The 56,076-nt window shown below is 63.2% G+C and carries 54 protein-coding genes (2 of these 54 running past the window's edge); 32 read left to right on the plus strand and 22 right to left on the minus strand.

Annotated features, from left to right (window positions below; all coding sequences use genetic code 11):
* Positions 1 to 228, plus strand: partial view of a DUF3095 domain-containing protein gene (locus BUC08_RS13680; protein WP_051694007.1) — the 3' end only. It extends 912 nt beyond the left edge of the window; the window shows 228 of its 1,140 coding nt (coding positions 913-1,140); its start codon lies off the left edge, out of view; the stop codon is at positions 226 to 228.
* 50 nt (positions 229 to 278) lie between these two features.
* Here BUC08_RS13680 and BUC08_RS13685 read toward each other — a convergent pair whose 3' ends face one another.
* The 3 genes from BUC08_RS13685 to BUC08_RS13695 all read right to left on the minus strand — a co-directional run bounded on the left by BUC08_RS13685 (position 279) and on the right by BUC08_RS13695 (position 2,086).
* On the minus strand, positions 279 to 1,046 hold the full coding sequence (locus BUC08_RS13685; RefSeq protein ID WP_037923018.1) for an HpcH/HpaI aldolase family protein: 768 nt from the start codon (positions 1,044 to 1,046) through the stop codon (positions 279 to 281).
* Positions 1,047 to 1,122: 76 nt separating this feature from the next.
* On the minus strand, positions 1,123 to 1,797 hold the full coding sequence (locus BUC08_RS13690) for a winged helix-turn-helix domain-containing protein (RefSeq protein WP_037914801.1): 675 nt from the start codon (positions 1,795 to 1,797) through the stop codon (positions 1,123 to 1,125).
* Between the two features lies 1 nt (position 1,798).
* Positions 1,799 to 2,086: a hypothetical protein gene (locus BUC08_RS13695; RefSeq protein WP_037923019.1), complete on the minus strand. Its 288-nt coding sequence runs from the start codon at positions 2,084 to 2,086 to the stop codon at positions 1,799 to 1,801.
* A 180-nt stretch (positions 2,087 to 2,266) separates the two neighbouring features.
* Between BUC08_RS13695 and BUC08_RS13700 the strand changes: the two genes are divergently transcribed.
* Positions 2,267 to 2,788 (plus strand): hypothetical protein, encoded by a 522-nt coding sequence (locus BUC08_RS13700; RefSeq protein ID WP_037923029.1) that lies wholly within the window; start codon positions 2,267 to 2,269, stop codon positions 2,786 to 2,788.
* An 85-nt stretch (positions 2,789 to 2,873) separates the two neighbouring features.
* Here BUC08_RS13700 and BUC08_RS13705 read toward each other — a convergent pair whose 3' ends face one another.
* Positions 2,874 to 4,838 carry an oxidoreductase gene (locus BUC08_RS13705; protein ID WP_037923030.1) on the minus strand — a complete coding sequence of 655 codons (1,965 nt, stop codon included), beginning with the start codon at positions 4,836 to 4,838 and terminating at the stop codon, positions 2,874 to 2,876.
* Positions 4,839 to 4,930: 92 nt separating this feature from the next.
* Between BUC08_RS13705 and BUC08_RS13710 the strand changes: the two genes are divergently transcribed.
* Both BUC08_RS13710 and BUC08_RS13715 read left to right on the plus strand, forming a co-directional pair.
* Positions 4,931 to 5,929 (plus strand): LysR family transcriptional regulator, encoded by a 999-nt coding sequence (locus tag BUC08_RS13710; RefSeq protein WP_051694009.1) that lies wholly within the window; start codon positions 4,931 to 4,933, stop codon positions 5,927 to 5,929.
* A gap of 80 nt (positions 5,930 to 6,009) precedes the next feature.
* Entirely contained in the window at positions 6,010 to 6,990 is a 981-nt protein-coding gene (locus BUC08_RS13715) for a GNAT family N-acetyltransferase (protein WP_051694011.1), read from the plus strand.
* A 30-nt stretch (positions 6,991 to 7,020) separates the two neighbouring features.
* Here the strand turns inward: BUC08_RS13715 and BUC08_RS13720 are convergent, their stop codons facing one another.
* Together BUC08_RS13720 and BUC08_RS13725 are read right to left on the minus strand one after the other, a co-directional pair.
* Positions 7,021 to 8,310 (minus strand): NAD(P)/FAD-dependent oxidoreductase, encoded by a 1,290-nt coding sequence (locus BUC08_RS13720; protein ID WP_037923032.1) that lies wholly within the window; start codon positions 8,308 to 8,310, stop codon positions 7,021 to 7,023.
* 16 nt (positions 8,311 to 8,326) lie between these two features.
* Positions 8,327 to 8,992: a haloacid dehalogenase type II gene (locus tag BUC08_RS13725; protein WP_037923034.1), complete on the minus strand. Its 666-nt coding sequence runs from the start codon at positions 8,990 to 8,992 to the stop codon at positions 8,327 to 8,329.
* Between the two features lie 220 nt (positions 8,993 to 9,212).
* Here BUC08_RS13725 and BUC08_RS13730 point away from each other — a divergent pair, with 220 nt between their 5' ends.
* The 10 genes from BUC08_RS13730 to BUC08_RS13775 all read left to right on the plus strand — a co-directional run bounded on the left by BUC08_RS13730 (position 9,213) and on the right by BUC08_RS13775 (position 20,181).
* Positions 9,213 to 9,581: a cupin domain-containing protein gene (locus tag BUC08_RS13730; RefSeq protein ID WP_037923035.1), complete on the plus strand. Its 369-nt coding sequence runs from the start codon at positions 9,213 to 9,215 to the stop codon at positions 9,579 to 9,581.
* A 9-nt stretch (positions 9,582 to 9,590) separates the two neighbouring features.
* Positions 9,591 to 10,709: an acetylornithine deacetylase gene (argE, locus tag BUC08_RS13735; protein ID WP_224769709.1), complete on the plus strand. Its 1,119-nt coding sequence runs from the start codon at positions 9,591 to 9,593 to the stop codon at positions 10,707 to 10,709.
* Between the two features lie 136 nt (positions 10,710 to 10,845).
* Positions 10,846 to 11,697, plus strand: coding sequence for a GNAT family N-acetyltransferase (locus BUC08_RS13740; protein ID WP_081855322.1), 852 nt, complete (start codon positions 10,846 to 10,848; stop codon positions 11,695 to 11,697).
* Between the two features lie 17 nt (positions 11,698 to 11,714).
* The gene (locus BUC08_RS13745) at positions 11,715 to 13,088 is read left to right on the plus strand and encodes an aspartate aminotransferase family protein (protein ID WP_037923039.1); all 1,374 of its coding nucleotides are present in this window, start codon (positions 11,715 to 11,717) and stop codon (positions 13,086 to 13,088) included.
* Positions 13,088 to 13,999 carry a 2-hydroxyacid dehydrogenase gene (locus BUC08_RS13750; RefSeq protein ID WP_037923041.1) on the plus strand — a complete coding sequence of 304 codons (912 nt, stop codon included), beginning with the start codon at positions 13,088 to 13,090 and terminating at the stop codon, positions 13,997 to 13,999. The genes BUC08_RS13745 and BUC08_RS13750 overlap by 1 nt, the downstream gene beginning before the upstream one ends.
* 195 nt (positions 14,000 to 14,194) lie before the next feature.
* Positions 14,195 to 14,926 carry an HAD-IA family hydrolase gene (locus BUC08_RS13755; RefSeq protein ID WP_037923044.1) on the plus strand — a complete coding sequence of 244 codons (732 nt, stop codon included), beginning with the start codon at positions 14,195 to 14,197 and terminating at the stop codon, positions 14,924 to 14,926.
* 67 nt (positions 14,927 to 14,993) lie between these two features.
* Complete coding sequence (locus tag BUC08_RS13760; protein WP_037923047.1) at positions 14,994 to 16,604, plus strand: ABC transporter substrate-binding protein; 1,611 nt, start codon at positions 14,994 to 14,996, stop codon at positions 16,602 to 16,604.
* Positions 16,605 to 16,682: 78 nt separating this feature from the next.
* Positions 16,683 to 17,639, plus strand: coding sequence for an ABC transporter permease (locus BUC08_RS13765; RefSeq protein ID WP_081855323.1), 957 nt, complete (start codon positions 16,683 to 16,685; stop codon positions 17,637 to 17,639).
* Between the two features lie 2 nt (positions 17,640 to 17,641).
* Entirely contained in the window at positions 17,642 to 18,505 is an 864-nt protein-coding gene (locus BUC08_RS13770; RefSeq protein WP_037923049.1) for an ABC transporter permease, read from the plus strand.
* On the plus strand, positions 18,505 to 20,181 hold the full coding sequence (locus tag BUC08_RS13775) for an ABC transporter ATP-binding protein (RefSeq protein ID WP_200796209.1): 1,677 nt from the start codon (positions 18,505 to 18,507) through the stop codon (positions 20,179 to 20,181). The genes BUC08_RS13770 and BUC08_RS13775 overlap by 1 nt, the downstream gene beginning before the upstream one ends.
* A gap of 5 nt (positions 20,182 to 20,186) precedes the next feature.
* Here the strand turns inward: BUC08_RS13775 and BUC08_RS13780 are convergent, their stop codons facing one another.
* On the minus strand, positions 20,187 to 20,681 hold the full coding sequence (locus tag BUC08_RS13780; protein ID WP_037923053.1) for an Lrp/AsnC family transcriptional regulator: 495 nt from the start codon (positions 20,679 to 20,681) through the stop codon (positions 20,187 to 20,189).
* A 160-nt stretch (positions 20,682 to 20,841) separates the two neighbouring features.
* Here BUC08_RS13780 and BUC08_RS13785 point away from each other — a divergent pair, with 160 nt between their 5' ends.
* Positions 20,842 to 22,167 (plus strand): NAD(P)/FAD-dependent oxidoreductase, encoded by a 1,326-nt coding sequence (locus BUC08_RS13785; protein WP_037923486.1) that lies wholly within the window; start codon positions 20,842 to 20,844, stop codon positions 22,165 to 22,167.
* Between the two features lie 2 nt (positions 22,168 to 22,169).
* On the opposite strand, the gene BUC08_RS13790 is transcribed toward BUC08_RS13785, so the two are convergent.
* Positions 22,170 to 23,309 (minus strand): NAD(P)/FAD-dependent oxidoreductase, encoded by a 1,140-nt coding sequence (locus BUC08_RS13790; RefSeq protein ID WP_224769708.1) that lies wholly within the window; start codon positions 23,307 to 23,309, stop codon positions 22,170 to 22,172.
* Between the two features lie 73 nt (positions 23,310 to 23,382).
* On the opposite strand from BUC08_RS13790, the gene BUC08_RS13795 reads away from it, so the two are divergent.
* The 10 genes from BUC08_RS13795 (at position 23,383) to BUC08_RS13840 (ending at position 36,208) form a co-directional block, all read left to right on the plus strand.
* On the plus strand, positions 23,383 to 24,279 hold the full coding sequence (locus tag BUC08_RS13795) for a LysR family transcriptional regulator (RefSeq protein WP_037923055.1): 897 nt from the start codon (positions 23,383 to 23,385) through the stop codon (positions 24,277 to 24,279).
* A gap of 99 nt (positions 24,280 to 24,378) precedes the next feature.
* Entirely contained in the window at positions 24,379 to 26,445 is a 2,067-nt protein-coding gene (locus BUC08_RS13800; protein ID WP_037923057.1) for a hydantoinase/oxoprolinase family protein, read from the plus strand.
* On the plus strand, positions 26,438 to 28,423 hold the full coding sequence (locus BUC08_RS13805) for a hydantoinase B/oxoprolinase family protein (protein ID WP_037923059.1): 1,986 nt from the start codon (positions 26,438 to 26,440) through the stop codon (positions 28,421 to 28,423). The genes BUC08_RS13800 and BUC08_RS13805 overlap by 8 nt, the downstream gene beginning before the upstream one ends.
* Positions 28,420 to 28,734 carry a (2Fe-2S)-binding protein gene (locus tag BUC08_RS13810; RefSeq protein ID WP_037923063.1) on the plus strand — a complete coding sequence of 105 codons (315 nt, stop codon included), beginning with the start codon at positions 28,420 to 28,422 and terminating at the stop codon, positions 28,732 to 28,734. The genes BUC08_RS13805 and BUC08_RS13810 overlap by 4 nt, the downstream gene beginning before the upstream one ends.
* Positions 28,731 to 30,104 (plus strand): FAD/NAD(P)-dependent oxidoreductase, encoded by a 1,374-nt coding sequence (locus BUC08_RS13815; RefSeq protein WP_037923065.1) that lies wholly within the window; start codon positions 28,731 to 28,733, stop codon positions 30,102 to 30,104. The genes BUC08_RS13810 and BUC08_RS13815 overlap by 4 nt, the downstream gene beginning before the upstream one ends.
* Before the next feature lie 115 nt (positions 30,105 to 30,219).
* Positions 30,220 to 31,683, plus strand: coding sequence for an aldehyde dehydrogenase family protein (locus BUC08_RS13820; RefSeq protein ID WP_037923067.1), 1,464 nt, complete (start codon positions 30,220 to 30,222; stop codon positions 31,681 to 31,683).
* 30 nt (positions 31,684 to 31,713) lie between these two features.
* Positions 31,714 to 32,760, plus strand: a complete 1,047-nt coding sequence (locus BUC08_RS13825; RefSeq protein ID WP_037923078.1) for a tartrate dehydrogenase — start codon at positions 31,714 to 31,716, stop codon at positions 32,758 to 32,760.
* A 2-nt stretch (positions 32,761 to 32,762) separates the two neighbouring features.
* Positions 32,763 to 34,241: an NAD-dependent succinate-semialdehyde dehydrogenase gene (locus BUC08_RS13830; RefSeq protein ID WP_051694013.1), complete on the plus strand. Its 1,479-nt coding sequence runs from the start codon at positions 32,763 to 32,765 to the stop codon at positions 34,239 to 34,241.
* Between the two features lie 163 nt (positions 34,242 to 34,404).
* Positions 34,405 to 35,007, plus strand: a complete 603-nt coding sequence (locus BUC08_RS13835; RefSeq protein WP_037923081.1) for a ribonuclease HII — start codon at positions 34,405 to 34,407, stop codon at positions 35,005 to 35,007.
* Between the two features lie 100 nt (positions 35,008 to 35,107).
* Entirely contained in the window at positions 35,108 to 36,208 is a 1,101-nt protein-coding gene (locus tag BUC08_RS13840) for a site-specific DNA-methyltransferase (RefSeq protein WP_037923088.1), read from the plus strand.
* A gap of 133 nt (positions 36,209 to 36,341) precedes the next feature.
* Here the strand turns inward: BUC08_RS13840 and BUC08_RS13845 are convergent, their stop codons facing one another.
* Together BUC08_RS13845 and BUC08_RS13850 are read right to left on the minus strand one after the other, a co-directional pair.
* Positions 36,342 to 37,490, minus strand: a complete 1,149-nt coding sequence (locus tag BUC08_RS13845; RefSeq protein WP_037923090.1) for an alkane 1-monooxygenase — start codon at positions 37,488 to 37,490, stop codon at positions 36,342 to 36,344.
* 68 nt (positions 37,491 to 37,558) lie between these two features.
* Positions 37,559 to 38,548: an A/G-specific adenine glycosylase gene (locus BUC08_RS13850; RefSeq protein WP_234973760.1), complete on the minus strand. Its 990-nt coding sequence runs from the start codon at positions 38,546 to 38,548 to the stop codon at positions 37,559 to 37,561.
* Between the two features lie 139 nt (positions 38,549 to 38,687).
* On the opposite strand from BUC08_RS13850, the gene BUC08_RS13855 reads away from it, so the two are divergent.
* From BUC08_RS13855 to BUC08_RS13865, 3 genes are read left to right on the plus strand one after another with little or no spacing between them, the layout of a single operon-like run.
* Positions 38,688 to 39,194 carry a DUF721 domain-containing protein gene (locus tag BUC08_RS13855; RefSeq protein ID WP_037923096.1) on the plus strand — a complete coding sequence of 169 codons (507 nt, stop codon included), beginning with the start codon at positions 38,688 to 38,690 and terminating at the stop codon, positions 39,192 to 39,194.
* Between the two features lie 12 nt (positions 39,195 to 39,206).
* Entirely contained in the window at positions 39,207 to 39,887 is a 681-nt protein-coding gene (locus tag BUC08_RS13860) for a DsbA family protein (protein ID WP_037923099.1), read from the plus strand.
* The gene (locus BUC08_RS13865; protein ID WP_037923101.1) at positions 39,887 to 41,008 is read left to right on the plus strand and encodes a CaiB/BaiF CoA transferase family protein; all 1,122 of its coding nucleotides are present in this window, start codon (positions 39,887 to 39,889) and stop codon (positions 41,006 to 41,008) included. The genes BUC08_RS13860 and BUC08_RS13865 overlap by 1 nt, the downstream gene beginning before the upstream one ends.
* Positions 41,009 to 41,077: 69 nt before the next feature.
* Here the strand turns inward: BUC08_RS13865 and lpxK are convergent, their stop codons facing one another.
* The 6 genes from lpxK to BUC08_RS13895 form a co-directional block, all read right to left on the minus strand.
* Complete coding sequence (gene lpxK / locus BUC08_RS13870; protein ID WP_174861747.1) at positions 41,078 to 42,061, minus strand: tetraacyldisaccharide 4'-kinase; 984 nt, start codon at positions 42,059 to 42,061, stop codon at positions 41,078 to 41,080.
* Complete coding sequence (locus BUC08_RS13875; RefSeq protein WP_037923102.1) at positions 42,061 to 43,278, minus strand: 3-deoxy-D-manno-octulosonic acid transferase; 1,218 nt, start codon at positions 43,276 to 43,278, stop codon at positions 42,061 to 42,063. Before BUC08_RS13875 ends, lpxK begins: the two co-directional genes overlap by 1 nt.
* A 9-nt stretch (positions 43,279 to 43,287) precedes the next feature.
* Complete coding sequence (locus BUC08_RS13880) at positions 43,288 to 43,530, minus strand: DUF4170 domain-containing protein (RefSeq protein ID WP_028955381.1); 243 nt, start codon at positions 43,528 to 43,530, stop codon at positions 43,288 to 43,290.
* A gap of 67 nt (positions 43,531 to 43,597) precedes the next feature.
* Positions 43,598 to 44,386: an inositol monophosphatase family protein gene (locus tag BUC08_RS13885; protein ID WP_037923103.1), complete on the minus strand. Its 789-nt coding sequence runs from the start codon at positions 44,384 to 44,386 to the stop codon at positions 43,598 to 43,600.
* Positions 44,373 to 45,719: a TldD/PmbA family protein gene (locus BUC08_RS13890; protein ID WP_037923104.1), complete on the minus strand. Its 1,347-nt coding sequence runs from the start codon at positions 45,717 to 45,719 to the stop codon at positions 44,373 to 44,375. The genes BUC08_RS13885 and BUC08_RS13890 overlap by 14 nt, the downstream gene beginning before the upstream one ends.
* 241 nt (positions 45,720 to 45,960) lie before the next feature.
* On the minus strand, positions 45,961 to 47,493 hold the full coding sequence (locus tag BUC08_RS13895; RefSeq protein WP_037923110.1) for a DUF2125 domain-containing protein: 1,533 nt from the start codon (positions 47,491 to 47,493) through the stop codon (positions 45,961 to 45,963).
* 158 nt (positions 47,494 to 47,651) lie between these two features.
* Here BUC08_RS13895 and BUC08_RS13900 point away from each other — a divergent pair, with 158 nt between their 5' ends.
* Entirely contained in the window at positions 47,652 to 48,401 is a 750-nt protein-coding gene (locus tag BUC08_RS13900; protein WP_037923113.1) for an SDR family oxidoreductase, read from the plus strand.
* Entirely contained in the window at positions 48,398 to 49,012 is a 615-nt protein-coding gene (locus tag BUC08_RS13905) for an enoyl-CoA hydratase/isomerase family protein (protein WP_037923115.1), read from the plus strand. The genes BUC08_RS13900 and BUC08_RS13905 overlap by 4 nt, the downstream gene beginning before the upstream one ends.
* 33 nt (positions 49,013 to 49,045) lie before the next feature.
* Here the strand turns inward: BUC08_RS13905 and BUC08_RS13910 are convergent, their stop codons facing one another.
* Positions 49,046 to 49,351 (minus strand): HNH endonuclease family protein, encoded by a 306-nt coding sequence (locus BUC08_RS13910; protein ID WP_037923118.1) that lies wholly within the window; start codon positions 49,349 to 49,351, stop codon positions 49,046 to 49,048.
* A gap of 56 nt (positions 49,352 to 49,407) precedes the next feature.
* Between BUC08_RS13910 and BUC08_RS13915 the strand changes: the two genes are divergently transcribed.
* Positions 49,408 to 50,601, plus strand: coding sequence for a TIGR03862 family flavoprotein (locus BUC08_RS13915; RefSeq protein WP_037923120.1), 1,194 nt, complete (start codon positions 49,408 to 49,410; stop codon positions 50,599 to 50,601).
* Here the strand turns inward: BUC08_RS13915 and BUC08_RS13920 are convergent.
* Positions 50,598 to 51,164, minus strand: a complete 567-nt coding sequence (locus BUC08_RS13920; RefSeq protein ID WP_037923122.1) for a glutathione S-transferase family protein — start codon at positions 51,162 to 51,164, stop codon at positions 50,598 to 50,600. The two genes, BUC08_RS13915 and BUC08_RS13920, sit on opposite strands and share 4 nt — an antisense overlap.
* Positions 51,165 to 51,328: 164 nt before the next feature.
* On the opposite strand from BUC08_RS13920, the gene BUC08_RS13925 reads away from it, so the two are divergent.
* A complete protein-coding gene (locus BUC08_RS13925) occupies positions 51,329 to 51,754 on the plus strand; it encodes a GFA family protein (RefSeq protein ID WP_037923125.1) in 426 nt (141 codons plus the stop codon).
* On the opposite strand, the gene holA is transcribed toward BUC08_RS13925, so the two are convergent.
* From holA to BUC08_RS13945, 4 genes are all read right to left on the minus strand, one after another.
* Entirely contained in the window at positions 51,751 to 52,752 is a 1,002-nt protein-coding gene (gene holA, locus BUC08_RS13930) for a DNA polymerase III subunit delta (protein WP_037923128.1), read from the minus strand. The two genes, BUC08_RS13925 and holA, sit on opposite strands and share 4 nt — an antisense overlap.
* Positions 52,749 to 53,216, minus strand: coding sequence for an LPS assembly lipoprotein LptE (gene lptE / locus BUC08_RS13935; protein WP_037923130.1), 468 nt, complete (start codon positions 53,214 to 53,216; stop codon positions 52,749 to 52,751). Before lptE ends, holA begins: the two co-directional genes overlap by 4 nt.
* On the minus strand, positions 53,203 to 55,800 hold the full coding sequence (gene leuS, locus BUC08_RS13940; protein WP_037923132.1) for a leucine--tRNA ligase: 2,598 nt from the start codon (positions 55,798 to 55,800) through the stop codon (positions 53,203 to 53,205). The genes lptE and leuS overlap by 14 nt, the downstream gene beginning before the upstream one ends.
* Before the next feature lie 75 nt (positions 55,801 to 55,875).
* On the minus strand, positions 55,876 to 56,076 hold the 3' end of the coding sequence (locus BUC08_RS13945; protein WP_037923135.1) for a DUF3576 domain-containing protein. It continues 291 nt past the right edge of the window; only the last 201 of its 492 coding nucleotides appear in the window; its start codon lies off the right edge, out of view; the stop codon is at positions 55,876 to 55,878.

Here is a 56,076-nt window from a genome sequence, read left to right on the forward strand (position 1 = left end):
TTGAAGATGACGCTGGACTGTGACGACGCCACCGCGGCGCGGTTGACGGACATCCTGGAAAATGCCCGCAAGGCAGGTACGATCCGCTATGGGATGCACAGCCAGAGCGAGGCGATGATGACCTGCATCGTGCCCTCGATGATGCGTGACGATCACGTGCATTTCATCGACGGGGCGGCGGGCGGCTATACTCAGGCTGCAGCGCAGATCAAGGGCGGCAGCATCTGAGGCTGCCGCCGGGTTTTGATGCTTTTATCCAGAACAATTGGGGATTTGGCTCACTTGACCCAGCGCTTTGCCGAGGCGCGGGCGGCGTTGGCCAGCAGTGAAGCGTCAATGCTGACGGCAACAAAGCGTGCGCCGGCCTCTATGGCGGCGGTCAGCACGGCCTCGTCACCGCTGAGGATTCCGGGAGCTTTGCCCGCTGCGGCGATCCGGCGGGTGGCGTCCAGGATAACCTCCATCACGTCGGGGTGGCTGAGCTGGCCCATGTATCCCAGGTCGGCAGACAGGTCGGCGGGGCCAATGAACACGCCGTCAATGCCGTCGATGGTCAGGATTTCGTCCAACGCGGCCAGACCGGCGCGGTTTTCCACCTGCACCAGCAGGCAAGTCTGGTCGTCCGCCGTCTGGCCGTAGTCGGGGATGCCGCCAAAGCCTGCGGCGCGGGTGCTGGAATAGCCGACACCACGATTGCCGAAGGGCGGGTATTTCATCGCGCGCACCAGTTGGCGCGCCTGCTCGGCGCTTTCGACCATGGGGACCAGCACGGTTTGTGCGCCCACGTCCAGCACCTGTTTGATCATCCACGTCTCGCCCGATGGCACGCGCACGGCGGCGTGCGACGGCGACGCCTCAAGCGCCATAAGCTGGTTGCGCAGGTTCGAGATGTCATAGGGTGTATGCTCGCCGTCGATCAGCAGCCAGTCAAAGCCCATGGTGCCCATCAGTTCGGTCGTGTTGACCGTGCCAAGGCTGAGCCACGATCCGATGACGGTTTCACCGTTGGCGAGGGCTTGTTTGAACGTATTGATCGGGGCTGGCATCGGTTTCTCCTCCGGGGTGTATGCGAGGCGCACCTTAGAGCGCGCCTTGCAACTTTGACCAGAGCGAGTTGGCAGGTCAGATCACCTTGATCACGTCCTTGCCCACCGCCAGCATATATCCGCGCCGCGCAATGTTCTTGACCAGCAGTTCGCTGACGATCTGGTTGCCCAGCGTGTCGCGCAGACGCTTGATGCGGGTGGCCCCTGCGGCTTCTTCGCAATCCGACGCATCGCGGCCCGAGATGATCGCCTCGATCTCGACGCCGGACAGCACGTCGTCGTCCATCCGCGCCTCGGCCAGGATCGACATGGTTTCCATCGCCGCGTCGGTCAGCTTGAAGCCAAGGTTGTTCAGGTAAACGGTGTTTTCCTCGCGGCTGATCAGCAGCGAATTCACCTCGATGCCCGCGCGTTCGATCTGCTTCAGGCTGCGCCCCATGACGACCAGCATCACCAGAAACACCAGTGCGGCCACCAGCATGGCGGTCGCAAAGGTCAGCAGAACGAAGATGATGAACCGGTAACTGGTCAGTGTGTCGGAAAAGGCGGTGCCCGACTGCGCGAGGATCTCAAGCAGTTTGATCTCGGACTGGCTGGTCAGGTCGGCGTTTTCGACAAAGATCCGCTCGACCTGGGCGTTAAAGGCACCGGCGTCGGGCAGGGTCAGGAACAACACGATGGCGGCCGCCAGCAGGATCGCGACAATCGCCGCGATCCCGCCCAGCACCAGCCGCTCGCCGGTCTGGCGCATTTCAGAAGCGGAGGAAATATTGTCCGGCACTGTCTTTCCTTTGATCAAGGCCTTCGGGGCCGAACACAGACATGATCTGCAACAACGTCCAGCCGCTGGCGGCCAGACGGTTCTTCAGCTCGGCCTGCGCCGCACCACGGTCACAGGCCGACACCTGCGCCACACCGTAATGCAGGCGCAAGGGGTTGTCCTTCTTTGCCTTGTAATCGGCAAAGCAATCGGCGGCCTGGGCCGCCACCGGTGCGGCCAGAAGGGCGGCACAGGCAAGGGAAAGGAGAATGTGTTTCATGATGCGACTGTGCGCCTTGCGCGCGCGATATTCAATAACAACAGGGGTTTCGGACGGCTGATATTGGATAACAACGGGCTGTTATTGTGTGACCGGGGGCTGGAGACCCATCCTTGATCCACGGTTCAGCCATGCAGGCCGGGCCACCAAAAACAAAATCCTGTCTGAAAGGAATACGTCATGCCGGTTTTCACACCTCGGTCCCTGCACCGCAAGTTCATCGCCCTCGTCGCGGGCTTGTCCATCGCCATCACCGGTCTGTCCGCCGCGCCTGCGGCCGCCGATCAGGATGACACCGCCCGCGCGCTGGCTGCCATCCTGGGCCTCGCGATTGTGGGCGCGGTGATCCACAATTCCCGCAAGGATGATAACGTGACGCGCTATGACAACCACCGACCCTATGATCGCCCCGGTTACCGTCCCCATGACCGCCCCGGTTATCACCCGCTGCCGCCGCGCCCGCGTCCGTTGCCGCCGCGCGCGGACAATCGCAAGCTTTTGCCCCAGGCCTGCCTGCGCACCTTCCAGACCCGTCAGGGCAAGATCAACGGGTTCGGCGGCAAATGCCTGTCGAGCAACTATCGCTATACCAACAGCCTGCCCCAGGCCTGCGCACTGCGCTTTCGCGACCAGTACGGATTTGGCAAGGGCTATGACGCGCAATGTCTGCGTCACCGTGGCTACCAATTGGCCCGCCGCTAACAAAGGCGGAGTCATGACCGGGGATGGGTCCCTGTTTCCGGTCTAACTTGGGGGAGGGTGTTCGGGCACCTTCCCCCTTTTTACGTCAGGTGGTCAAAGCGACCACATATGCGTGGCGTATGGCGGCGTGCACATCGCGTGATGCCACCGCGTCGCCCAAAAGGTGGACTACGCCGTTGAACGCGTCCGAAGCTTTCAGTTCGTGATAAAGTTCGTTTAGCGCTTGTGTTCCGCGTTCGACCACGATCTGGTCGGTCTCGATGGTGTGTAAATGGCCGCTGAAACAGTGCACAAAAGTCGCCCTGAGCCGCGCCCCCGCTTGCTCGACGCGCAGCAGGTCCAGATCACCCAGGATTTGAATCCCCTGCTCGGCAAAGCGTTTCCGAAAGCCGGTGCCGTCTTGATAGGGCATTTCCTGCCCGACCACGCCATCGCTGGTGGCAAAGGTGACGCTGCTGCCCGATTTTCTGGCCAGCAACGCACAGGAGGGGGCTGGCGCGCGGCCAGTGCCATCGTGGATCAGAACCTCGGCGGCGGGTGGTAAGGTGCCAGACAGGAAGTCCCAGGTGTTCTGGCAGAAATCCGCGCCCTCGATCTGTCCAAGGTCGGGCAGGCCGCCGGTGGCGACAAATACCGTGTCCGGGTTTTCGGCCAGCACGTCCTGCAAATCTGCATAGCAGTTGGTGCGCACCTCGACCCCAAGCCGTGCGAGTTCGGCAATGCGCCAGTCGACGATGCCAATCATGTTGGCCCGTTCGGAGGCGCGCGCCGCCAGACGCAACTGCCCTCCCAATTGCGACGCCGCCTCAAGCATTACGACAGCATGACCACGCAGTGCAGCGACCCGCGCAGCCTCCAGCCCGGCAACACCCCCGCCAACAACAACGACGCGGCCCGGCGTTTCTGCCGGTGTGACGGTATGGGGGATTTTCAACTCGTTGCCGGTGGCCGCGTTGTGGATGCAGGTCGCTTTTTTGTACAGGCAGTAAGAGGAGCCGACGCAGGGGCGAATGGTGTCTTCCGTCCCGTTCAGCAGGTGTTGCACCAGATGCGGATCGGTCAGGTGTGCGCGGGTCATGCCGACCAGATCGACAATGCCTGCGCGGATGGCATGGCGGGCGGTGGCGGTGTCGCGGATGCCCCCTGCGTGGATCACCGGAAGGTTCACTTCCTTGCGGAACTGTTCGACCGACGACAGGTAGGGCGCATCGGGTTGGAACATGCCCGGCATGTTGTCCTCGGACAGGATCAGGTCGCTGTCCATCCGCCCGTAAATCGCATCAAAGAAATCAAGCAATCCTTCGCGCTCGAACATCTGCGCCAACGCGATACCGTCGTCGGCGGTCAGCCCGCCGGGTGTGCCTTCGTCGATGACCAGACGGATGCCAACGGCAAAGTCGGCCCCGACCGCGTCGCGGATTGCTTCATGAACCATCAGCCCGAAACGGGCGCGGTTTTCCAACGATCCGCCAAATGCGTCGGTGCGCTGGTTGGCAAGGGGCGACATGAACTGACCGATCAGATGGCCCCCGCACAGGGTTTCCACACCGTCCAGCCCGCCGTCCTGCGCGCGTTTGGCGGCGCTGGCGTAGTCGGAGATCACCCGGTCGATGTCGTCACGGTCCATTTCGCGCGGAAAGCTGCGGCTGCGCACTTCGCGGATGGGCGAGGGGGCTATCACGGGGGTCCAGTCGCCGTGGAATGCATTGGCCCGACGGCCCAGATGCGAAATCTGGGTCATCACCGCGGCACCTTGGCCGTGCACCCGCGACGACAGGTTTTGCAGATAGGGGATGATGCGGTCGCTGCTGAAATCCAGCTGTCCGCCGCCCCAGCTGGAATCGCGTGAGACCATGGCGCTGCCGCCGATCATCGTCATGGCCAGCCCGCCGCGCGCCTTTTCCTCGTGATAGGCCTGGTAGCGGTCGCCGGGCATACCGCCGTCGTCATTCATCGACGCGTGGCTGGTGCTGACGATCCGGTTGCGCAAATGCACCTTGCCCAATGTGAACGGGGACAACAGCGGATCGTTGGCGTTGGGTGCGGTCATGGCGGAATTCCTGATCTGGCAATCTCCAGCATGACCCGCGCGGGATACCTCATAAAGCTTGAAAAAACAGGAAACCCCTATACGCTCAGCGTATGACCGAGCTGGCCCGCCTGATCACGTCGCCAAAGTCGCTGCTGGTGTTCGAGACGGTCGCACGCCACGGCAGCTTTACGCGCGCGGCCAAGGATTTCAACATTTCGCAGCCCTCGATCAGCCGCAATATCGCGCAGCTTGAACAGGACGTCGGTGTGCCATTGTTCGTGCGCGGTGCGGGCGGTGCTCGTCTGACCGATGCGGGACGCGTGCTGTATGCTGCCACCAGCGAGGGGCTGGGACGTATCGGAGAGGCGGTCGAAACCCTGCGCGCGCAAGCTGGCGCAACCGAGAGCGAGGTGGTCCTGTCGCTGTCCAACGCTTTTGTCACCAACTGGCTGGGGGCACGGCTGGCGGCCATGTCCGAGCAGTTTCCCCAAGCGGTGCTGCGCTTTGATCTGGTGGCAGGCACGCGCAAGTCCGTGGCAGGCGAGGTGGACCTGGCCACCCTGATCACCGAGGCAGGGCCTGATGACATCGTTCTGGCGCCCGAGGTGATCGTGCCGGTTTGCAGCCCCGAATATCTGGCGTCGCATGGTGGGATGTTGCCCGGGGACCCTGCGCGGCTCAGGGCGGGCCATACATTCTTGCACCTGTCGGACCATCCGCGCACGATATGGGACCCGTTTCTGGGCAAGAACGCCATGGCGCGCGGCGAAGCGGTCTGGCACGGGTTTTCGGACTATGCCGCGATCATTCAGGCCGCGACGGACGGCACCGGGATTGCATTGGGCTGGCTGAACGTTGTCGCAGGCAGCCTGCGCAGCGGCCGGCTGGTCCCTGCATGGCAAGGGCGCTGGATCGATACTGGGCGTGTGATCCGGCTGCAATCAACGCGGCCGGGGCCGATGCGCCCGCTGGCACGCGAGATTGCGCGCTGGCTGTGTGATCGTATGGCCGAAGATCTGGAGGCGGTCGCAAGTCTGGGCGCGGGCCCGGAAACCTTGGGTCAAAGCGCAGCAGATTGTGTCATTCAGGACCGGTATTCGGTAGAATAAACCATACACTTCGGACCATAATGGCAGCGGCACGAAGCATGTTTCTCGTGTCTGTTAGAGTTCAGGACAGGAAGCGTGACATGCAGGCCAAAAGCGGTACCGTGAACGAACAGATGGTAAAAAAGTCTTCGGGCAGTGCCGCCAGCGCCGCGCGGTACAAGGCGTTCATGTCACGATCGATGCCCGCCGACGAAGAGCGGTTGATGCTGGACACCTACGAGGCGACGATCCGACCGATCACCCTGGCCGATCGCCCATTGATGCACGAGCTGACAGTGGCAGTGTTCTGGCCGCACCGTGCGCATGATCTGGATGCGTTTCTGTCATTGGGTAAAGGATATATCGCGCTGGATGAAATCGGCCGCCCAATCGGGTCTGCGATGTATTTTCCGATGGGGTCCGACTTTGCGATGTTCGGCATGATGGTGACAACACCACGCTTGCAGGCCTTGGGTGCGGGCGGTCGGTTGCTGCGGCGTATTCTGAAAGATTGCGAAGGTCTGGACCTGCGGCTTTCGGCCACGAAATCAGGCTTTTCCCTGTATGAATCCGCAGGGTTCGAGACCGTGGGACTCATCTGGCAGCAACAAGGCGTGGTGCGGTCCATTCGCATGCCGAAGCTTGCGCAGGGTCTGAGCCTGCGCAAGCTCGAAGCATCGGACCGCGCGGCGATCCATGCGCTGGACAGCCATGCCTATGGGGCGAACCGGCCCGAGGTTCTTGATGCCATGGTCGATCTTTCGACAGGTGTCGTGGTGGAACGCGATGGCGCGGTTTGCGGTTTTGCGATGATGCGTCCCTTTGGCAAGGGGATCGTGATCGGACCGGTTGTTGCAGAAGACGACCAGATGGCGATGTGCCTGTGTGCACCGCTGATCCAGCAATGCGAAGGCCGCTTTGTCCGTTTGGACACGCCCCAGCAAAGTGAACATTTCAAGGCGTTCCTGTCCGCTGCGGGCATGGGTGTTTACGACACGGTGACCGAAATGCACCTGGGCGGGTTTCGACGTGCCACGGAAAATGCGCAAACCTACGGTCTGTCGTCGCATTCCCTGGGTTAGGACAGGGGCGCGTGCCGCCCCCGTCGGTTTTCAGGACAGACGGTCCTTCAGGCCAAACCACAGTCCCACCATGGGCAGAAACCACGGTTTGCCGCTGTGCATCGGGATGCTGGGCCAGTCCAGGCCCGCCAGCGGGTTGGTGTCCTGGCGGCCCATCGCCATATCGGCCAGCGCCTGACCGATCAGCGTGGACATCTGCGCGCCGTGGCCGGAATAGCCCATGCCATAGATCATCCCGTCTGCCTCGCCCGCGCGGGGGAAACGGTCCTTTGTCATGCCGACAAGGCCGCCCCAGCAATAGTCGATCTGCACGTCCCCCAGATGCGGGAAAATCTGCGCCATCGAACGGCGCAGGATCTCGCCCGATTTGGCATCCGACTGCTGGTCGGACACCGCCGAGAACCGCGCACGACCGCCAAACATCAGGCGGTTGTCCGGCGACAGGCGGAAGTAGTTCCCGATGTTCATCGACGTGACACAGGTACGGTTGCCCGGCAGGGTGGCGGCGATTTCAGCCGGGGTCAGCGGACGGGTGGCAATGATGAAAGACCCCACCGAAATAATCCGTCGCCGGAAATAGGCCAGCGGCTTTTTCGCATAGGCCCCTGAATAGGCACCGGTCGCGGCAATGACACGGTCGGCGGTGATCTTGCCCTTGGGTGTGGTCAGCTCCCAGCGCGATCCGCTGCGTTGGCGATCTGTGACCGGCGCACGCTCCCAGATCAGCGCCCCGTGGCGGTGGGCGGCTTCCGCCAACCCGTTCACATAGCGCCCCATGTGTATCATCGCCGATTTTTCGTAGATCATCCCGCCGTGAAATGAATCCGAGCCGATTTCCCTTGGCAAGTCGGCCTTGTCGACCCAACGTGTGTCGGGGTCGATCTCTTGGTTCAGTTGTTCAAAACTGGCCCGCAGACCGGCGACATGCGACGGTTTCGACGCCAGTTTCAGCTTGCCCGAGCGACGAAAGTTGCAGTCGATATTCTCCTCGGCAATGACGTCCTCGATCATGTCGATCGACCTGTCGTATGCCTTGTAGATCGCATGCGCGCGGTCGGCGCCAAAGTGGACCTTGGCCTCGGAATATCCGTGCGCCATGCCATTGTTCAGATGGCCACCGTTGCGCCCCGAGCCACCCGCGCCGATGTGGTCGGCTTCCAGCAGGGCGACGCTGACACCTTCACGGGCCAGCTTGCGGGCGGCATTCAGCCCGGTGAATCCGCCGCCGATCACGGCGACATCGACGTGGCCGGCGACAGGGCCGGTCTGCGCATCGCCAAACGGCGTGGCTGTGTCGTGCCAGTATGACATGTATTTCATGATATGTTTCGGTCCCTTACAGCCCGACGATGGCGGCCAGATCAGAGAGGTCCTTGATTTCTGTATATCCATAGTAGGGGTTTGCCGGTTCGTGGCCACGGTTCACCCAAACCTTGTTCTTGATGCCGAGATCATGCGCGGTCATCAAATCATAGCGAAAGCTCGACGACACGTGCAGCACGTCTTCGGGGCCGCAACCCAGCATGTCGAACATATACTCAAACGCCTGCATCTGCGGCTTGTAGGCACCGGCGCTTTCCGCCGTATAGACATGTGCGATGGGTGCGCCCAGTTTTTCGATGTTGTGCGGGATCTGGTCATTCATCGAATTGGTTAGCGCCACCATCGGGATCTTGTGCGCGACCTTGGCCAGACCGGCGGGCACATCCGGGTGCGGACCCCATGTTGGCACACGCGAGTAGATATCGGCGGCAACCGCAGGATCAAAGGCAACGCCGTTGCGTTTGCAGGTGCGTTCCAGCGCATTGTGCACGATGTCGGCATAGGGTTTCCAAGCGCCCAGCACCTCGTCCAGCCGGTAGGCCGAGAAATCAGTGATGAATTTGTCCAGCTGCTCGGGCGTCAGGGTGTCGGCATAATGCGCACGCGCGGCGCCGGCCATGTCAAAGAAAATCATGGTGCCGTGGCAGTCAAAGGTGATGAATTTGGGGCGAAAGGTCATGTCGGTCTCCGGGTTACTGTTCGCATCATGATCACCCGCAACACGCCACAGCGCTTGCCGCGTTTCGGGTTTTCAAAGCACGAAATAGCGAATGCGGCACGGCGCGCGGCATGACCTGCCGCTGGGTGCGTGTCTTTGGTCACGACAGCGGCGCGGGCGGTGGCAACTTGTCGGCAATACCGTCAAACGCACCACCCGTGCCCGTATAGAAAGACCCGCAATGCCCCATATCGTTTCCGTCCCCACCACGCCGGATTTCACCCCGCGCAAGGATGTTGCCGCCCCCGAACGCCTGATCGAAGGCGCGCCGTCCTTTCAGACCTGGGAGCTGGACACGGCACTGGCCGAGGCTGCCAAATGGGGCCAGATCAGGACCGGCGTGTGGGAAGCAACGCCCGGCACGACCATTTCGATCAAGGGCGACACCTTTGAATTTTGCCACATCCTGTCAGGCCGGGTCGAGATCATCGAAGACGGGGGCGACACGTTTCTTTTTGGGGCCGGTGACAGCTTTGTCATGAAGCCGGGCTTTGTCGGTCAGTGGAAGACCATCGAGACCGTGCGCAAGATCTATGTTATCGCCTCCTGAGCCTGCCCGATGACATTGAACCTGTCCCCCGCCGATCTGCTTGACCGTCTGGTCGGATTTCCCACTGTCGTGGGCACGCCCAACGGCGCGTTGATGGCGTTTGTCGCGGATTACCTTCGCGCGTATGACGTCCCCTTTACCTTGCTCAAGGGGCCAGAGGGCGACCGGTACAATCTGTTTGCGACGATCGGTGATGCCTCGGTGCCGGGGTATATCCTGTCAGGACATGTCGATGTCGTGCCCGCGCAAGAGCCAGAATGGCAAGCCGATCCCTTTGTGATGCGGCGTGTTGACGAACGGCTGATCGGGCGCGGGTGTTGTGACATGAAAGGATATGTCGCAGCGGCCTTGGCGGCGGTCCCTGCCTTGCAACAGATGAACCTGTCCGCACCCGTGCACATTGCCCTGTCCTATGACGAAGAGGCCGGATGCCGTGGCGTGCCGCATATGCTGGCGGCACTGCCCGATCTGTGTGCGGCCCCCTTGGGCTGTATCGTGGGTGAACCGACGGGGCTGGTGCCGGTGCTGGCGCACAAGGGCAAGGCGGCGCTGCGGTTGCTGTCCGATGGGCGCGCGGGCCACAGTTCACGCCCCGATCTGGGCGTGAATGCAATCCACGGTCTGCTGCCCGCGCTTGTGGCTGCCACGACGCAGGCCAAGGCGCTGGAGAGCGGGCCACAGGACACACGTTTTGCGCCGCCTTACTCCAGCCTGCAAATCGGTACGATCAAGGGCGGGCAGGCGATCAACATCATCCCCGAGGCCGCGCAGGCCGAGATAGAAGCGCGTGCAATCGCGGGGATCGATCCGCAGGCGTTGCTGGCGCCGGTTCTGGACGCACTGGACGAGGGCGTGCGTGGCGAATGGATGTCGACATATCCGGCGCTGGCGCTGGATGCGGATCATCCGCTTGCGAAATTGGTGGCAGACATCTCGGGGAAGACGCCCCTGGGCGCTGTCAGCTTTGGGACCGAGGCTGGCCTGTTTCAACAGGCAGGCGTGCCGTCGATCATCTGCGGCCCCGGCGACATCGCCCGTGCCCACCGCCCCGAGGAATACCTGACCCAAGACGAATTGCAGGGCGCGGTCGACATGATCCTGTCATTGGGCAACGCACTGTCCACCTGACCGCAAGGTGTGCAAGGCAGCATATCCTGCGGCGGTGCCAGCGGAATGTAATCGAAACTGCTGCCTGTCCAGTGGAACAAGACGAAACTGCCAACCGCCCGACGCTACGCTGAGCCTGAACAATACGGACCATCTTATGACCTCCACCAAACCCCTTAAAACACCGCTGTCACAGGCAAACATCACCTTTGAACCCTTCACGCAGGGCCATCTGGCCGACGGTTTGCGTATGTCGCAGGCGGTCCAATGGCCGCACCGCGCCGAGGACTGGGCGCTGTCGCTGTCAGTGTCCAATGGCGTTGTGGCTATGGCGGACGGTCAGGTTGTGGGAACGGCGCTGTGCTCCAGCTTTGGGGCGGTGGCGACGATGAACATGATCATTGTCGATGCTGACATGCGGGGCTGCGGTCTGGGCCGTGGGCTGATGGAGCGGGTCATTGCGCTTGGCGGCGCCCGCGAACTGCGGCTGGTGGCGACGGCGGATGGCTTGCCACTGTACGAAAAGCTGGGGTTTCAGGCCACGGGCCGTATCCTGCAACATCAGGGCATCGCGCGGCCGACAACGCCCGATCTGCCAGTGGCGACCGGCATGACAGACGACATCGCGCGGCTGGCCCAGATGGATACGGCGGCCTCTGGCATGTCGCGGGACGCGTTGCTTGCGACCATTGCCGCCGGGGGCGAGATCTTGACGCACCAAAACGGGTTTGCCATGCTCCGCAGCTTTGGGCGTGGCAAGGTTGTTGGCCCGATCGTGGCCAAAGATGCCGCCACCGCGCGGGCGCTGTTGACCGAAGCGGCCAACCGGTGCGCGGGCCAGTTCCTGCGTGTCGACCTTGTCGAAGAACACGGGCTTGCAGGCCATGCGCAAGACCTTGGGCTGGACCATACAGGCACCGGGATCGCCATGCGCCGGGCGCAGGCACCTCTACCGGCGCGTTCTACTGATTTCAAAACCTATGCTCTTGTGTCGCAGGCACTGGGCTGAACCTTTCGGAGACTGAAATGCTGACCAATTCCCTTGTCGAGCTGGACCGCCGGCACCTTGTTCACCCCGTATCGTCGTTCCGCGGCCACGAGGCGCGCGGCGTGCGCATCCTGAAATCTGCCAAGGGCGCGACCGTCACCGACGCCGAAGGCCGTCAGTTGATCGACGGCTTTGCGGGGCTGTGGTGCGTGAACGCAGGCTATGGCCAGGAAAGCGTGATCGAAGCCGCTGCAGAACAGATGCGTCGCCTGCCTTATGCCACCGGCTATTTCGATCTTGGCTCCGAGGCCCCGATCCGGCTGGCCGCAGAATTGGCCGAGCGCAGCCCGGGCGACCTGAACCATATTTATTTCACACTTGGCGGGTCGGACGCGGTCGACAGCACGATCCGCTTTGTCCGCTATTACTGGCACGCCAAGGGCCAGCCGCAGCGCGATCAGTTCATCTCGGTCGAGCAGGGCTATCACGGGTCCACCACGATGGGCGCGGGCCTGACGGCGCTGCCCGGCTTCCACGACGGCTTTGGCGTCCCATACGCCTGGCAGCACAAGATTTCGTCACACTACCTGTACCGCAACCCGTTGGGGGATGACCCGAAAACGGTCATCGACGCATCGGTCGCCGAGTTGCGCGCCAAGGTGGCCGCGATTGGCGAAGACAGGGTCGCCGCATTCTATGTCGAGCCGATCCAGGGCTCGGGTGGCGTTCTGGTGCCGCCAAAGGGCTGGATCAAGGCGATGCGCGATGTCTGCAAGGAGCTGGGCATCTTGTTCATTGCCGATGAAGTCATCACCGGCTTTGGCCGCACCGGCCCGATCTTTGCCAGCGCCGAAGAAGGCATCGTGCCCGACTTTATGACCTGCGCCAAGGGTCTGACCTCGGGCTATGTTCCGATGGGCGCGGTGTTCATGGCGGACCACGTCTATGACACCATTGCCGACGGGGCAGGGGCCAAGGCCGTAGGCCACGGCTTTACCTATTCCGCCCATCCGGTTTCGGCAGCCGTCGCGCTTGAGGTTCTCAGGCTCTACGAAGGCGGGTTGTTCGACAACGGTATCAAGGCCGGGGCGCGTCTGATGGCAGGGCTGGAAAGCCTGCGCGATCATCCGTTGGTGGGCGACGTGCGCGGACGCGGGTTGCTGGCGGCGGTTGAACTGGTGACCGACAAGGACAAAAAGACCCCGCTGCCCGCCGAGGTGCAGCCGGCAACGCGGTTGTTGGACCGTGCATGGGATCAGGGGCTGATCGTGCGGTCGTTTGCGCAAGGCGTCTTTGGCTATGCGCCACCGCTGTGCTGCACCGACAGCGAGATTGACGCGATTGTCGAACGCACCCGCACCGTGCTGGACCTGACGCTGGAAGATCCCGAAATTCGCGCGGTGTTGCGCTGATGGCGTTCCTGTTTCTGTCGACCCCCGAGCGGGCTGCCGTTTGGGGGCCGATGTTTGAAGACGCGGGCGAGCGGTTTATCGTCGGCGAGGACGCGGTGACCGATCCGGCGGAAATTACACATCTGATGTGTTGGCTGCCGCCAAAGGATCTGGGGCGCTATCCCAATCTGAAAGTCGTCATCGGCTCGGGGGCTGGGGTGGACCACATGCCCAAGATGCCCGAGGGCGTCACATTGGTGCGCACGCTTGCCCCGGGGATTGACGAAATGGTGCGCGATTGGGTGGTTATGGCCACGCTGATGTTGCACCGCAACATGCCGACCTATGTGCAACAGGCGCGTGCCGGACAATGGCAAAGCCACGCGGTCCCACGTGCGCGCGGCACGCGTGTCGGTATCATGGGAACGGGTCGCATCGGCGCACTGGCGGCGCGGACGCTGGCGGACATGGAGTTCGACGTGGTGGGCTGGTCACGGTCCGGCCGACCTGTCGAAGGGATTCAGGTCTTTGCCTCTGACGGGTTGGATGACTTTCTGGCGCAGGCGGACATTCTGATCTGTCTGCTGCCCCTGACCGATGAAACCCGGGGCATCTTGAATGAAACGCTGTTTGCAAAGCTGCCCCATGGCGCGCGCCTGGTCCATGCAGGGCGCGGGGCGCACCTGGATATGGATGCGCTCAAACAGGCGCTGGACGATGGCGTTCTGACCTCTGCGATGCTGGATGTGACCGCCCCTGAACCTTTGCCCGAAAACCACTGGGCATGGCGTGATCCACGCGTTTTCATCACACCGCACATCGCCGCAAATACGGACGCTGCCGAAGGCGCGCGTCATGCTCTGGCCGTGGTTCGCGCCAGCCGCGAGAACGCGGAATTGCCCGGTCAGGTTGATCAGAATCGCGGGTATTAAGTGGAAAATGGCAGATTGCGGGGAAATGCCGCTGTTTTCCCGAATACAGTAGAATCTGCCGCGCTCCTGCCCACATTCGGCGTTTTGCGGAACCTGTTTCAGGGAAACCTGAGGGGAGAAACCGCAAGAGCCGGTTCCCCGGCATCACTCACGAACCTTGCGAAAATCCGTTTTTGCGCACCGAGGATATAAGAGATGACGACGACAACCGAAGTGAAACCCCTGACAGAATTCGGTTACGTCAGCTTTGATGTGGTCGGCACCTTGATCGACTTTGAAGCCGCGATCAAAAGTGGCCTTGCCGACATCGCAGCGAAAGAGGGCATCGACCTGAATGGCGAGGCTGCGCTGGCCGTGTATCGCGATGCGCGTTACGAACCTGACGCGGGCCTGTTCCCGGATGATCTGGGCCGTTGCTATGGGCGCATTGCCGAGGCGTTCGGCCTGCCCGACACCCCGGAATATCGCCAGTACATGATCGACACCGTTGGCGAGGCCGAACCCTTTGCCGACAGCGTCGAGGCGATGGCGCGGCTCAAGACGCGTTACAAGCTGATTGCGATGACGAACGCACGGCGCTGGGCGTTTGACAAATATTCCGCGAAACTGGGCAATCCGTTCTGGGCCGCTTTCACCACCGACGACACTGGCACGGAAAAGCCTGACCGCGTCTTTTTCCAAAAGGTGTTCGCCCACGTGGAGCGCGATGGCGGTTCCAAGGACGACATCCTGCACACCGCGCAAAGCCAGTACCACGACATCGGAATCTCGCGGGCGCTGGGCATGACCAACGCCTGGATTCAGCGGCGCCATGCGCAGGACGGATACGGCGGCACCATCGCGCCCAGTGAGTTCACCGAACCGGATTACCATTTTCACGCGTTGATCGAACTGGCCCAGGCGGCCGACGATGCCTTTGGCGCGTGATCTCAGCGGCCTGAAGCGACAGCAAGATCGCCAGGGTTTAACTTTCACAACAACAGGGAAACGAGAAATGACAAATACGCCCACAAACTGGACCAGCCGCGATGATGCAGCGGTTGAACACATGATCCGCCGCGGCGCATCGCGTCGCGAGTTGCTGAAAATGCTTATGGCATCGGGTGTGGCCGTGGCCGCCGGGGGCACGCTTTTGTCCCATGCGACAGCCGCTGTTGCCGCGACGCCCACAACGGGCGGCACGCTGAAAGCCGCAGGTTGGTCGTCGTCCACCGCCGACACGCTGGACCCGGCCAAGGCGACACTGTCCACCGACTATGTCCGCTGCTGTGCCTACTACAACCGCCTGACTTTCCTGGACGGTGCCGGCACGGCGCAGATGGAGCTGGCCGACAGCATCGAATCCGACGATGCGCAAACCTGGAACATCAAGCTGAAGTCCGGCGTACAGTTCCACGACGGCAAGACACTGACCGCGGACGATGTCGTGTACTCGATGAACCGTCACCTCGACCCGGCCGTGGGGTCCAAAGCCAACTCGTTGGCCAAACAGATGGCCGAGATCATCAAGGTGGACGACCTGACCGTCAAGATCGTCCTGGCGGAGCCGAACGCCGACCTTCCCACCATCCTGTCGCTGCACCACTTCATGATTGTCGCGGACGGCACCACCGATTTCTCCACCGCCAACGGGACCGGCGCTTTCAAGAGCGAAGTGTTTGAACCCGGCGTGCGGTCGATCGGCGTGCGCAACGACAACTACTTCAAGTCACAAGGACCCTATCTGGACAGCTTCGAGTTCTTCGCGATCCCCGACAACAACGCACGCGTCAACGCCTTGCTCTCGGGCGACATCCAGATTGCGGCGGCGGTGAACCCCCGTTCGTTGCGGATGGTGGAAGGGAATGACGCGGTGCGCACCAGCATCTCGACCGCTGGCAACTATACCAACCTCAACATCCGGCTCGACGTTGCACCGGGCGAGCAGATGGATTTCGTCGAAGGGATGAAATCGCTGATCAACCGTGAAGCGATCCAGAAATCGGTTCTGCGCGGGCTGGCGGATATTGGCAACGACCAACCCGTTTCTTCTGCCAACCGCTACCACAACCCCAACCTTGCACCGCGTGACTTTGATCCCGAAAAGGCCAAGTTCCACTTTGAAAAAGCGGGCCTTCTGGGGGTCGAGATTCCGATGGTTGCCTCCGATGCGGCCGGGTCGTCCGTCGACATGGCAACAGTGGTCCAGCAGGCAGGCGCGGAAATCGGCATGAACCTGACGGTCGACCGTGTGCCATCCGATGGCTACTGGTCGAACTACTGGCTGAAATCGCCGGTTCACTTCGGCAACATCAACCCGCGTCCGACGCCGGATATTCTGTTCTCGCTGCTGTACTCCTCCGAGGCGCCCTGGAACGAAAGCCAGTACAAGTCCGAGAAGTTCGACAAGATGATGGTCGAAGCACGTGGCGCGCTGGACGAGGAAAAGCGGACGGCGATGTATTGGGAAATGCAGGAAATGGTGGCCAACGAAGCAGGCACGATCATTCCCGCCTATATCTCCAACGTCGACGCCGTGACCTCCAAGCTGGGCGGCCTCGAGGCCAACCCGCTGGGCGGCATGATGGGTTATGCCTTTGCCGAATATGTCTGGCTGGACGCATGATCTCTTAGGGCTGTAAACTGGGGGCGCGCGGACACTGCGCGGCCCTTCAGACGTTTTTCAACCGAAACGAGGTGCCTTTTGACCCGATCATTCCTGCCATACATTCTCGTTGCGCAAAGGCTGGGCATCGCATTTGTGACGTTGATCATCGTGTCCTTCGCGGTGTTTTTCGCAACGGCGATGCTGCCCGGTGACGTGGCAGAAATCCTGCTGGGCCAGGCCGCGACGCCCGAAGCTGTCGCCGGTCTGCGCGAGGCGATGGGGCTGGATGAGCCGGCGCTGTCGCGTTTCGTGCATTGGCTTCTGGGGTTGGCCCAAGGCGACATGGGCACGTCCTATGTCAACAATATCGAAGTCGCCGAACTGATCGGCGGGCGTCTTCTGAACTCGCTGCGTCTGGCCGCTGTCGTGACGCTGGTGTCGGTGCCGGTCGCGCTGACGCTGGGGATCTGTGCGGCCATGTGGCGCGGTTCGATCTTTGATCGTCTGGTGTCCTTGCTGACGATCTTTGTCGTGTCGGTGCCTGAATTCATGGTCGCCACATTGGCCGTGCTGGTCTTTGCCGTCTGGCTCGGGTGGCTGCCCGCGCTCAGCTATGGCGTCGAACTTGACAGTTGGTCGGCCATGCTTCGGGCCTATGCCATGCCGGTGATCTCCTTGTCGCTGGTCGTGTCTGCGCAGATGATCCGCATGAGCCGCGCCGCGGTGATCGAAACCATCAACACGCCTTACGTGGAAATGGCGCTGCTCAAGGGGGCGTCGCTGTCGCGCATGGTGCTGCGCCATGCGCTGCCCAATGCGTTGGGGCCCATTGCCAACGCGGTCGCGCTGTCGCTGAGCTATCTGGTGGGCGGGGTCATCATCGTCGAGACGATTTTCAACTATCCGGGTGTTGCCAAGCTGATGGTCGATGCGGTGTCCACCCGCGACCTGCCGCTGATCCAGTCCTGTGCCATGATCTTTTGCGTCAGCTACCTGTCGCTGATCACCCTGGCGGATCTGATTGCAATCCTGTCTAACCCGAGGCTTCGTTGATCATGGCCGATACCGTGTCTCACACCTTGTCCGAAGATAAGGCTCCCGAGGGTCCCAAGTTCGTTTTCAACTGGGTTGGACGTATCGGTCTGGCGGTTATCGTCTTTTGGGCCATCGTCGCCATCGCCGGGCCGTTCCTGGCACCGCATCCCCCGGGCGAGATTGTGGATTGGGACTATTTCGGTCCGGTCACGTCGGAATTCTGGATGGGCACCGATTATCTGGGGCGCGATATCTTTTCGCGCATCATCATGGGCGCGCGCTATACCGTGGGCATCGCCCTGGCTGCCGTGACGCTGGCCTGCACCATCGGTGTCCTGCTGGGCATGATTGCGGCCGTGGCCGGAGGCTGGTTCGACATGATCCTGTCGCGCCTGCTGGATGCGTTCAACGGTATTCCGTCGCTGCTGTTCGGACTGGTGGTCGTGGCGGCCGTCGGCTCGTCCATTCCGATCCTGATCATGACCCTGACGGCGATCTACATGCCGGGGTCCTACCGCTTTGCGCGGGCGCTGGCGGTGAACATCAACACCATGGATTTCGTGACCGTGGCGCGGGCGCGCGGCGAGGCGACGCCCTATCTTATCCTGCGCGAGATATTTCCGAACATCCTGGGGCCGGTTCTGGCCGATCTTGGCCTGCGTTTTGTCTTTATCGTGCTGGTGTTGTCGGGCCTGTCGTTTCTGGGCCTTGGCGTGCAGCCGCCGAATGCAGACTGGGGCGCGCTGGTGCGCGAGAATATCGAAGGGCTCAGCCTGGGCGCGCCCGCGGTCGTATTCCCGTCGATTGCCATCGCGTCGCTGACCATCTCGGTGAACATGTTCATCGACAACCTGCCGACCCTTATCCGCGACAGGAGCGAATGATGTCCCAGACAAACCACGACACACCGCTTGTCAGCGTCCGCGATCTGAAGATCGGCGCGGTCACCGATGCCAAGCGCAAGGTCGAGATCATCAAGGGCGTCGATTTCGACATCGCGCCCGGGGAGATTCTGGCGCTGATCGGGGAATCCGGTTCGGGCAAGACGACGATTGCCCTTTCGCTGATGGGGCACACGCGGCCCGGCTGTTCCATCAACGGCGGGCGCATCCGCGTGGGCAACAACAATGTCACCGCGATGACCACCCGCCAGCGTGCGGCGATGCGCGGGACCGAAGTGTCCTATGTGCCGCAGTCGGCAGCGGCGGCATTCAACCCGTCACAGCGGATCATGGATCAAGTGATCGAGATTTCGACGATTCACAACCTGATGCCAAAGGCAGAAGCCCGCGCCAAGGCGGTGGAACTGTTCCGTGCGCTGGCCCTGCCCAACCCCGACACAATTGGCGACCGTTACCCGCATCAGGTGTCCGGTGGCCAGCTTCAGCGCCTGTCGGCGGCCATGGCACTGATCGGTGATCCGCGTCTGGTGATCTTTGACGAACCGACAACGGCGCTGGACGTGACCACCCAGATCGAGGTGCTGCGCGCCTTCAAATCGGCGATGGCCGCAGGAGGCTGTGCCGGTGTCTACGTCAGTCACGACCTGGCGGTTGTGGCGCAGATTGCCGACCGTATCGTCGTGTTGCGCGGCGGCGAGGTGCAAGAGGTCGGCACGTCCGAGCAGATTCTGAACGCGCCGCAAAACGCCTATACCAAAGAGCTTTTGGCCGCCTTTGAACCCGCAGGTCGCACGCCGCAACCGGTGCAGGCATCGGACAGGAAAAAACCGATACTCGAAGTCACCAACCTGCACGCAGGCTATGGACCCATCCGGAACGGTGCGCCGGTGGCCAAGATTCTGAAGGATGTGAATTTCCAGCTGGAACCGGGCCGCAATCTTGGTGTGATCGGCGAATCCGGCTCTGGCAAATCGACATTGGCCCGCGCAATTGCAGGCATCCTGCCACCCTACAGGGGCAGCGTCCTGGTGGACGGACGGGAGTTGAAACCCGATCTTGCAAGCCGCTCCAAGGAAGACCTGCGCCGTACCCAGATCGTTTTCCAGTTGGCGGATACCGCGCTGAACCCCGGACATTCCATCGCCAATATCATTGGCCGCCCGCTGACGTTCTACAAGGGTCTGCGCGGCAAGGCGCGTGACGCGCGGGTGATCGAACTGCTGGACATGGTCCACCTTCCTGCCAACATGCGTCACCGCCTGCCCAGCGAATTGTCCGGCGGGCAAAAACAGCGGGTGAACCTGGCGCGTGCGCTCGCGGCCGAACCCGAACTGATCCTCTGTGACGAAATCACGTCGGCGCTGGATACGGTTGTCGCGGCAGCCATCCTTGAACTGCTCAAGGAACTGCAAAGCGAGCTGGGCCTCAGCTACATGTTCATCAGCCATGACCTGTCCACCGTCGAGGCGATTTGCGACGATGTTCTGGTGATGCACAAGGGCGTGGTCGTCGAAGCACTGCCCGCCAGCAAGATGTCAGAATGCGCCACACATCCCTATTCGCGGTTGCTGATCTCTTCGATCCCCAAGCTCGACACCGGCTGGCTGGCGTCGCTGGAGCAAGACCCGGACCTGATCGCGCAATTTTCTGACCGCTGATGCGGTCAGATCCGGTCTTCGAACAGATCCGTCAGGGGCAGTTGCGCTTTGACAAAGGGCGTCTTCATCACGACAAAGCTGAAATATTTGTCTATCCCGATGCTGCGGTCGATCAAGGCTTCGATCACGTTCTGATAGTCGGCGATAGAGGATGTGACAAATTTCGCCAGATAATCATAACCACCTGATACCAGATGACATTCGACGCAGGACGGGACTTTTTCCAAAGCTTCCTGGAAACGGGCAAAGTCGATCTGGCGGTGGTTGGCCAGGGTGAATTCCGTAAACACCGTCAGCGTATCGCCCAGCTTTGCCACGTCGATCTGCGCAGAGTATCCGACGATGTACCCGGCCTTTTGCAGTTTTTTGACGCGCATCAGGCAGGGCGACGGCGACAGGCTGACCAGATCGGCCAGTTCGACATTTGTGATACGTCCATTGCGCTGAAGTTCGGTCAGAATCTTCAGGTCGATCCGGTCCAGCTTATAACGGGTTGTCATCTGCTATCCTTCGGAGGCTGCGCGCCATGTATCCCCTTGTGAACGGCAGCCACCCTTTATAGTCAACCGCATTCGACATGAAATGCTGTTTGCAAGGCGACATCCGGCACAAGTGGTTGAACAGGGTGGCGTAGGTTTTGGCAACAAATCGGAGAACTTCATGCCCGCGCCTTTGATGCACATAGAAACACACGAAACTTTGCCCGAACATGCCGATTGTGTGGTGATCGGTGCCGGTATTGTGGGGGTCAGTGCCGCCTATTGGCTGTCGCGCGCCGGACTGCGTGTGGTGTTGCTGGAAAAGGGGCGCGTCGGGGCCGAACAATCCAGCCGCAACTGGGGCTGGTGCCGTCAGCAGAACCGCGACGCGCGGGAACTGCCGTTGTCGACCAAAAGCCTCGCGCTGTGGGAGGAAATGGCCGAAGACATCGGTGCCGATCTGGGCTTTCGGCGCTGTGGTTTGCTGTATCTGTCCAATGACCAGTCCGAACTGGATGGCTGGGCCAACTGGGGACGCTTCGCGCGCGGCGAAGGTGTCGACACGCGTATGCTGGACAGCACGCAGGCGACGGCGCGCGGAGCCGCGACCGGCCAGTCGTGGCTTGGCGGTGTCTGGTCCCCGACGGACGGCATTGCCGACCCGTCCCGCGCCGCACCTCTGATCGCCCAAGGGGCCATCAAACACGGTGCCACGGTGGTTCAGAACTGCGCCGCGCGCGGGATTGAAACCAGTGCGGGCGCGGTGTCCGGGGTTGTGACCGAACGTGGCACGATCAAGACATCGAATGTGGTTTTGTCGGGCGGCGCATGGGCGGGCAGCTTCCTGCACCAGTCGGGTATTTTCTTCCCTCAGGCGTCTGTCCGCAGCTCGATCCTCTCGCTGAACCCGGTGCCCGGCGATTTGCCTGATGCGCTGCACACAGCGGCGGCCTCGGTCACGCGCCGACGTGACGGCGGCTATACGGTGGCCGTGTCGGGCCGCAGCCATTTCGATCCGACGCTGCGGATGATCGCGTGCGCCAGGCATTTCCTGCCGATGTTCGCCAAACGCTGGAAGTCCCTGTCGCCCGGTGGCCTGCAGGCCTGGAAGGCAGCATTCGAGACCCGCGCGATCTGGGCGCTGGATCAGCAGACCCCGATGGAACGCACCCGTATTCTGGACCCCCGCCCGTCCAGGGCGCATGTGGACGACGCATTGCGCCGCGCCCGTGCCTTGTTGCCCGCGTTGAAGGATATCGAAATGCGGCAAAGCTGGGCGGGTTACATCGACAGTACGCCCGACGGTGTGCCAGTGATCGACTCCGACATCGGCGTGCCGGGGCTGACGCTGGCGGCTGGCCTTTCGGGTCATGGCTTTGGCATCGGCCCGGGCGTGGGGCATCTGGTGGCTGACCTGGTGCTGAACCGCGACCCGATCACCGAAACCCTGCAGTACAAGCTGAACCGCTTCGACAAATCGCAATGGGGCAAGGTGTCGAAATTCTGACATCATGCCGCAAACCGCTTGATGTCAAAGGGCGCCAGCGGCGTATCGCAGGTGCCGGTCGCGATCAGCTCGGCCATCGCATCGCCAACACCGGGGCCCAGCTGAAACCCGTGGCCGCAAAAGCCGAAGGCATGGAACAGTCCCGGCGTCGTGCCCGATGCGCCCATGATCGGCAGGTCATCCGCGACATACCCTTCACAGCCCGACCATTGCCGGATCACGGCCACATCCCTCAGGGCAGGAACCAGGCGGACAACCGTTTTCAGTTGCTGCGCCAGCAGGCGCGGGTCTGCCTTGGCATGGCCCGTCAGCGGATCGACTGGTGTGCGGGTCACACCGCCGCCAAAGACGACATTGCCCCGTTCGACCTGACGCAAGTAGGCTCCTATGTCCTGCGACCACATTCCCACAACCGGCAGGATACGGTGTGGCAGCGGTTCGGTCACACCCATTTGCGGGCCGTGCATGGTCAACGGCACGTCTTCGCCGAACTGCGCGGCAATCGCCTTGCCCCATGCGCCGGCACAGTTCAGCAAAATCGCGCTTTCCAATCCACCCCGACTGGTTTGCACGGAAAAACCGGTATCTGTCCTGGCGATTGCCTGCACCTTGGTGTGCGGCAGAATATGCGCCCCCAGCCGGGCCGCCGCATCGGCAAAGGCGGGTGCAACAAGTCGCGGGTTGGCCGATCCGTCCTGCGGCGAGAACGACGCGCCAATGGCCTGCGCGCCCAAACCCGGAAACCGGCGGCGCAGTTCGGTGGCGTCCAGCTCTTCCAGCGTCAGGCCCCAGGGCGCGGCAGCATCCGCAAAACGGCGCATGTCGGCGTGGCTTTGTGCATCAAAGATCAGGCGCACATGGCCGGTGGCGCGAAACTCGACATCGCGGCCCAGCAATGTTTCGGTTTGTGCCCACAGCGCCCGCGACCGGTGGGCCAGGGGCAGTTGCGGCAGAAAACGCCCCGTGCGCCGGATGTTGCCAAAGGACGCCGTGGTGGCCCCCGCGCCGATGGCGTTGGGGTCTACCAGCGTGACAGCGATCCCCCGGCGGGCCAGGAAAAACGCGGCACTTGTGCCCATCAGCCCGCCGCCCAAAACGATCACATCCACGGCTTGCCCCTTTTCGTGACTTGGTTCCAGCATCAGAGCGCACAGGGTGGCCCTGCGTCAAAGACCGGATATGATATGACTCATAAGCCGAACTTATGGGGGTTCCATGCGCGCACGACAGCTTGAAGTGTTCACCGCCGTGATGCGGGTGGGAACGGTCACCGGGGCCGCGCAGTCGCTGAACATCTCACAGCCGGCGCTCAGCCAGATCTTGTTGCATTGCGAGGACGAACTGGGGTTCAAACTGTTCGACCGCGAAAAGGGTCGGCTGCGGCCCACCGCCGAGGCGCTGGAAATCCACGCCGAGGCCGAACGGCTGTTTGCGGGTCTCGAAGGGTTGCGGCGCAAGACACAGGATTTGCGGCTGGGGCAGGCGGGATTGGTGCGGGTCGCAGCATCGGTGCCGCCCGCGATGTCGCTTTTGCCCGACATTCTGGCCCGTTACCGTGCCGGATATCCCGATGTTCTGCTGCGCAGCCACGTCGCCCCCATCGCGTCCCTGATCGCGCTGCTGCGGGCCGGCGATGCGGCGATGGCCATGGCGATGGACGACCAGATGACCCCCGACATCATGGTCGAACGTCTGGGTGTCACCACCTTTTGCTGTCTGCTGCCCAATGATCATCCGCTGGCGGCGCAAGACACCGTATCCTTTGCCGACCTGCAAACAGAAACGGTTATCTCCTATCGCAGCCCGACCCGCCCACGGGTCGAACTGGATAAGGCCGCACGGGCGCAGGGACATGACTTTTCCGCCCAGCTTGAGATCGAGGTATCGATTTCGGCGGTGGGCTTTGTTCAGGCCGGTTTGGGCGTTGCCGTTGTCGATGCGCTGATGCCCTGGCTCCAGTTCCAGGGCGTCACAACCCGCCCGCTGCAAGACAGCCCAAAGCTGCCTTTGTCCTTGCTGACGTTGACCGGCAAAACCCTGTCGCGCGCCGAAGCGGGAATGCGCGACGAGATCCGCAAGCTTTGCGCAGAACGGCTGCCCTCGCGGCCATAAGTCCGACTTATGGACCGCCCCCGCATGGGTCTTGGACCCCTGCCGCACTTTCTGATGGTTTGAGCACGAACGCATCGCACCTGACGAAAGGACGTTATCATGGATGGCGCATCACAGCCCAAACCCGATTGGAAGATCGGGGTCGATATTGGCGGCACCTTCATGGACTTCTGTGCGCTTGAAACCGTGTCAGGCCGCGTTGCGTCACTCAAGGTGCTGACGACGCCCGACGATCCGGGGGCCGAGCTGTTGGACGGCCTGTGCCTGCTGGCCGAACGCGAAGGGCTGGACCCGGCATATGTCACCCGGTTCGTGCACGGCACCACGGTCGGGATCAACACGATCATCCAGCGCAAGGGGGCCAAACTGGCGCTGATCACCAACGCCGGTTTCGAAGACGTGATCGAACTGGCGCGCTTGCGGATGCCGGATATGTATTCGCTGTTCTGCCACCGGCCCGATCCCCTGATCGCCCGCGACATGGTGTTCGGCGTGCCGGTGCGGATGCGCGCCGATGGGTCCGAAGCACTGGCGCCCGATACCGCCTCGGTCGCTGCCGCAGCCAGACAGGCGCAAGCTGCCGGTGCAGAAGGTGTGATCGTGGCCCTTTTGCACAGTTGGCGCGACACTTCCCAAGAGGCATCGGTCAAGGCAATGATCGAAGCCGCCACGCCCGGAATGTTCGTTTTCACCTCGTCCGAGGTCTGGCCGGTGATCCGCGAATATGAACGCACCTCGACCGCGATCCTGAACGGATATGTGCACCCGCGCGTTGCGGGGTATCTGACCGCGCTGGAAAGCCGTCTGGACGCCCAGGGCGTTCCGGCCAAGGCTATGCTGACCCGGTCAAACGGCGGGTTGATGAGCGCGGGGCAGGGGCGGCGCGACTGTGTGTCGATGTTGCTGTCCGGCACCGCCTCGGGTGTTATCGGCGCGTCGTGGCTGGCGCGCCAGGCGGGCGAAGCGCGGGTGCTGACGCTGGACATTGGCGGCACCTCGGCGGACTTTGCGCTGATCGTGGACGGCGAAGTGCAATATGGCACGGATGAACAGGTCGGAGAATTTCCGCTGCACATCCCGTCGGTTTCCGTCAGCTCGATCGGCATCGGCGGCGGGTCGATTGCCACGCTGGGCGCACTTGGCGTGTTGCGCGTCGGCCCTGAATCCGCAGGATCAAACCCCGGTCCGGCCTGCTATGGCCGTGGCGGCACCGATGCAACGGTGACCGATGCGCTGGCGGTGTGCGGCTGGCTGGGGCATTCGGAAATGGCCTATGGCCAGTTGCGCATGAACGTCGATCTGGCGCGTCAGGCCGTGGGTGTGCTGGCCGACCAATTGGGCCGCAGCATCGAGGAAACGGCACAGGCGATCATCGACATCGCCGTGTCCGAAATGTTCGTCGAGGTGGAAAAACTGTGCTCGCGCGCGGGTGTCGACCTGCGCGACTTCGCCCTGATGCCCTTTGGCGGCGGCGGCCCGATGCTGGGCGCGTTTCTGGCACAGGAACTGGGTATGTCCCGCGTGATCGCGCCACGTCGCCCCGGTGTGGTGTCGGCGCTGGGGGGGCTTGTGTCCGACCTGCGTGGCGACTTCATCCGGACCGTTTATGCCCCGCTTGAGGACGCGACGCTGCCGCAGCTTGAACAGGACTTTGCCGCGCTGGCGGACGAAGGCCGCGCATGGCTGGACACGCAAGGTTTTGACGGCACCGCCGATCTGCGATTGTCCGCAGACATGCGCTACGCAGGCCAAAGTTTCGAGATCGAAGTGGCGCTGTCACCCGACTGGCTGAACGCGGTCGATCAGATCGCGGCGGCCTTTCACGAAACTCACAAACGCATCTACGACTTTGAAGACCCCGACGGAAAGATCGAGCTGGTCAACCTGCGCCTTTCCGCGCTCGGCGGCGCGCCAAAGCCCACGTTCCCGGTGTCGCAAGCCACGCAAGAGCAGGCCACGGCGGACCGTCATGTGCCGGTCTGGATCAACGGCTGGTGTGATGTGCCAATCTATGATCGCGCCCAACTGGGCGGCGGTGCGGTGTTCGACGGCCCCGCGATTGTGGCCCAAGAGGACACGACCTTTGCCGTGCCGCCGGGCGCAAGCGCACATGTCGATGCCCATCTGAACATCCATCTTAGCCTCGTGGAGCAATCCAATGTCTGATAAAATGACCCTTCAGGTGCTGGCCAACCACGCGCGCGCCGCTGCCGAAAACATGGCGCACACCCTGCACCGCACCGCGCATTCCGCCTTTGTCAAGGAAACCCAGGACTTTACCGTTCTTCTGATGGACAGGATCGGTGACACCTTTGCCGTTCCGATGGATCTGGGGGCGACGTGGTATCCCGGCCTGTCGCACGGACCGGCCATTGAAATGGTGGATGACTACCGCCCCGGCGACGTGGCCTTTACCAATGATCCCTATTCCGGCCATGTGGCCACGCACACACCGGACACACACCTGTGGCGTCCGATCTTTGACGGCGACGACATCGTGGCCTTTGCGGGCGGGCACATCCACAACACCGACATGGGCGGTGCGGTGCCTGCATCGCTGTCCCGCTCGCTGACCGAAATTCATCAGGAAGGCATCCGCTTTCCCCCGATGAAGCTGGTGAACGAGGGGGTCTTTGACCCGCAAATCCTGCGGATCATGGAAACCAACGTGCGCAAGCCCGCGCTGAACATCGGCGACATCAAGGCACTGGCCGGCGCGCTCAGCACCGGCGAACGCAAGGTGCAGGCGATGATCTCGCGCTTTGGCAAGACCGGCTTTTTGCAAGGCGTCAGCGCGCTGATGGATCAGTCCGAGGCGCAGGCGCGTGACATTCTGCGGGCGATCCCCGACGGTGAATACGTCTTTGCCGACTACGCCGACGAAGACAGCGACGAAGCGAACCCCTGCCGCCTGAAGCTGACCTTGCGGATCACCGGCGACAGCGCCGTGCTGGACTTTACCGGATCGGACCCGCAACTGGCGTCGTCGCTGAACGTGCCCTCGGGCGGCAATCCGCGCCACACCATCCTGTTGGTGGGGGTCTACTATGTCCTTTACACGCTGAACCCGCGCATGTTGCTGAACACGGGCATGACGCGGCCCTTCACCTGCATTGCGCCCGAAGGCACGGTCTTGAACCCGGTTGAACCGGCGGCCGTGGGGATGCGGTCGCTGACCTGCGCGCGCCTGCGGTCTGTGATCTTTGGTGCGTTCAGTCAGGCCATTCCCGACCGGATGCCTGCAGCGCCTGCCGGCAACAACTGTATCGTCAACGTGATGACCCGCGACGAGCGCACGCAGAAGACGGTGATTGCCGCCGTCAATCCTGTCGTCGGCGGCGGCGGCGGGATGCCGCATCGCGATGGGTCGAACGGGTCGGGTGCGGATGCCGCGTACCTGAAAAACACACCCATCGAGATCACCGAGACCGAAGTGCCGGTGGAGTTCGTGAAATACGGACTGGCCCAGGACAGCGGCGGGGCGGGATACTGGCGCGGGGGGTTGGCGACCGAAATGGCGTTCCGGGTCTTTTCCCCCGACACACGCATCACCGCGCGCAACCGCGACCGGTCGTTCTTTCGCCCCTGGGGTACTCTGGGCGGCCATGCCGCAGGCCTGTCCGATATGATGATCAACCCCGGCACGCCTCAGGCGCGGCCTTTGGGCAATGTCGACACCGCAATTCTGGAACCGGGCGACGTGCTTGAAATCCGCTCGGCCGGTGGTGGCGGGCGCGGTGATCCGCTGCAACGGCCTGCGGAACGGGTCGCGCGGGATGTCCTGGGCGGTTATGTCTCGGTCGATGCTGCCCGCCATGAATATGGCGTGGTCATCACCGACGGCGTGGTGGACGAGGACGCAACCACCGCACTGCGCGCCTCCATGACGCCCCACACCCAGCACTTTCATTTTGGCCCCGAACGCGATGGCTACGAGGCACAGTGGACCGATACGGCCTATGACCTGCTGACGCAAATTTTGGCGGACCTGCCGATCCACTGGCGGTTCTTCACCAAGACCGAGATTTTCCGCCGCATGAAAGGCCGCAAAGGGCCCGAAGGTGTCACCGCAGCCTTTGCTGAGGTCTGCGAACGGTTCCCCGCGCTGCCCCATGCAGCGCCCCGCAAAGAGGCCGCAGAATGACAGGACGGCTTGTCCGGCTGGCCGAGGCATCGCGCCCGAAGGTGTCGTTCACCTTTGACGGCGCGGTGCTGACAGGGCTGGAAGGAGACAGCGTGCTGACCGCGATCCTGATGTCGCGCGGTGCCCTGCGACAGGCCGAGTTCGGCCCCGAACAGCGGTCCGGCTTTTGTCTGATGGGGGCCTGTCAGGACTGCTGGATCTGGCAGTCAGACGGCGCACGCTTGCGGGCATGTTCGACCCAGCTGCAAGCAGGAATGCGTCTGCAATCCGCCGCGCCGGATAAGTGGCCTGTCGGGGACGACGCGCCATGACCCGCGTCTTGATTGTCGGCGCAGGCCCCGCAGGCATCCGCGCGGCGCAGCGGCTGGTGACGGCAGGCCTGCATCCCGTCGTCGTGGACGAGGGGGCGCGGGCCGGTGGCCAGATCTATCGCCGCCCGCCCGAGGGGTTCACACGGCCGCCGCAGACCCTGTACGGGTCAGAGGCGGACAAGGCCCTGGAATTGCACCGTTGTTTCGACAGAATGCTGGACGCGGGCCAGTTGACCTATCACCCGCGCAGTTCTGTTTTGGCCCTTGGCGCGCAGGGCGCGCAGGTGCTTGGGCCGGATGGCGTGGATACCCTTGCTTATGACAAGCTGATCCTTGCAACCGGCGCCACCGACCGGCTGGCGCCCGTGCCCGGCTGGCAAAGCGCCGGCGTCTATTCACTGGGCGCCACGCAGATCGCGCTGAAATCGCAGGGCGTGGCGCTGGGGCGGCGGATGGTTCTGGCCGGATCAGGCCCATTGCTGACGCTGGTCGCGTCACAACTGCGCAAGGCGGGTGCGCAGGTCGTGGCGGTTCTGGACACCGCACCGCTGACCACACAGGCGGCAGGCGCATTTGGCATGGCGCTGGCGCGTCCGCGTGTCACCCTGCGCGGTGCCGCACTGCGCGCGGGGCTGGGGCGCAGCTATCACGCAGGCGTCACGCTGACGCGGATCGCGATGAACAGCACAGGGCCTGTGGCGATCCACTGGCAGGATGCGCGGGGGCGTGACCACATGACGCCCTGCGATATGGTGGGCTTAGGCTGGCACCTTAGAGCCGAAACACACCTCGCCGATCTTGCAGGTGTTTCAATGGCTTGGGATAAGGTGTTTCACCAATGGCTGCCGCTGACCGACGCCATGGGCCGTGCCGCTGCGGGCGTGTATCTGGCAGGTGACGGGATGCGGATACTGGGGGCAGACGGCGCAGAACTGGCCGGAAAAATCGCAGCCAGCGCCTGTTTGCAGGATCTCGGGGTGCCTGCCCCCGATACAGAGCGCGATCTGAAGGAACTGCGCCGTATGCAACGCTTTGCCAGCGCCATGCAGCGGGCGTTTCCGTGGCCTGCGCAGATGGTCCGCGATCTGCCCGCCGACACGGTCTTGTGCCGGTGCGAAGCCATCAGCGTGGGCGACCTGCGCACAACCCTGTCCCTGTCCGGCCCCGAAGCGAACCGTGCGAAATCACTGTCGCGCGTCGGCATGGGGCGGTGCCAGGGGCGCTATTGCCAGCTTGCAGGTGCCGAGGTTCTGGCCGCCGAAGCTGGTGTTCCGGTCGACAAGATCGGACGGCTGCGCAGCCAGCCACCCGTGCGTCCGGCGCCGATCAGCGCCTATCTGGACAAGGGGCCAGATGCGCGCGCGAAATAATCTGCTGTCGCCGACAGTCTGATGGCGGATGATGCCGGGCAACCGGCTCTTTCGGCACCTGTTTGTACATATTCCCGGCAAATATGTACGTAATTCATGAAAGACGAGGTGTCCGATGTCCTGTGCCTATGACCCCAGCGGTCTGACCCTTCCCAATGCGCATTTTATTGGCGGGGAATATGTTGGCGGACCCGCGGCGTTGAACGTCGTGTCGCCATCGACCGGGGCAATCATCGGGGAAATCCCCTGCGCAGATGTGGAAGTTGTCGACCGAGCCGTTCAAGCCGCCCGCACTGCGCTGGCCGCGTCGAACTGGGGCGGGATGCAGCCCCGTGATCGGACCCGCGCCCTGTGCGCCTGGGCCGACCTGATGGAGGCCGAAGCCGAAACGCTTGCAGCGCTCGAAGCCATCTGTTCGTCGCGCCCTTACGCGCATGTGCGGACAGGTGACATCGTGGTGACGGCGGAACAAATCCGCTTTTTTGCCGAACTCGCGGACAAGGAATGCGGCGCGCTGGCGCCGGTGTCGGACAGCCACTTTGGTTATATCGCGGATGAACCTTACGGCGTGATCGGTGCCATTACGCCGTGGAACTTCCCGATCTCGATGGCCGGTTGGAAGCTGGGACCGGCCCTGGCCGCAGGCAACGCCGTGGTGTTGAAGCCGTCCGAGATGACGCCCTATTCCACCCTCTACATGGCCGAACTGGCCATACGTGCGGGCATCCCCGCGGGCATTTTCAACGTGGTGCTGGGCGATGGTCCGACCACGGGGGCCGCAATCACCGGACACGCGGGCATCGACAAGGTGTCGTTCACCGGATCGACCCGCGCGGGTGGGGCCATCATGGAAAACATCGCGCGCACCGGCATCAAGCCGATGACGCTGGAGCTGGGTGGCAAAAGTCCGATGGTGGTCTTTGCCGACGCCGATCTGGATCTGGCGGCGGATTGTCTGGACCGCGGGATCATGTCCAACGCGGGCCAGGCCTGTGTGTCCGGCTCGCGGATGATCGTGGCGCACGAGGTGGCCGACGCACTGGCGGCCAAGCTGACCCAGCGTTTCGCGCGCTACCGTCCCGCCAACACCTTTGCCTCCGAACCGGGATTTTCGCCGATCATTTCAGAAACGCAACTGGGCCGGATCGACAGCATCGTGCAGGCAGCGGCGTCCCAAGGGGCCGAGATGCTGTGCGGCGCTGCGCGATTTGACCACGAAGGCAGCTATTACCAGCCTACGTTGATCACCGGCGTGGATGACACCAACCCAGCGGTGCGTGACGAAATCTTTGGCCCCGTGGCGACGTTCCAGACCTTTGGATCGGAAGACGAGGCCATGGCTCTGGCCCGTCACGCCACCTATGGCCTGTGCGCAGGCCTATTCACACGCGACCTCAGCCGTGCGATGCGGCTGACACGCAAGCTTGAGGCGGGGACGGTCTGGGTAAACCGCTATGGCCGCTCGCGCGATCACATATTGCCTACGACCGGCTGGAAATCCAGCGGGCTGGGCCACGATCTGGGCCGCGAGGCCTATCACGCCAACCGACGCAAGAAATCGGTGCTGATCGACCTGTAATCCCGATCACGCACGTTGAAGGAGAAAGACATGACCACTTACAAACTCGCATTGATCCCCGGTGACGGCATCGGCGTTGACGTGACTGACGCGGCGATGACCGTGCTGGACGTTGCGGCGAAACGGTTCGGTTTTGCGCTGGAGCCGCAGACCTTTCCGTGGTCCTGCGACTATTACCTCAAGACCGGCGCGATGATGCCCGCAGACGGAATCGAAACCCTGCGCGGCTTTGATGCGATCTTTCTGGGTGCCGTTGGCTGGCCCGACACGGTGCCGGATTCGGTGTCGCTGCACGGGCTTTTGCTGCCGATCCGCAAGGCGTTCGATCAATACGCCAACATCCGCCCCCACCGTATGCTGGCGGGGGTCGAGGGGCCGCTGAAAGCGTCCGAGTTTGACATCCTGTGCATCCGTGAAAACACCGAAGGCGAGTATTCCGGTGCCGGCGGGCGCGTGCATCAGGGCAAGGGCAACGAGGTTGCCGTTGAAACGTCCATATTCACCCGCGTGGGCGTGGAACGCATCCTGCGCTTTGGCTTTGAGCAGGCGCAGGCGCGGCGCAAGCATCTGACGTCGGTGACCAAATCGAACGCACAGAAATATTCGATGGTGTTCTGGGACGAGGTCACGCGCGAACTGGCCGCCGAATACCCCGAGGTGACGGTCAGCCACATGCACATCGACGCGATGGCGGCCAAGATGGTGATGAACCCGCAGGATCTGGACGTGGTCGTGGCGTCGAACCTGTTTGGCGACATCCTGACCGATCTGGGGGCGGCCATTCAGGGCGGCCTTGGCTTTGCCGCTTCGGCCAACATCTGTCCCGACCGCTCTGGTCCGTCGATGTTTGAACCGGTGCACGGGTCGGCCCCCGATATTGCGGGCCAGAACATTGCCAACCCGATTGCCGCGATCTGGTCCGGTGCGCAGATGCTAGAGCATCTGGGCGAGACAGACGCCGCCGCCGCCGTGCTGGACGCGGTCGAAGCCGCGACCGCCAAGGGCATTGGCACGCGCCCGGGCCAGAACACGACCGATGATATAACGGCGGCCGTTTGTGCCGCGCTGGAGGCTTGACCATGACCATACACAACCCCATTACCACCGACCTGCGCAGCCGCCTGGCCGACCCGGATCTGTTCCGCGAGGCCGCACTGATCGACGGCACGTGGATTGCCCGCGCCGATATGCCTGTCACCAACCCCGCGACGGGGGACGTGATGGGGCATATGCCCGACAGCACCGCCGAGGAAACCACAGCCGCCATTGCCGCCGCCGATGCGGCGATGAAAGGCTGGCGGGCGCGCACGCACATCGAGCGCGCGGATATCCTGATGAAATGGCATCAGCTGATGCTGGATCATGCCGACGATCTGGCGCTGATCCTGACCGAGGAACAAGGAAAGCCGCTGGCCGAGGCGCGCGGCGAGGTAATGTACGGCGCATCCTTCGTGCGCTGGTTCGCGGAAGAGGGGCGGCGGATCAACGGGCATATTATCCCGTCGCCGGTCGCGGGCAAGAAGCTGTTTGCCATGAAAGAGCCCGTGGGCGTCTGTGCGATCATCACACCGTGGAACTTTCCCATCGCGATGATCACGCGCAAGGTTGCACCGGGGCTGGCGGCAGGCTGTACGATGGTCATCAAGCCGTCGGATTTCACCCCCTATTCCGCGTTGGCGCTGGCTGTGCTGGGCGAACGGGCGGGCATTCCCGCGGGTGTGCTGAACATCCTGACAGGTCGCCCCGAAGCGATCGGCGCGACGCTGACGGCATCGCCGGTGGTGCGCAAACTGTCGTTCACCGGATCGACGCGCGTGGGGGCGCTGCTGGCGGAACAATGCGCGCCGACGCTGAAGAAAATGTCGCTGGAGCTGGGTGGCAACGCGCCATTCATCGTTTTTGACGACGCCGACCTGGATGCGGCGGTCGAGGGCGCGATGCTGTCGAAATTCCGCAACGGCGGGCAAACCTGCGTGTGCGCCAACCGCATTCTGGTGCAGTCGGGCATTCACGACGCGTTCGTGGCGGCCCTGGCAAAGCGTGTGGACGCGCTGACGGTTGGCCCCGGCACGGCAGAGGGGACGATGATCGGTCCGATGATCAACACCGCGGCCATCGCCAAGATCAACGCCCATGTAGAGGACGCGCTGTCCAAGGGCGCCAACCGCGCGACACAGTCCCGCGACCTGGGCGCGCAGTTTGCCGATCCGGTGGTGCTGACCGGGGCCACGACCGACATGAAACTGGCGGATGAGGAAACCTTTGGTCCCGTTGCCCCGATCTTCAAGTTCGAGACCGAGGCCGAGGCGCTGGAGATTGCCAATGGCACGCCCTTTGGTCTGGCGGCCTATTTCTTCACCACCAACATGGCCCGCGCATTCCGCTTTGGCGAGGCGTTGGAGGTGGGGTTGGTTGGGCTGAACACCGGCGTTGTCAGCCACGCCGAAGCACCGTTCGGAGGCGTGAAATCCTCGGGGCTGGGCCGCGAGGGCGCACAAGAAGGGATCGAAGAGTACCTTGAAACCAAGGCCTTCCATTTTGGCGGGCTGGACGCCTGAGCTATCAGGATCGCTGAAGAAACAGGGGGTAAGGACCGAAAGGTTCCTTGCCCCTTTTGCTAGAGGGCGCTCTGTTCTTGCGGTTTGCGCCGTGCTTTGAAATGTGTGTTCTTCGCCTTGGGCGAGGATTTTCGGGGCCAAAAGTAACAAAGGGGCGTGGACCATGCCGGATTTTTCATTCGAGCTTGAGATCGGGGGCCGCGTGGCCGGCGTGGACGAAGTGGGGCGCGGGCCGCTGGCGGGGCCGGTGATGGCGGCCGCCGTGGTGTTGAACCCCGATGACATTCCCGAGGGGCTGAACGATTCAAAGGCGCTGAGCGCCAAGCGGCGCGAGGCGCTGTATGCCGAACTGATGGCGCGGGCTGACGTGTCGGTGGGCAGTGCCTCGGTTGCCGAGATTGACGAACACAACATCCTGCGTGCTTCGCATATTGCCATGGTGCGCGCCATTGCGGGGCTGTCGGTGCCGCCCGATCATGTGCTGATTGACGGGAACATGGTGCCGCGCGGACTCAACCTGGCGGCGACTACAGTCATCAAGGGCGATGCCCGGTCCCTGTCGATTGCGGCGGCTTCAATTGTGGCAAAAATCAGGCGCGATCGGCTGATGGTGGATTTGGCGCAACAGCATCCGGGCTATGGCTGGGAAACGAACATGGGTTATCCGTCAAAAAGCCACAGAGAGGCGTTGCAGAATATTGGTGTCACCCCACACCATAGACGTTCGTTTAAACCTGTACACAATATCTTGTATCAAGAGAAATAGTTAAGCAATTGATTCAATAAAGAAATTGACCGCGAATCAGCTTTGACTCATCTTTGTCCACAACCAACGAGCCCAAAATGGGCCGCGGATAGAGGCAGATATGATGACAAAGACCAAGAGCGCCGTGGCGCTTCCCTTGAATGAAATCATTGCGGGCGATTGCATTGATGTGATGAACAGTCTTCCGGCAGAGTCGGTTGACCTGATCTTTGCTGATCCACCCTATAACCTGCAGTTGCGTGGTGACCTGCACCGGCCCGACAACTCCAAGGTGGATGCGGTCGACGATGCCTGGGACCAGTTCGACAGTTTCAAGGTTTATGACAAGTTCACCCGTGCTTGGTTGAAAGCCGCGCGCCGTCTGCTGAAGCCCAATGGCGCGATCTGGGTTATTGGCAGCTATCACAATATTTTCCGCGTCGGCACGGCACTGCAGGATGCGGGCTTTTGGATTCTCAACGACGTGGTCTGGCGCAAGTCGAACCCGATGCCCAACTTTCGCGGCAAGCGGTTCACCAACGCCCACGAGACGATGATCTGGGCCGGCAAGGACGAATCCAGCAAATACACCTTTAACTACGAAGCGCTGAAGGCGCTGAATGACGGCATCCAGATGCGCAGCGACTGGGTTCTGCCGATCTGCACCGGTCACGAGCGTCTGAAAAACGAAGATGGGGACAAGGCGCATCCGACGCAAAAGCCCGAGGGCCTGCTGCACCGCCTGCTGGTTGGCTCGACCAACCCCGGTGACGTGGTTCTGGACCCGTTCTTTGGCACCGGCACCACCGGCGCCGTGGCCAAGATGCTGGGGCGCGAATTTATCGGGATCGAGCGCGAAGAGGCGTACCGCAAGGTCGCCGCGAAACGCATCGCTGCCGTGCGCAAGTTCGACCGTGAGGCGCTGGCGGTCAGCACCTCGAAACGTGCCGAGCCGCGCGTGCCTTTCGGCCAGCTGGTCGAGCGTGGAATGTTGCGTCCGGGCGAACAGCTGTATTCGATGAACAACCGTCACAAGGCCAAGGTCCGTGCCGATGGCACCCTGATCGGTGACGATGTCAAAGGGTCGATCCATCAGGTCGGTGCCCATCTTGAGGGCGCACCCAGCTGCAACGGCTGGACCTACTGGTGCTTCAAACGCGAGGGCAAGACCGTGCCCATCGACGTGCTGCGCCAACAGATCCGGTCCGAAATGCACGACTGATCCCCGCGGGATCATCTCACCACAGTTTTACCAACACCGCTGGTGCCCCCGCGACTTTCACCCATTGTCGCAATCACATGGGGCGCCTACCTATGCCCCGCCTTCATGGCGGGGCTTTTTTCGTTTCAGGGCCTTAGCGCGGGCGCGGATTGGTCGCCTTGTTATAGGCGGTCCAGTCGGTGATCTCGGGGTAATACATATCCCGCCAAGCGCGCACGCGGGGGTGCATGATGCGCTTCCAGACACGTGGCAGCATCGCGGCCATGGTCATCACCGGATAGCCATAGGGCAGCTGCGGTGCGTCCGCCTCGGTGTGGTTTTGCAGCACGGGAAAGCGGCGGTCGGGTTTGTAATGGTGGTCCGAATGCCGTTGCAGGTTGATCAGCAGCCAGTTCGACGCGCGGTGGGTGGCGTTCCACGAATGGCGCGGATGGACGTGTTCATATTTGCCATCCCCCAAATGTTTGCGCGTCAGCCCGTAGTGTTCGATGTAATTGACGAGCTCAAGCTGCCAGATCGCGACACCCGCCTGCAACAGGAACAGGCCCAGCCCGGCCCAGCCGCCAAGGGCAAAGGCCAGCACCAGAAAGGTGCCCTGGAGATACCAGTATCTGAAAAACGGGTTCGACATATCGCTCCACGGCAGGTCCTTGCGGGCTAGCATGTCCTTTTCGGCGTTCCACGCGCTGATCAGAGATTCCTTCAGCACCCGGGGGTAGAACCGGTAAAAGGTTTCGCCCATGCGCGCGGTGACCGTGTCGCGCGGGGTGCCGACATAGCGGTGGTGCACCAGCATGTGCTCGGACCGGAAATGCGAATACAGCACCATCGCCAACAGCACGTCGGCGCACCAGCGTTCCAGCTTTGACCGTTGGTGCATCAGTTCGTGGGCATAGTTGATGCCCACGGTGCCGGTCACGGCGCCGACGCCAAAGAACAGCACCAGCTTTTCCAACACGCCCAGATGGTCGGCCGGGGCGACGTACCAGATCAGCGCGAACAGGTTGATGAATTGCAGCGGTGCCCAGGCGATGGTGATGGCGCGGTACCAGAACAGATCGTCGTCGTCGGTGTCCGGGTCCGCGTTGTCAGGGTCCAGCCCCACGGCAAAATCCAGCGCCACAAACAGATACCACGTGAACACCGGCAGCAGGATCACGGTCCAGCCGCCGGTCACGGCACAGGCCCAGGCCAGCGGGATCAGCAGCACCGACAGCGCATAGGGCGCGGCGCGGGTCAGCTTGGCCATCTCAGCGGCGGGGATATAGGACGATGATGTCATGGTGCACACTCGGCTGGGCGGTTGATTGCCTTGAATATAGCGCAGCGTGCCTATGAACCAAAGGGTGCTTAATGCCGCGTCAGGTCAAAGGCCTTGCGCATCACCGTAGGCAGGTCCGAGGGGCCGAACTCGGCTTGGGTCATGAACCGGCCCGTGTCGGGTTCGGCGTCGGTTTCGGCCAGCATCACCGTCAGGATCAGGTGGAAATGCGTAAAGGTGTGGCGCACCTCGCCTTGCAGGACAGTCCAGTCGGCATTGACCGGCGGCGTGCCTGCGGGACGGTCCATGCTGACATCCACCCAATCCGATCCGGGCCAGCCCAGCATCCCGCCCAACAGGCCACGGTCGGGGCGGCGTTCCAGCAGATAGGCGCCATCGGGGCGGCGCGCGACATAGACGGTGCCGTGGCGGATCGGCTTGGCCTTTTTCGGTGTCTTCTTTGGCAGTTCCGCCGCCGTGCCCCGTTGGCAGGCCAGGCAGGGATCGCGCCACGGGCAGATGCCGCAGGCGGGGGATTTGGGGGTGCAGATGGTGGCACCCAGATCCATCACCGCCTGGGCATAGTCACCGGGGCGCTCGGCAGGCGTCAGCGCCTCGGCGTGGGCCATCAGGATCGGTTTGGCGACAGGCAGGGGCGTATGTTCGTCGTAGATTCGCGCCATCACCCGCTCGACGTTGCCGTCCAGCACCGCATGGGGCAGGTCAAAGGCGATCGAGGATATGGCGGCGGCGGTATAGGGACCGATCCCCGGCAAGGCCAGCAGCGCCGCGTGATCGGCGGGAAACTGGCCACCATGGTCTGCCACGACAGCACGGGCGCATTTCAACAGGTTGCGGGCGCGGGCGTAATAGCCCAGCCCCGCCCATTCGGCCATCACGTCGCCGTCCTCGGCGGCGGCCAGATCGGCGACGGTGGGCCAACGCGTTGTGAAACGGGTGAAATAGTCCTTTACCGCGGCAACCGTAGTCTGTTGCAACATCACCTCGGACAGCCAGACCGCATAGGGATCGGGACGCGTGCCGGCGCGTTTGTCCGCAGGCGGCGTGCGCCATGGCATCACGCGGGCATGGACATCGTACCAGTCCAGCAGGTCTTTGGCGCGTTCACGCAAGATTTATGCCCTTCTCTGGCGGCTATGTCTGGCAGCGGGCGCGCAAATCTTTATGATCCGCACCAACCTTTGGGGGAACATAGTCATGGCGCGGCGTCCTGCCACCACAAAAGGGTTCAAACGAACCTCTGCCTTGCTGACGGGGCGCATTCGCACCGCAAGCGAAAGCCGTGGCTTTGCCCAATCGCGCCTATTGACCCATTGGGCCGAGGTGGTCGGCGCCGACATCGCCGCCATCGCCCACCCGGTCGAGGTCAGCTATGCCCGCGGGGGAATGGGGGCGACGCTGACCTTGCTGACCACCGGCGCGCAGGCCCCGATGCTGGAAATGCAAAAGGAACAGCTGCGCACCAAGGTGAACAGCGTCTATGGCTATAACGCCATTGCCCGTATCCGCGTGACCCAGACCGCGCCCACCGGCTTTGCCGAGGGGCAGGTGGCCTTTGGTCAACGCAAGGCCGCTGCGCCGAAAGAGATCGACCCCAGCCTGAAAGCCAGGGCCGCCGAGACAACCGCCCCCGTGGCCGACGAGGGCCTGCGGGCCGCGTTGGAACGTCTGGGCACCAATGTACTGACAAAAGCAAAACGCTAAGAGGTAAGTTTCATGAAAAGATTGATCGCAATTGTGGCCGCCGTGGCGGTCGTCGCCGTCGCCGCATGGTTCGTCGTGGGCCGCACCACACCTTCGGCCACGCCGCTGGCCGCAACCGTGACCACGCAGCCCGCCGAGGGCGAAAGCGCCATCGACATTTCGGACGTGCAGGAGATGCAGCAAGGCAACCCCGACGCGCCGGTCACCATGATCGAATATGCCAGCTATACCTGCCCGCACTGCGCTGCCTTTAACACAGGCCCCTATAAGCAGTTGAAAAAGGACTATATCGACACCGGCAAGATCAACTTTATCTACCGCGAGGTCTATTTCGATGGTCCCGGCGTGTGGGCGTCGCTGCTGGCGCGCTGTGCCGGTCCTGAAAAGTTCTTTGGCATCACCGACCTGCTGTATGCCAGCCAGTCTAACTGGGCCAATGCGGGCGGGCGTGATCCCGTGGCGATCTCGGCCGAGCTGAAAAAGATCGGGCGTCTGGCGGGCATGGATGGCGACAAGATCGAAGCCTGCATGCAGGACGACGAACAGGCCAAGAAAATGGTCGAATGGTTCAAGGTGAACAGCGCCAAAGATGACATCACCGGCACGCCCAGCTTTGTCATCAACGGCAAAACCTACAGCAACATGTCCTATGCCGACATGAAAGAGACCCTTGACGCGGCAGGTGCCAACTGATGGCGGCACCGCTTGCTGGTCTGAAAGTTGTTGAATTGGCACGTGTTCTGGCCGGCCCCTGGGCCGGTCAGACGCTGTCGGACCTGGGCGCCGAAGTGATCAAGGTCGAAGCCGCCGCAGGTGACGACACGCGGCAATGGGGCCCGCCCTTTGTGACGCGCGACGACGATGTATCGGCCTCGTATTTCCACTCGGCCAACCGGGGCAAGGCGTCGATCATTGTCGATCTGCGCACCGCTGAAGGACAGGCGCGCCTCAAGGGGCTGCTGGCCGATGCGGACATCATGATCGAGAATTTCAAGGTGGGCGGTCTGGCCAAATACGGTCTGGACTATGCTTCGCTCAAGGATGACTTCCCCAAGCTGATCTATTGTTCGGTCACCGGCTTTGGCCAGACCGGTCCCTATGCGCACCGCGCGGGGTATGATTTCATCATCCAGGGCATGTCGGGCCTGATGTCGATCACCGGCGAGCCGGACGGCCAGCCGCAGAAATCCGGCGTGGCGATCACCGATATTTTCACTGGTGTCTATGCGACCACCGCCATTCTGGCCGCCGTCCACCAGCGCAGCCAGACCGGCAAGGGACAGCAGATCGACATGGCCCTGCTGGACGTGGCCGTGGCGATCACGGCCAATCAGGCGATGAACTATCTGACCAGCGGCATCCCACCGGGACGCATGGGCAACGCACACGTGAACCTGACGCCCTATCAAGTGTTCGATTGCGCCGACGGGCATATCATCATCGCCACCGGCAACGATGGCCAATACCAGCGCCTGTGCCGCCTGCTGGGACTGGACGACATGGCGACGGCCCCCGAATTTTTGAAAAATTCGGACCGGATCGCGAATCGTGACGAGATGACCCGCAAGCTGACCGCCGCGACCGTGTTGCGCGGGCGGGATGATCTGCTGGCGGCCTGCGAGGCCGAAGGCGTGCCCGCAGGGCCGATCAACGACATGGCTGACGTGATGGCCGACCCGCAGATCGTTGCACGCGGTATGCAGATCGAGCTGGACGGTGTTCCCGGTGTGCGCACGCCGATCGTGTTTTCGGATGCGGAGCTGTCCCTGCACCGGCCTGCGCCGAAGCTGGGCGAAGACGATAAACGGATGTAAGCGTGTCGGGGGATCTGCCCCCGGTGCAACCGCGCCGTCCCCCGGGATTTTCTGAACCAGAGAGGCAGTCTAGGGCTGCGGCAACGCCTTCAGATGGGTGTCCAGGGCCGAGGCATCCTCGAAGTGCAGGCGAACGGGCAGGGTGATGACCCGCGACCGGAAAGCCGCAGGCAGGCGGGCGGCGTCCTTTTCCGTTGTGACCAACTGCGCGCCACGGGCGCGGGCATCGGCGTCCAGCCGTGACAGCAGGGCAGTCGACAAGGTTTGATGATCGCCCAAGGGTTCGGCGTGCACGATGGTGGCCCCCAGATCCCGAAGGGTGTCAAAGAATTTTTGCGGTCGACCAATGCCCGCAAAGGCAAAGACCGGTGTGTCGGTCCAGTCCATGCCGGTTTGCAGCGGCTTCAGCTCGGCGCGGACATGGGGCAGCGTGGTCTGCGGCTGAAAGCTGGCCTGATCCCCGGCGCTGCCGATGCTCAGCAGGATGTCGGCGCGGGCCAGCCCTGCACTCACAGGTTCGCGCAGCGGCCCCGCAGGCAAGCAACGCGCATTTCCAAATCCCGTGGCGGCGTCCACCACCACGATGCTGATGTCCTTGGCCAGATCGGGATTTTGCAGCCCGTCATCCATGATCACCACGGTTGCCCCGGCCTCTTGCGCTGCACGGCCCCCGGCGGCGCGGTCGCGCGACACCCAGACCTCGGCAAAGGCGGCCAGCAGCAGCGGCTCGTCGCCCACCTGTTTGGCGGTGTGGCGGGCAGGGTCCACGCGCACGGGGCCGGTCAGCGACCCGCCATAGCCGCGCGTCACGATGTGGGGCGTGTGATACAGGTCGCGCAGCTTTTCGGCCACGGCAATCACCGTGGGTGTCTTGCCAGTGCCGCCCGCATTGATGTTGCCGACGCAGACCACCGGTATGTCCAGCCGCTGTGGCGTGCCCTTGGCCAGCCTGCGGGCGGTCGCGCTGGCATAGAGATGGCCCAAGGGGGCCAGCAGGCGGGCCTGCCATGCGGGGCGGTCGGGCGGTGTGTTCCAGAAATCAGGCGCGCGCATCAGTTTAATCCATCCTGTCGGGCATCCAGGCTGTCGTTTAACAGGGTGATGATCCGCTCGACCGTGTCGGCCCCCTCGGTCACAACGTCCCAGCCCGCCATCGCCATCTTGGCGGCCTGATCCGGCGCGATCAGCCATGTCACCGCAGCCCCCAGGCTTTCGGCATCGTTGACGATGCGGGCCGCACCGGCATTGGCCAGCCTGCGATAGGCGTCCAGATGCTTGCCAACACTGGGACCATACAGCACCGCGGACCCCAGCGCCGCTGCCGCGAACGGGTCTTGCCCGCCTTGGCCCGTTTCCAGCGAACCGCCAAGGAAGGACACCGGTGCCACGCGGAACCACAGCCCGGATTCATCGGGCAGATCGGCCAGCAGCACGGCAGTGTTGTCGTCGGGATAGGTGCCGTCGGACCAGCGCACCATGCGCAGGGCGTCCAGGACACACAAGTTGGCGGCAAAGGCGTCGGCGGCGGCATCGCGCGGGTTCAGGATCAGCAAAAGCCGGTGCGACAGGCGCTGGGCACGGCGGTGGGCGGTCAGCACGGCAGAGACTTCGGCGGCCGTCACACCCGAGGCGAACCAGACCGGGCGACCGGACAGCGCTTGCGACAGGTCGTCCACATCCTGCGGCGACGCAGGCAGCGCCTGACCGCCCGACACCAGCGGCGCGGTGCGGTCGATCTTGGCCTCGGGCACGCCCAATTGCCGGACCCGCGCCTCGGCGGCATCGCTGCGGGCCAGCACCTTGTCGAAAAGCGCCAGCAACTGGCGCGGCACCTCTGTCAGCCAGCGGTCGCGGCGGGTGTCAAAGCCATCGGCGCCCGCATCAATCAGGAACATCGGATGGCCAAGGGCTGCGGCAGCCTCAACCAGATTGGGTTGCAGCGCGCCCCAGGTCCAGATCACCGCGTCGGGTTTCCAGTGGGCGGCAAAGGCCGCCGTGGCCGCGGGATGTTCGGGCGGCAGGGCGGCGGTCAGCAGGCAGGGATCGTCACAGGCCGCAGGCTCCGTCGGGGCGGTCAGCAGCACGTGCAGACCAAAGCGTGCGGCAATCAGGCGGCGCGCCAGATCGCGCACCCGCACCTCGCTGCCCGGCTCGGCGGCATGCAGCCACACCAGCTCGCCATTCGGGCGCGGCACATAGTCGGGCAGCTTTGGCACCGGCCCGCGACGGGTCAGCGCCCTGTAGGCTGCAAATCCCAGCGAGCGGGCCATGGGTGCGGATCAGCCCAGTTCTTCGGTGGGCGTGGCTGCGTTTTCTTCGTCACGCAGGCGGTGCAGGTGGGCGATGTAATACCGCATATGCGCATTGTCGACGGTGCGCTGGGCTTCGTTCTTCCAGGCGTCATAGGCGCTGGCATAATTGGGAAAGATGCCCACGATATGCAGGTCGTCGACGTTTTTGAACACATTCTCGGAGGGTGTCACAAGCTCGCCTCCGAAAACGAGGTGCAGGCGTTGGGTCATGGGATGGGTCCTTTGTTCGGGCGGCATGTCTGGCCGGGTGCAGTGTGCGCAAGGCCGCGTGTCGGGGTCAAGGTGATGGTGGTTTCAAGGCCGCAAACAGGCCCGCGTGCACCACGGGGGTGGCTGCGATCACGCCGTCCAGCGTGGGGTGCGGGTTGTTGAACCGCAAGGGCAGGCCCGCGCGGTCGGTGATGGTGCCGCCCGCCTCGCTGACGATCAGCGCACCGGCGGCGATGTCCCATTCCCAACTATCGCGCAGGGTCAGCATACCGTCAAAGCGGCCCTCGCCCACCAGCGCAAGCCGGTAGGCCAGCGAAGGACGGTGACCGCGTTTCAGCGCAGGGGGCGTGCCGTCGCGCCAGTGGTGGGGTTGCATCGCGGGCTTGGTCACCAGAACGGAACAGTCCTGCATCCGCTCGGTGTCCGAGACGGCCAATGGCGCGCCGTTCAGCGCAGCCCCCTGTCCCAGACCCGCCGTATAAAGCTTGTCCAGCATCGGCAGGTAGACGGCGGCGGCGGTGATCTGGCCGCCCTCGGCCACGGCGATGCTGTGCGCCCATGTCTTGCTGCCTTCGACAAAGCTGCGGGTGCCGTCGATCGGGTCGATGATGAACACCGTGTCCCGACCCAGCCGCGTTGCGGTGTCCTCGCTTTCCTCGGACAGCCAGCCATAGCCGGGGCGCGCAGTGCGCAGCATGTCGGTCAGCATGTCGTTGACGGCCAGGTCGGCCTCGGTCACCGGACCTGCGCCGCCGGGCTTGTCCCAGCGTTGCGCGTCAGGGCCGGTAAAGCTGGTGGCGATCCGACCCGCCGCGCGCGCGGCGTCGATCAGCAGGGGAAGATCAGCTGCCGGCAAGGGTCATTCCCGGAACCAGAAGCGACGGCACAACGCGGCTCAGGTGCGTGCGCGCATCATTGGCGGGCACGATGGCGCGCAGCATGTCACGCAGGTTGCCCGCGATGGTGCATTCGTTGACGGCATGGGTGATCTCGCCGTTCTCGACCCACAGGCCCGCCGCGCCGCGGGAATAGTCGCCGGTGTTGGGGTTGATGGTCGACCCGATCATCGAGGTGACCAACAGGCCGGTGCCCATGTCGCGGATCAGATCTTCGCGGCTGGCGGTGCCTTGGGTCAGTTCCACGTTCCAGATGCTGGGCGACGGACCTGACGAGGTGCCGCGCGCCGCGTTGCCGGTGGATGGCATGTCCAGCTTGCGCCCAGTCGCCAGATCCAGCGTCCAGCCGGTCAGCACGCCACCATCCACAATGGCGCGGCGACGGGTCGGCAAGCCTTCGGCATCAAAGGGACGCGATGCGGAGCAGCGGGGGCGGTGCGGGTCTTCGATCAGTGACAGGTCGTCGGGCAGGACTTTCTCACCCAACGCCCCCAACAGCCACGACGACCCGCGTGCGATGGCTGCACCGTTGACGGCAGACAGAAGGTGGCCGATCAGGGTCGAGGAGACACGTTCGTCAAACAGCACCGGATAGGTGCCGGTGCGCGGTTTGCGCGGGTTCAGGCGGGCGATGGCCCGTTCGGCAGCCTCGCGGCCAATCTCTTCGGGGCTGCGCAGGTCGGACTGAAAGATGCGCCCGTCGCCGGAATAGTCACGTTCCATGCCAGCACCTTTGCCCGCGATGGCGACACAGCTGATGCCACGGTCGGTGCGCCCGTAGCCACCGGCAAAGCCGTTGCTGGCCGCGATATGCACCTGCCGCGCGCCATAGGCCGCCGAGGTTTGCGACACCTGGCTGATGCCGTCCTGTTCCAGGGCTGCGGCCTCGGCGCGGCGGGCGTTGTCCTCCAGCGTGGCGGCGTCGGGTTCGGGCGCGGGATCGGCCAATTCCAGTACAGAAACGTCCCAGTCTTGTACCAATTGTTCGGGATCGGCGAGGCCGGCATAGGCATCTTCGGGCGCTTCGCGTGCCATCGCCACCGCGCGCAGGGCCATCTCGGAAATCGTCCGCTCTGAAATGTCGGAGGCTGACACATTCGCCACACGCCTGCCGACAAAGACCCGCAGGCCGATGTCCATGCCTTCGGACCGTTCGGCATGTTCCAGCGCGCCGGCGCGCACGTCGACGGACACCGAAGTGCCCTGAACCGCGACCGCGTCGGCGGCATCTGCACCTGCGTCGGCGGCGGCTTTGAGCAATTGGTCGGTCAACGCCTCAAGGGAACGGGTCATGAAAATCTCCGGCTGAATTGGGCATGAGGTAGCCCCCACGCCCGCTGCGCACAAGGGGGCGGGCCTGTGGCGTCCGAAAAAGACGCGGCAAATGCGCGTGATGTCTGCGGATCGGGCGATGCTGGTCGGGCTGCGGTCTCTGCCGCAAGAGGCGGCACAGGCCGGTCCTGCGATCATTGGTCTGTGCAAAGAAAAAGGGCGATACCTGCGTACCGCCCTTTGTGCTTTTCGGTTGAACCGCTTATTTCAACCGCTGGCCGTTCGCCAGAACGTGGCCCTCTTCATTGATCTCGATCTTGGATTTCAGCGTGTCCTCGCCGTCACCCGGTACGGCAAACAGCCCCATCATCATCCGCGCGCCCATGGCTTGGTCTTCGGGCAGCAGGCCCATCGCCACCAGCTTGTCGATCAGCCCGTTGCCGCCGACCAGAGTCATGTCAATGCTGCCTGTGGGCTTGGGCATGCCGTCAAAGGTGGTCATGTCGCTGTTGTCAAAGGTAAAGGCCCCCGAGCCGTTCAGCTTGGCGCCTGCGGCCTCGACGGTCACATCCTTGACATCCAGCGCATTCAGCTCGCCCGGTGCCTCTTCCGATGCTTCCATCGCTGCGGCCGCATCCGGGTCCATGTAATTGACCATCAGAGTTGCCTTGCCCGCCAGATCGACGGCGACAGTGGCCGGATCGCGCGGCAGTTGCGCTTGGGGATCGAACATGCCCCACAGCACGTCGGACATGGTGAACCCTTCCAGCGCCAGTTTCAGGCCGAAATCCTGTTCCTCGTCCGATTTCTGCACGGGGATCATCAGGCCGAACAGCATGTTTTCCATGTTCAGATCCATCGGCATCGGCATTTTCGACATCAGCGCCTTGATCGCCAGACCGGATCGCGAACTGGAATAGGACAGCCCGTCTTCGGACATTGCCACTGTTAGGACACCGCCGGTCGACGAGGTGTTCACCGTGCCGCCACCGTCGGGGCCGTCAACGCTGATTTCTGTCTTGCCGTTGCCATGGGTGAACTCGCCCTCGAAGCCGAACCCGGCGTTGATCATCGCATTCACGTCAGAGGGGTCGTCGACGGTCGGGATGTCGCCGCCGCCGGTGAACGACATGCTGTCCACACCGCCGTTGATCGTGGCCGATCCGTCGTCGTCGGGGCTGGCAAAAGCCATGTCATAGGTCACGGGGCCGGTTGTCATCGTCTGGCTGACATTGCGCAGATCGCCTTGAAGAATCCGCGACACGCCGCTCATATCGGCCAGCGACACGTCAACGCGCGCGACTTCCGGGCCGAAGGGTTTGCCATCGACGGTCAGTTTCGCCAGTTTCATCCCCACGCTGTCGGCAGAATAGGTATAGGTCAGGTCATCAGGGTCACCGGTGACCACCATGTCAAAGCCGTTTTGGACATAGTCGATGACCAGGTCGAACGGCTTGCCATCCTCGGGTGTGCCGTCGACCGTGATCGCGCTGGTCGCGGGGACCTGAATAGACACGCTGCCATCGCCCACTTCGGTAAAGGTCACGCTGTCCATGGTCATCGCGGCTTTGACCGTGTCCTCGTCGGTGGACATGTCAATTTCCATGCGTACGTCGGACACCGTCAGCGTGTCGCCCGACTGGGCTTCGGTGCCGGTCACCTCGTAGCCCATATCGCTCATGTAATCGCGCCAGTTGTTCCAGACGTTGGCGGCGGTTAGATCGGCATATGCCGCAGAGGTCCCAAGGCAAATGGCGAGGGCGGTGCTGCTGGAATAGCGGGCAAAACGGGTCATGAAATCAATCCTTCAAGGGGCGGTTGAACGCGAGTTTGCGCTATCGTGTTGCAGGGTCGGGAGCACGTCAAGGGGGAGGAGGGTCGGGATTCTCCCCACTGGACGCGGGCCTTGTTGCGCACTACCCCTTGGGCGCAAACAAATAAAGGACCCGGCAAATGGACATGACAGGACAAGTGGTGATGATCACCGGCGCGAGCCGTGGCATCGGGGCCGAAACCGCGCGGATTTTCGCCGGCGCGGGGGCAAAGGTGGCGCTGCTGGCGCGCAGCGAGAACGATATTGCCGAGCTGGCGGGCGAGATTGGTCCGGCGGCGATTGCGATTCCCTGCGATGTCAGCCATTATTGGGAGGTCGAGGCGGCGGTGAACGCCACGGTCAAGACCTTTGGCGGGCTGAACGTGCTGATCAACAATGCCGGCGTGATCGAACCTATCTCGCATCTGATCGCGGCCGATCCTGCCGAATGGGCCAAGGTCATCGACATCAACCTGGGCGGCGTGTTCAACGGGATGCGCGCGGCGGTGCCCGAGATGATCAAGGGCGGCGGCGGTTCGGTGCTGACCATCAGTTCGGGTGCGGCCCATGGGCCGGTCGAGGCCTGGAGCCACTATTGCGCCTCCAAGGCCGCCGTTCACATGCTGACCGCCTGTCTGGACAAGGAAAACGCCGCCGACGGCATTCGTGCCATGGGCCTGTCTCCGGGCACCGTTGCCACCCAGATGCAGCGCGAGATCAAGCAAAGCGGCGTCAATCCAGTCAGCCAGCTTGACTGGTCCGATCACATTCCCGCCGACTGGCCCGCCAAGGCGCTGCTGTGGATGTGTTCCAAGGATGCGGACGGCTATTGCGGTCAGGAAATCTCGCTGCGCGATGAGGACATCCGCGCCAAGGTCGGCCTGTCGTGATCGAGATTGCCAAGGACGGTGGCGTCTGGACGGTTACGATCAACCGTCCGGACAAGGCCAATTCGCTGACGCCCGAGATGCTGGCCGAACTGGCGGATATTGCCGAAAGCGCCACAGAGGCCCGCGCCCTGATCCTGACGGGGCGGGGCAAGGTGTTCAGCGCCGGTGCCGATCTGGATGCGGCGCGCGCGGGCATGGCCACCTCGGCGGATTGGGAACGGCTGTCGTCGGCCATTGCGCGGCTGCCGGGGCTGACCATCGCTGCGCTGAACGGCACGCTGGCGGGCGGGTCAACCGGTATGGCGCTGGCTTGCGATATGCGGATTGCCGTGGCGGGAGCCAAGTTTTTCTATCCGGTGATGAAGCTGGGGTTCCTGCCGCAGCCGTCGGACCCGGTGCGCATGGCGGCGCTGATTGGCCCCGCGCGGACCAAGCTGATCCTGATGGGCGGCCAGAAGATCGACGCCGACACGGCCCTGGCCTATGGGCTGATCGATCGCATCGTGGATGCCGATGCGCTGGTGCAAACCGCGCACGACATCGCGGCGGACACCCTGGCCGCCGATCCGGCCATCGCCCGTCAGATCAAGGCGATGTGCAACCCCGGCTAACCCTTCATCTTGCCAGCGCCGGGGGCCGCGCCCCTAACGCCCCCGCCGCTTTCCCGGCACCTTCGAGGCAAAGCCGGGCGGGCGCTTGGCCACCCAATCCAGAAACCGCGCCATCCTTGGATCGGTGCGGATTGCCTCGGGTGTGTTGTATTGCCGGGCCAGCTCGGCCTCGGTGAAGGTGCGGTGCACTTCGCGGTGGCAGATGTGGTGCAACAGCACCACCGGCCCGCCCTTGCCGCCTTTCAGCTTCGGGATCAGGTGGTGCAGGCTTTGCGGAACGTCGCCGGGAATCGGGCGCAGGCACAGCGGACAGGTGGGCGTTTGGCTGTCATCGGGCATCGTCGGGCTTGATCCTTTGGCGGCAGGCGGGCAAGACGGGGTGTTCGCGAAAGGAAATGACCTTGCAACACGATCTGTCCACAAAAACCGCCGCCGTGATCGGCGCAGGCCCCGCGGGGCTGATGGCGGCAGAGGGTCTTGCGCAGGCCGGTGTTCAGGTTTGCGTCTATGAGGCCAAGCCCTCCGTGGGGCGCAAGTTCCTGATGGCGGGCAAGTCGGGGTTGAACCTGACCATGGACGCGCCGCTGGACGCCTTTGTCCCCCATTATGCCGAGGCCGCTGACAGGTTGCGCCCGATCTTGCAGGGCTTTGATGCCGCTGCCGTTCAGGATTGGGCGCGCGGGTTGGGACAGGAGGTGTTTACCGGCTCATCGGGACGTGTGTTCCCTCGCGCGATGAAAGCATCGCCGCTGTTGCGGGCCTGGCTGGTGCGGTTGAATGATTTGGGCGTGCAGGTGCAAACCCGCTGGCGCTGGACCGGATTTGATGGTGACGCGCTGACCTTCGATCAGGGTCGCGTGACAGCGGATGTGACCGTTCTGGCGCTGGGCGGTGCCAGTTGGGCGCGGCTGGGGTCGGATGGGGCATGGGCGGACATCCTGCGCGGGCAGGACATCGCCGTGACCCCCTTTGGTGCAGCCAATGTCGGGTTGCAGGTGGCGTGGTCGGCGCATATGGCACCGCACTATGGCCAACCGGTCAAGGCGGTCGCATGGCAGGCCGGCGACCTGTCGTCGCGCGGTGAGGCGATCCTGTCGGCCAAGGGGCTGGAGGGGGGCGGTATCTATTCCATCGCCCGCGCTGTGCGCGAGGGGGCGGCGTTGAGCGTGGATTTGATGCCCGACCAAACCGTGCAACAGGTTGCCGACCGGCTGGCGAAGAAACGCGGCAAGGAAAGCCATGCAAATCACATTCGCAAAACCCTGAAGCTGGAGCCGCTGAAGCTGGCGCTGGCGCAGGAATGGGCGCGGCCCTTGCCGCAGGACCCGCAAGCGCTGGCGCGGCTGCTCAAGGCGCTTCCCGTTGCCCACGTCGGCCTGCGCCCGCTGGACGAGGCGATTTCAACCAGCGGCGGGCTGTCCTTTGACGCGCTGGACGGGGCGTTGATGCTCAAGGCACGTCCGGGCACTTTTGCGGCAGGTGAAATGCTGGATTGGGAGGCCCCCACAGGCGGCTATCTGATCACTGCCTGCATGGCGACAGGGCGCTGGGCCGCGCAGGGGGCCGTGGCCCACCTGCAAGCCACCTAGTGTTTCAGGGCTGCGTGGAACGCGGGACGGGCCCGCATCCGTTTCAGGTAATCCTGCAACTTGTCGTCCAGCGGCGGAAAGCCCGCGCTTGCCCCCCAGCCCATGCAATGCGCCGCCAGAATGTCCGGTACGGTCATCTCGTCCCCCATCAGGAACTCTGACTGAAACCGGTTCGACAGGATCTGCATGGATTCGGCGTAGTGGTCGTGCATCCGCGCCTCGAGCCCCGGCACAGCGTCCTTGTGGCGCGCGTTGGTCCACAGGGTCGCGTCGACCTCGTCGATCAGCCAAAGGGTCATGGCATCCTGTTGCGCGCGCTGCGGCGTGCCTGCGGGGGCGGTGAACCTGCCGTGTTTGTCGGCAAGATAGGCCATGATCGCCACGCTGTCGGTCAGGATGTGACCGTCGTCGACCAGCGCGGGTATCTTGCCCAGCACGTTGTATTTCAGCGCGGTGTCCGAATTCGGGGCAGCGGGGTCCTGATCATAGGTTTCGCCCAGTTCCTCAAGCAGCCACATCACGCGCAATGTGCGGGTCCTGGTGGCGCCGATGACAGTGTACATGAAGGGGCTCCTGAATGTGTTTGAGCCGATCCAAAGGGTTTTCAACCGGAGTATCAAGGGGCCAGATGCTGGCACGGCCATGTTTCAGATTTGTCGATGGAGTACTGACAGGAATTGTCATCAAGCCCGCCTAGGGTGTCGCCATCACATCAAGGAGAGAACAGATGGCACGAACAGGGTCCTGCAATTGCGGCGCGGTCCGCTATCGCATCACGGCGGATGTCCGTCACACCGGCGCCTGTCACTGCGGCATGTGCCGCAAGTGGTCGGGTGGCGTGTACCTGGGGGTAGAGGTGGCGCCCGCGGATATGAATATCGAAGGGCTGGACAGGCTGACCACCTACACTTCGTCCCCCTGGGCCGAGCGGGCATTCTGCGGCACCTGCGGGTGCAACATCTTTTACCGTGTCACCGCCCCCGGTCCGCATCAGGGCACCTATCACGTCGGGTTGGGCACGATGGATGACACGAGCGGGATCACCTTGACCGAGGAGATTTTCATCGACCGCAAACCACAGGGCTATGCCTTTGCCGGTGACACCCGCAAGATGACCGAGGCCGAGGTGATGGCGATGTTCGCCCCGAATTAACGCGCGGCCAGCATCGCCAGCCGGATAAAGGCGCGTTCGACCAGCGCCATGGCGGGCGCGTGCTGTCCGGCGGAGCGCAGGGCAAGGTCGGTGTCCGTCAGCACCGTCAGCGCGGTTTCCAGCTTGGCCGGTCCCCAGTTGCGCGCCTGTGCCAGCATCTTGTCCCGGTTAGGCCCCCAGATTTGCGGGCGTCCCGACGTGTCCACGGCGGCGCGGTGCAGGCTGCGAAAGTGGCGCATCGCGCCGATGCACAGGGTCACGGCGGTCACGCCCTGCGCCTGCAATTTGCGCATCACCGGCCCGATGTCGGCGGCCCGGCCATCTCCCACCACCAGCAACACGTCGTCCACATCCGCCTCGGTCGAAGTGGGGGCGTTGGCGACGATGTCCTCGGCGGTCAGCGGGGTGTTGTCGCCGTGTTTGTACAGGCTGATCTTTTCCAGCGTCTGGCGGAAATCGCCCGGGTCCAGCGCGCGCGCCAGATCGGTCAGCATATCCATCACTGCCCGGTCCGGGGCTGTCACGCCCGCCTCTCGCAGCGATGTCTCGATCTCGTCGCGGGTCGGCGGGTTGTCATAGATGCCGACGGCCAGCGCCGATTTGTGACCCTCAAAGGCCTTGCGCAGCTTTGACGTGGGTTTCAGCGCGCCTGCGGATACGATGATCTGGGCATCGCCTGCCTGCCAGTCCTTCAGCGCCGCGATGATCGTCTCGGCGGTGTTCTCATTGGCATCCTCGACAAAGGCGGCGCGCGGGCCGGGGAAGAACCCGATGGCCTTGATCGCGTCCAGCAGCATCGCGGGGTCCTTGCGCAATTCGGCGGCGGGAATGCGGGTCAGGCGCATTTCCTCTTCGCCCTTGTCGCCGATCAGCGCCTTGAGCAACTGTTGACGTTTCAGGGCCACACGCATGGCGTCGGCCCCGTAGATCAGGATGCCCGTGCTGTTCGGGTCGGGTTTGGCAAAATAGCCGTTCGCCTGTGCGCCGGCCAGTTTCATAGCTTGGTGGCAAGCAGCCGGTCGACGACCATATCACCCAGTGTGGTCATCAACCGCTTGCGGGCGTCGCGTTCGGCGGCCAGCGTCGCGACGGTGGTGCCCGTGGCAGAGTAGCCGGTAAAGTTGGTGACTGTGCCGGTGCCGACAATCGCGCCGTTTGAGGCGTTGGTCAGGATATAGGTGGCCGTGCCCAACAGGTTATAGCGGTCGATGTCGCCATCGGAGTCGATCGCCAGCCCTTCCTGGGTGACGATCAGGTCGATGCCCAGGTCGAATGAAGCATCGCTGGGGCGGCCCAGTCGGCGTTCGATCTGTTGCAGCATGAGCTGGTCGTCGCGGGTTTCGGGCGCCTCGACCAGCACTCGCCCCTGCAAAGCCGTACCTGCCCCCTGTGGCCCGTAAACCGGCGTAAAGCCGCAGGCCGCCAGAAGGGGCAGCGCAAAAAGCGTTTTATACAACGACATTGACGATCCGTCCCGGCACCACGATCACCTTTTTCGGCTGGCCCCCGTCCAGGGCCTTTTGAACAGGTTGGCTGGCCAGCGCCAGCTTTTCAACATCTTCCTTCGACATGTCGGCGGGAACCGTGATTTCGCCGCGCCGCTTGCCGTTGATCTGGATCGGCAAGGTCACGGTGTCGTCCACCATCATCGCTTCGTCCGCTTGCGGCCAGTCGGCCAGCGTGATCAGCCCGGCACCGCCCTGATGCGACCAGATCGCTTCGGCCAGGTGCGGTGTCATCGGGGCCATCAGTTGCGCCAGCGTCATGATCGCCGTGCGTTGTGCCGCATGGCCTGCCTTGGATTTCTGCAAGGTCGCGGTAAAGGCGTACAGCTTGGCAATCGCTGCGTTGAAGCCAAAGGATTCAATCGCCACGGTCACATCGTGAATGCATTTGTGCATGGCACGCAGCAGGTCGTCGTCGCCTTCGCCCGCGGCATCCGCGTCCATGTCGGTGATCCGGTGCGAGATGTTCCAGACCCGGCTGAGGTGCTTGTACGCGGCCTCGGCCCCCGAGGCGGTCCATTCCACGTCGCGTTCGGGCGGGCTGTCGGACAGCACGAACCACCGCGCGGTGTCAGCGCCGAAAGAGGAGATGATGTTCAGCGGGTCGACCACGTTGTTCTTGGACTTTGACATCTTGGCGGAGGGGACGATCTCGACCTCGGCACCGCCGTCTTTCAGGAACGCCTTGTCACCTTTCAGCTCGACCGCTTCGGGGTAGTGATAGACCGGGCGGCCGTTGTCGCCGGGGGTCTGGTAGATCGCGTGGGTTACCATCCCTTGGGTGAACAGCGCATCGAATGGTTCGATGGCGCTGGCCGGCAGGTGGCCGGTGATCTGCATCGCACGGGCGAAGAAACGTGAATAGAGCAGGTGCAGAATCGCATGCTCGACCCCGCCGATGTATTGATCGACGTTCATCCAATAGGCCGCATCCTCGGCCACTGTGGGTGTGTCGGCGCGCGGCGCGGTGAAGCGGGCGAAATACCACGACGAATCAACGAATGTGTCCATCGTGTCGGTTTCGCGCTGTGCCGGTGCGCCGCATTTCGGGCAGGCGCAATCGCGCCACGTGGGGTGACGGTCCAGCGGGTTGCCGGGGGTGTCAAAGCTGACGTCATAGGGCAGCTCGACCGGCAGGTTCTCTTTCTTCTCGGGGACCACGCCGCAGGTGTCGCAATGCACGACCGGAATCGGGCAGCCCCAATAGCGTTGCCGCGACAGGCCCCAGTCGCGCAGGCGGTATTTGGTCACGCCCTGACCCACGCCGTTGGTTTCGCAGGTTTCAATGGCCTCGATGATGGCGGCATCGCCGGTCATGTCGCGCGGATCGCCGCCCAGCGGGCGCACAAAGTGCACGGTCACGTCCTTACCGGGGACAAAGGCGGCTCCGCCGTCCTCGGGGGCGGTGAACCCTTCGGTGTTGGTGGGGGCAAAGGTGGACGTTACCGGCAGGTCGTATTTGCGGGCAAACTCCAGATCGCGTTCGTCATGCGCGGGGCAGCCAAAGATCGCGCCGGTGCCGTAATCCATCAGAATGAAGTTGGCGATGTAGACGGGCAGTTCCCACGACGTGTCAAAGGGATGCCGTACGCGCAGGCCGGTGTCGAAGCCCAGCTTTTCGGCGGTCTCGATCTCGGCGGCGGTGGTGCCGCCCTTGCGGCACTCGGCGTTGAACGCGGCCACTTCGGCGCTGTTGCGTTCCAGCGTCTTGGCCAGCGGGTGATCGGGCGAGATGCCGACAAAGGACGCACCGGCCAGCGTGTCGGGGCGGGTGGTGTAAACTTCGATACGATCAAAGCCATCAGGGGCGGGCGCGCCATCATCCGGCTGGCCGATCAGCGAAAAGGCGAATTGCAGCCCGCGCGATTCGCCGATCCAGTTTTCCTGCATCAGCCGCACCTTGGCGGGCCAGTTGTCCAGACCGTCCAGCGCGTCCTTCAACTCTCCGGCCATGTCCGAAATCTTGAAGAACCATTGCGTCAGTTCGCGCCGCTCGACCTCGGCGCCCGAACGCCAGCCCTTGCCGTCGATGACCTGTTCGTTGGCCAGAACGGTCATGTCGACGGGGTCCCAGTTTACCTGGGCGTTCTTGCGGTGCACCAGGCCGGCATCAAGGAAATCCAGGAACAGCGCCTGTTGCTGGCCGTAATATTCGGGATCGCAGGTTGCGAATTCGCGTGACCAGTCGATGGACAGGCCCAGCGGCTTCATCTGGCCGCGCATGTCCTTGATGTTGTTGTAGGTCCAGTCGCGCGGGTGGCCGCCGATGGCCATCGCGGCGTTTTCCGCAGGCATCCCGAAGGCGTCCCAGCCCATCGGGTGCAGCACGTTGTGCCCCGTCGCCATCTTGTAGCGCGCGACCACGTCGCCCAGCGTATAGTTGCGCACGTGACCCATGTGGATGCGGCCCGACGGATAGGGGAACATTTCCAGCACGTAATACTTGGGGCGGCTTTCGTCGCGTTTGGCCTGGAATATTCCGGCCTTGTCCCATGCATCCTGCCAGCGGGCTTCAATATCGGAGGGGGTATAACTGGGCATGTGCTGCTGTCCTGTATGACACGAAAACGCCGGGCGAATGGCCCGGCGCAACTGTTAAAGTGATTTGTCCGGCGCTTAAAGCCCGTTGTCGGAAATCCGAAGCTGGCGCGCGCGGGTCAGGATTGCGTCCTCGATGGCGCGCGAGGTGGCGGCGTTGACCGGACCGCCGCGGGTTTGCAGCGCCACGTTCAGCGACCGCGCGTCCAGCGCAGGGTCCTTGATCAGCACGGTGGCGCGATAGGCCTGCCCGCCGCCCGGAGGCGTGCCATATCCAGT

The sequence above is a fragment of the Pseudosulfitobacter pseudonitzschiae genome (genome assembly GCF_900129395.1).
GTDB classification, from domain to species: domain Bacteria; phylum Pseudomonadota; class Alphaproteobacteria; order Rhodobacterales; family Rhodobacteraceae; genus Pseudosulfitobacter; species Pseudosulfitobacter pseudonitzschiae.

Coding starts and splice junctions, on each gene's coding strand:
- BUC08_RS13685 (WP_037923018.1), bottom strand. CDS start 1,046: ATGCCAGCCCCGATCAATACGTTCAAACAAGCCCTCGCCAACGGTGAA.
- BUC08_RS13690 (WP_037914801.1), bottom strand. CDS start 1,797: ATGCGCCAGACCGGCGAGCGGCTGGTGCTGGGCGGGATCGCGGCGATT.
- BUC08_RS13695 (WP_037923019.1), bottom strand. CDS start 2,086: ATGAAACACATTCTCCTTTCCCTTGCCTGTGCCGCCCTTCTGGCCGCA.
- BUC08_RS13700 (WP_037923029.1), top strand. CDS start 2,267: ATGCCGGTTTTCACACCTCGGTCCCTGCACCGCAAGTTCATCGCCCTC.
- BUC08_RS13705 (WP_037923030.1), bottom strand. CDS start 4,838: ATGACCGCACCCAACGCCAACGATCCGCTGTTGTCCCCGTTCACATTG.
- BUC08_RS13710 (WP_051694009.1), top strand. CDS start 4,931: ATGACCGAGCTGGCCCGCCTGATCACGTCGCCAAAGTCGCTGCTGGTG.
- BUC08_RS13715 (WP_051694011.1), top strand. CDS start 6,010: ATGCAGGCCAAAAGCGGTACCGTGAACGAACAGATGGTAAAAAAGTCT.
- BUC08_RS13720 (WP_037923032.1), bottom strand. CDS start 8,310: ATGAAATACATGTCATACTGGCACGACACAGCCACGCCGTTTGGCGAT.
- BUC08_RS13725 (WP_037923034.1), bottom strand. CDS start 8,992: ATGACCTTTCGCCCCAAATTCATCACCTTTGACTGCCACGGCACCATG.
- BUC08_RS13730 (WP_037923035.1), top strand. CDS start 9,213: ATGCCCCATATCGTTTCCGTCCCCACCACGCCGGATTTCACCCCGCGC.
- argE (WP_224769709.1), top strand. CDS start 9,591: ATGACATTGAACCTGTCCCCCGCCGATCTGCTTGACCGTCTGGTCGGA.
- BUC08_RS13740 (WP_081855322.1), top strand. CDS start 10,846: ATGACCTCCACCAAACCCCTTAAAACACCGCTGTCACAGGCAAACATC.
- BUC08_RS13745 (WP_037923039.1), top strand. CDS start 11,715: ATGCTGACCAATTCCCTTGTCGAGCTGGACCGCCGGCACCTTGTTCAC.
- BUC08_RS13750 (WP_037923041.1), top strand. CDS start 13,088: ATGGCGTTCCTGTTTCTGTCGACCCCCGAGCGGGCTGCCGTTTGGGGG.
- BUC08_RS13755 (WP_037923044.1), top strand. CDS start 14,195: ATGACGACGACAACCGAAGTGAAACCCCTGACAGAATTCGGTTACGTC.
- BUC08_RS13760 (WP_037923047.1), top strand. CDS start 14,994: ATGACAAATACGCCCACAAACTGGACCAGCCGCGATGATGCAGCGGTT.
- BUC08_RS13770 (WP_037923049.1), top strand. CDS start 17,642: ATGGCCGATACCGTGTCTCACACCTTGTCCGAAGATAAGGCTCCCGAG.
- BUC08_RS13775 (WP_200796209.1), top strand. CDS start 18,505: ATGTCCCAGACAAACCACGACACACCGCTTGTCAGCGTCCGCGATCTG.
- BUC08_RS13780 (WP_037923053.1), bottom strand. CDS start 20,681: ATGACAACCCGTTATAAGCTGGACCGGATCGACCTGAAGATTCTGACC.
- BUC08_RS13785 (WP_037923486.1), top strand. CDS start 20,842: ATGCCCGCGCCTTTGATGCACATAGAAACACACGAAACTTTGCCCGAA.
- BUC08_RS13790 (WP_224769708.1), bottom strand. CDS start 23,309: ATGCTGGAACCAAGTCACGAAAAGGGGCAAGCCGTGGATGTGATCGTT.
- BUC08_RS13795 (WP_037923055.1), top strand. CDS start 23,383: ATGCGCGCACGACAGCTTGAAGTGTTCACCGCCGTGATGCGGGTGGGA.
- BUC08_RS13800 (WP_037923057.1), top strand. CDS start 24,379: ATGGATGGCGCATCACAGCCCAAACCCGATTGGAAGATCGGGGTCGAT.
- BUC08_RS13805 (WP_037923059.1), top strand. CDS start 26,438: ATGTCTGATAAAATGACCCTTCAGGTGCTGGCCAACCACGCGCGCGCC.
- BUC08_RS13810 (WP_037923063.1), top strand. CDS start 28,420: ATGACAGGACGGCTTGTCCGGCTGGCCGAGGCATCGCGCCCGAAGGTG.
- BUC08_RS13815 (WP_037923065.1), top strand. CDS start 28,731: ATGACCCGCGTCTTGATTGTCGGCGCAGGCCCCGCAGGCATCCGCGCG.
- BUC08_RS13820 (WP_037923067.1), top strand. CDS start 30,220: ATGTCCTGTGCCTATGACCCCAGCGGTCTGACCCTTCCCAATGCGCAT.
- BUC08_RS13825 (WP_037923078.1), top strand. CDS start 31,714: ATGACCACTTACAAACTCGCATTGATCCCCGGTGACGGCATCGGCGTT.
- BUC08_RS13830 (WP_051694013.1), top strand. CDS start 32,763: ATGACCATACACAACCCCATTACCACCGACCTGCGCAGCCGCCTGGCC.
- BUC08_RS13835 (WP_037923081.1), top strand. CDS start 34,405: ATGCCGGATTTTTCATTCGAGCTTGAGATCGGGGGCCGCGTGGCCGGC.
- BUC08_RS13840 (WP_037923088.1), top strand. CDS start 35,108: ATGATGACAAAGACCAAGAGCGCCGTGGCGCTTCCCTTGAATGAAATC.
- BUC08_RS13845 (WP_037923090.1), bottom strand. CDS start 37,490: ATGACATCATCGTCCTATATCCCCGCCGCTGAGATGGCCAAGCTGACC.
- BUC08_RS13850 (WP_234973760.1), bottom strand. CDS start 38,548: ATGCCATGGCGCACGCCGCCTGCGGACAAACGCGCCGGCACGCGTCCC.
- BUC08_RS13855 (WP_037923096.1), top strand. CDS start 38,688: ATGGCGCGGCGTCCTGCCACCACAAAAGGGTTCAAACGAACCTCTGCC.
- BUC08_RS13860 (WP_037923099.1), top strand. CDS start 39,207: ATGAAAAGATTGATCGCAATTGTGGCCGCCGTGGCGGTCGTCGCCGTC.
- BUC08_RS13865 (WP_037923101.1), top strand. CDS start 39,887: ATGGCGGCACCGCTTGCTGGTCTGAAAGTTGTTGAATTGGCACGTGTT.
- lpxK (WP_174861747.1), bottom strand. CDS start 42,061: ATGCGCGCGCCTGATTTCTGGAACACACCGCCCGACCGCCCCGCATGG.
- BUC08_RS13875 (WP_037923102.1), bottom strand. CDS start 43,278: ATGGCCCGCTCGCTGGGATTTGCAGCCTACAGGGCGCTGACCCGTCGC.
- BUC08_RS13880 (WP_028955381.1), bottom strand. CDS start 43,530: ATGACCCAACGCCTGCACCTCGTTTTCGGAGGCGAGCTTGTGACACCC.
- BUC08_RS13890 (WP_037923104.1), bottom strand. CDS start 45,719: ATGACCCGTTCCCTTGAGGCGTTGACCGACCAATTGCTCAAAGCCGCC.
- BUC08_RS13895 (WP_037923110.1), bottom strand. CDS start 47,493: ATGACCCGTTTTGCCCGCTATTCCAGCAGCACCGCCCTCGCCATTTGC.
- BUC08_RS13900 (WP_037923113.1), top strand. CDS start 47,652: ATGGACATGACAGGACAAGTGGTGATGATCACCGGCGCGAGCCGTGGC.
- BUC08_RS13910 (WP_037923118.1), bottom strand. CDS start 49,351: ATGCCCGATGACAGCCAAACGCCCACCTGTCCGCTGTGCCTGCGCCCG.
- BUC08_RS13915 (WP_037923120.1), top strand. CDS start 49,408: ATGACCTTGCAACACGATCTGTCCACAAAAACCGCCGCCGTGATCGGC.
- BUC08_RS13920 (WP_037923122.1), bottom strand. CDS start 51,164: ATGTACACTGTCATCGGCGCCACCAGGACCCGCACATTGCGCGTGATG.
- BUC08_RS13925 (WP_037923125.1), top strand. CDS start 51,329: ATGGCACGAACAGGGTCCTGCAATTGCGGCGCGGTCCGCTATCGCATC.
- holA (WP_037923128.1), bottom strand. CDS start 52,752: ATGAAACTGGCCGGCGCACAGGCGAACGGCTATTTTGCCAAACCCGAC.
- lptE (WP_037923130.1), bottom strand. CDS start 53,216: ATGTCGTTGTATAAAACGCTTTTTGCGCTGCCCCTTCTGGCGGCCTGC.
- leuS (WP_037923132.1), bottom strand. CDS start 55,800: ATGCCCAGTTATACCCCCTCCGATATTGAAGCCCGCTGGCAGGATGCA.